The sequence below is a fragment of the Saccharospirillum sp. ABV4_185 genome (assembly GCF_056159245.1).
Map to the genome: position 1 here is coordinate 1 of NZ_JBSWUW010000001.1, position 57,671 is coordinate 57,671.

The 57,671-nt window shown below is 56.7% G+C and carries 47 protein-coding genes (1 of these 47 running past the window's edge); 17 read left to right on the forward strand and 30 right to left on the reverse strand.

Going from position 1 to position 57,671, the window contains the following annotated elements; genetic code table 11:
* Window positions 1-5: 5 nt before the first annotated feature.
* Window positions 6-587 (reverse strand): superoxide dismutase, encoded by a 582-nt coding sequence (locus tag ACXAE6_RS00005; RefSeq protein WP_475142829.1) that lies wholly within the window; start codon window positions 585-587, stop codon window positions 6-8.
* 106 nt (window positions 588-693) lie between these two features.
* Between ACXAE6_RS00005 and ACXAE6_RS00010 the strand changes: the two genes are divergently transcribed.
* Together ACXAE6_RS00010 and ACXAE6_RS00015 are read left to right on the forward strand one after the other, a co-directional pair.
* The gene (locus ACXAE6_RS00010) at window positions 694-1,404 is read left to right on the forward strand and encodes a hypothetical protein (RefSeq protein WP_475142832.1); all 711 of its coding nucleotides are present in this window, start codon (window positions 694-696) and stop codon (window positions 1,402-1,404) included.
* An 87-nt stretch (window positions 1,405-1,491) separates the two neighbouring features.
* Complete coding sequence (locus ACXAE6_RS00015) at window positions 1,492-2,016, forward strand: hypothetical protein (RefSeq protein WP_475142835.1); 525 nt, start codon at window positions 1,492-1,494, stop codon at window positions 2,014-2,016.
* A gap of 3 nt (window positions 2,017-2,019) precedes the next feature.
* Here the strand turns inward: ACXAE6_RS00015 and ACXAE6_RS00020 are convergent, their stop codons facing one another.
* The 3 genes from ACXAE6_RS00020 to ACXAE6_RS00030 are packed head-to-tail and all read right to left on the reverse strand — an operon-like array spanning window position 2,020 to window position 4,825.
* Window positions 2,020-2,616, reverse strand: coding sequence for a MarC family protein (locus ACXAE6_RS00020; protein WP_475142837.1), 597 nt, complete (start codon window positions 2,614-2,616; stop codon window positions 2,020-2,022).
* Complete coding sequence (gene tdh, locus ACXAE6_RS00025) at window positions 2,613-3,641, reverse strand: L-threonine 3-dehydrogenase (protein WP_475142839.1); 1,029 nt, start codon at window positions 3,639-3,641, stop codon at window positions 2,613-2,615. The genes ACXAE6_RS00020 and tdh overlap by 4 nt, the downstream gene beginning before the upstream one ends.
* Complete coding sequence (locus tag ACXAE6_RS00030) at window positions 3,638-4,825, reverse strand: glycine C-acetyltransferase (RefSeq protein WP_475142841.1); 1,188 nt, start codon at window positions 4,823-4,825, stop codon at window positions 3,638-3,640. Before ACXAE6_RS00030 ends, tdh begins: the two co-directional genes overlap by 4 nt.
* A 620-nt stretch (window positions 4,826-5,445) precedes the next feature.
* Between ACXAE6_RS00030 and ACXAE6_RS00035 the strand changes: the two genes are divergently transcribed.
* Entirely contained in the window at window positions 5,446-5,631 is a 186-nt protein-coding gene (locus tag ACXAE6_RS00035; protein WP_392800370.1) for a hypothetical protein, read from the forward strand.
* Window positions 5,632-5,674: 43 nt separating this feature from the next.
* On the opposite strand, the gene ACXAE6_RS00040 is transcribed toward ACXAE6_RS00035, so the two are convergent.
* Window positions 5,675-7,018: an MFS transporter gene (locus ACXAE6_RS00040; RefSeq protein ID WP_475142847.1), complete on the reverse strand. Its 1,344-nt coding sequence runs from the start codon at window positions 7,016-7,018 to the stop codon at window positions 5,675-5,677.
* Between the two features lie 265 nt (window positions 7,019-7,283).
* On the opposite strand from ACXAE6_RS00040, the gene ACXAE6_RS00045 reads away from it, so the two are divergent.
* Both ACXAE6_RS00045 and ACXAE6_RS00050 read left to right on the forward strand, forming a co-directional pair.
* On the forward strand, window positions 7,284-7,832 hold the full coding sequence (locus tag ACXAE6_RS00045; protein ID WP_475142849.1) for a TRAP transporter small permease subunit: 549 nt from the start codon (window positions 7,284-7,286) through the stop codon (window positions 7,830-7,832).
* Window positions 7,832-9,223 carry a TRAP transporter large permease gene (locus ACXAE6_RS00050; protein WP_475142851.1) on the forward strand — a complete coding sequence of 464 codons (1,392 nt, stop codon included), beginning with the start codon at window positions 7,832-7,834 and terminating at the stop codon, window positions 9,221-9,223. Before ACXAE6_RS00045 ends, ACXAE6_RS00050 begins: the two co-directional genes overlap by 1 nt.
* 63 nt (window positions 9,224-9,286) lie before the next feature.
* Here ACXAE6_RS00050 and ACXAE6_RS00055 read toward each other — a convergent pair whose 3' ends face one another.
* The gene (locus tag ACXAE6_RS00055; RefSeq protein WP_475142853.1) at window positions 9,287-10,384 is read right to left on the reverse strand and encodes a TRAP transporter substrate-binding protein; all 1,098 of its coding nucleotides are present in this window, start codon (window positions 10,382-10,384) and stop codon (window positions 9,287-9,289) included.
* Between the two features lie 540 nt (window positions 10,385-10,924).
* On the opposite strand from ACXAE6_RS00055, the gene ACXAE6_RS00060 reads away from it, so the two are divergent.
* The gene (locus ACXAE6_RS00060) at window positions 10,925-12,496 is read left to right on the forward strand and encodes a Re/Si-specific NAD(P)(+) transhydrogenase subunit alpha (protein ID WP_475151669.1); all 1,572 of its coding nucleotides are present in this window, start codon (window positions 10,925-10,927) and stop codon (window positions 12,494-12,496) included.
* Entirely contained in the window at window positions 12,493-13,875 is a 1,383-nt protein-coding gene (pntB, locus tag ACXAE6_RS00065) for a Re/Si-specific NAD(P)(+) transhydrogenase subunit beta (RefSeq protein WP_475142855.1), read from the forward strand. Before ACXAE6_RS00060 ends, pntB begins: the two co-directional genes overlap by 4 nt.
* 63 nt (window positions 13,876-13,938) lie before the next feature.
* Here the strand turns inward: pntB and iolE are convergent, their stop codons facing one another.
* From iolE to ACXAE6_RS00095, 6 genes are read right to left on the reverse strand one after another with little or no spacing between them, the layout of a single operon-like run.
* Window positions 13,939-14,838, reverse strand: coding sequence for a myo-inosose-2 dehydratase (iolE, locus tag ACXAE6_RS00070; RefSeq protein ID WP_475142857.1), 900 nt, complete (start codon window positions 14,836-14,838; stop codon window positions 13,939-13,941).
* Between the two features lie 10 nt (window positions 14,839-14,848).
* The gene (iolD, locus tag ACXAE6_RS00075; RefSeq protein WP_475142860.1) at window positions 14,849-16,708 is read right to left on the reverse strand and encodes a 3D-(3,5/4)-trihydroxycyclohexane-1,2-dione acylhydrolase (decyclizing); all 1,860 of its coding nucleotides are present in this window, start codon (window positions 16,706-16,708) and stop codon (window positions 14,849-14,851) included.
* A gap of 11 nt (window positions 16,709-16,719) precedes the next feature.
* A complete protein-coding gene (locus ACXAE6_RS00080) occupies window positions 16,720-18,651 on the reverse strand; it encodes a bifunctional 5-dehydro-2-deoxygluconokinase/5-dehydro-2-deoxyphosphogluconate aldolase (protein WP_475142862.1) in 1,932 nt (643 codons plus the stop codon).
* A gap of 30 nt (window positions 18,652-18,681) precedes the next feature.
* Window positions 18,682-19,821 (reverse strand): Gfo/Idh/MocA family protein, encoded by a 1,140-nt coding sequence (locus ACXAE6_RS00085; RefSeq protein ID WP_475142865.1) that lies wholly within the window; start codon window positions 19,819-19,821, stop codon window positions 18,682-18,684.
* Complete coding sequence (locus tag ACXAE6_RS00090; protein WP_475142867.1) at window positions 19,818-20,627, reverse strand: ATP-binding cassette domain-containing protein; 810 nt, start codon at window positions 20,625-20,627, stop codon at window positions 19,818-19,820. Before ACXAE6_RS00090 ends, ACXAE6_RS00085 begins: the two co-directional genes overlap by 4 nt.
* 14 nt (window positions 20,628-20,641) lie before the next feature.
* On the reverse strand, window positions 20,642-21,778 hold the full coding sequence (locus ACXAE6_RS00095; protein ID WP_475142870.1) for an ABC transporter permease: 1,137 nt from the start codon (window positions 21,776-21,778) through the stop codon (window positions 20,642-20,644).
* Between the two features lie 268 nt (window positions 21,779-22,046).
* Here ACXAE6_RS00095 and ACXAE6_RS00100 point away from each other — a divergent pair, with 268 nt between their 5' ends.
* The 5 genes from ACXAE6_RS00100 (at window position 22,047) to ACXAE6_RS00120 (ending at window position 27,510) form a co-directional block, all read left to right on the forward strand.
* Entirely contained in the window at window positions 22,047-23,009 is a 963-nt protein-coding gene (locus ACXAE6_RS00100; protein ID WP_475142873.1) for a sugar ABC transporter substrate-binding protein, read from the forward strand.
* A gap of 107 nt (window positions 23,010-23,116) precedes the next feature.
* On the forward strand, window positions 23,117-23,983 hold the full coding sequence (locus tag ACXAE6_RS00105; protein WP_475142876.1) for a MurR/RpiR family transcriptional regulator: 867 nt from the start codon (window positions 23,117-23,119) through the stop codon (window positions 23,981-23,983).
* A 26-nt stretch (window positions 23,984-24,009) separates the two neighbouring features.
* The gene (gene iolG, locus ACXAE6_RS00110) at window positions 24,010-24,996 is read left to right on the forward strand and encodes an inositol 2-dehydrogenase (RefSeq protein WP_475142880.1); all 987 of its coding nucleotides are present in this window, start codon (window positions 24,010-24,012) and stop codon (window positions 24,994-24,996) included.
* 29 nt (window positions 24,997-25,025) lie between these two features.
* Window positions 25,026-25,832: a 5-deoxy-glucuronate isomerase gene (iolB, locus tag ACXAE6_RS00115; RefSeq protein ID WP_475142883.1), complete on the forward strand. Its 807-nt coding sequence runs from the start codon at window positions 25,026-25,028 to the stop codon at window positions 25,830-25,832.
* A 109-nt stretch (window positions 25,833-25,941) separates the two neighbouring features.
* Complete coding sequence (locus ACXAE6_RS00120) at window positions 25,942-27,510, forward strand: cation:proton antiporter domain-containing protein (RefSeq protein WP_475142886.1); 1,569 nt, start codon at window positions 25,942-25,944, stop codon at window positions 27,508-27,510.
* 19 nt (window positions 27,511-27,529) lie between these two features.
* Here ACXAE6_RS00120 and ACXAE6_RS00125 read toward each other — a convergent pair whose 3' ends face one another.
* The 4 genes from ACXAE6_RS00125 to proV form a co-directional block, all read right to left on the reverse strand.
* Window positions 27,530-27,787, reverse strand: a complete 258-nt coding sequence (locus tag ACXAE6_RS00125; protein WP_475142889.1) for a hypothetical protein — start codon at window positions 27,785-27,787, stop codon at window positions 27,530-27,532.
* Window positions 27,788-27,953: 166 nt separating this feature from the next.
* Window positions 27,954-28,943 (reverse strand): glycine betaine/L-proline ABC transporter substrate-binding protein ProX, encoded by a 990-nt coding sequence (gene proX / locus ACXAE6_RS00130; protein WP_475142891.1) that lies wholly within the window; start codon window positions 28,941-28,943, stop codon window positions 27,954-27,956.
* Between the two features lie 69 nt (window positions 28,944-29,012).
* Complete coding sequence (proW, locus tag ACXAE6_RS00135; RefSeq protein WP_392800349.1) at window positions 29,013-30,077, reverse strand: glycine betaine/L-proline ABC transporter permease ProW; 1,065 nt, start codon at window positions 30,075-30,077, stop codon at window positions 29,013-29,015.
* A complete protein-coding gene (gene proV / locus ACXAE6_RS00140; protein ID WP_475142893.1) occupies window positions 30,074-31,270 on the reverse strand; it encodes a glycine betaine/L-proline ABC transporter ATP-binding protein ProV in 1,197 nt (398 codons plus the stop codon). The genes proW and proV overlap by 4 nt, the downstream gene beginning before the upstream one ends.
* 366 nt (window positions 31,271-31,636) lie before the next feature.
* Between proV and ACXAE6_RS00145 the strand changes: the two genes are divergently transcribed.
* A complete protein-coding gene (locus ACXAE6_RS00145; protein WP_475142895.1) occupies window positions 31,637-32,776 on the forward strand; it encodes a beta-ketoacyl-ACP synthase III in 1,140 nt (379 codons plus the stop codon).
* Between the two features lie 87 nt (window positions 32,777-32,863).
* Here ACXAE6_RS00145 and trxA read toward each other — a convergent pair whose 3' ends face one another.
* Entirely contained in the window at window positions 32,864-33,730 is an 867-nt protein-coding gene (gene trxA / locus ACXAE6_RS00150) for a thioredoxin (RefSeq protein ID WP_475142897.1), read from the reverse strand.
* A gap of 159 nt (window positions 33,731-33,889) precedes the next feature.
* On the opposite strand from trxA, the gene ACXAE6_RS00155 reads away from it, so the two are divergent.
* Entirely contained in the window at window positions 33,890-36,808 is a 2,919-nt protein-coding gene (locus ACXAE6_RS00155; RefSeq protein WP_475142899.1) for an insulinase family protein, read from the forward strand.
* 45 nt (window positions 36,809-36,853) lie between these two features.
* Here the strand turns inward: ACXAE6_RS00155 and ACXAE6_RS00160 are convergent, their stop codons facing one another.
* Entirely contained in the window at window positions 36,854-37,852 is a 999-nt protein-coding gene (locus tag ACXAE6_RS00160; protein ID WP_392800334.1) for a sensor histidine kinase, read from the reverse strand.
* 242 nt (window positions 37,853-38,094) lie between these two features.
* Here ACXAE6_RS00160 and deoC point away from each other — a divergent pair, with 242 nt between their 5' ends.
* The 3 genes from deoC to ACXAE6_RS00175 are packed head-to-tail and all read left to right on the forward strand — an operon-like array spanning window position 38,095 to window position 41,427.
* Entirely contained in the window at window positions 38,095-38,868 is a 774-nt protein-coding gene (deoC, locus tag ACXAE6_RS00165; protein ID WP_475142902.1) for a deoxyribose-phosphate aldolase, read from the forward strand.
* Window position 38,869: 1 nt separating this feature from the next.
* Window positions 38,870-40,183 (forward strand): thymidine phosphorylase, encoded by a 1,314-nt coding sequence (gene deoA, locus ACXAE6_RS00170; RefSeq protein ID WP_475142904.1) that lies wholly within the window; start codon window positions 38,870-38,872, stop codon window positions 40,181-40,183.
* Window positions 40,184-40,194: 11 nt separating this feature from the next.
* On the forward strand, window positions 40,195-41,427 hold the full coding sequence (locus ACXAE6_RS00175; RefSeq protein WP_475142906.1) for a phosphopentomutase: 1,233 nt from the start codon (window positions 40,195-40,197) through the stop codon (window positions 41,425-41,427).
* A 126-nt stretch (window positions 41,428-41,553) separates the two neighbouring features.
* Here ACXAE6_RS00175 and ACXAE6_RS00180 read toward each other — a convergent pair whose 3' ends face one another.
* The 12 genes from ACXAE6_RS00180 to mutL form a co-directional block, all read right to left on the reverse strand.
* Complete coding sequence (locus ACXAE6_RS00180) at window positions 41,554-44,220, reverse strand: hypothetical protein (protein ID WP_475142908.1); 2,667 nt, start codon at window positions 44,218-44,220, stop codon at window positions 41,554-41,556.
* A gap of 204 nt (window positions 44,221-44,424) precedes the next feature.
* Window positions 44,425-45,264, reverse strand: coding sequence for an alpha/beta fold hydrolase (locus tag ACXAE6_RS00185; RefSeq protein ID WP_475142909.1), 840 nt, complete (start codon window positions 45,262-45,264; stop codon window positions 44,425-44,427).
* Window positions 45,265-45,781: 517 nt separating this feature from the next.
* The gene (gene rlmB, locus ACXAE6_RS00190; protein ID WP_475142911.1) at window positions 45,782-46,543 is read right to left on the reverse strand and encodes a 23S rRNA (guanosine(2251)-2'-O)-methyltransferase RlmB; all 762 of its coding nucleotides are present in this window, start codon (window positions 46,541-46,543) and stop codon (window positions 45,782-45,784) included.
* Window positions 46,544-46,554: 11 nt separating this feature from the next.
* Window positions 46,555-48,930 (reverse strand): ribonuclease R, encoded by a 2,376-nt coding sequence (rnr, locus tag ACXAE6_RS00195; RefSeq protein ID WP_475151672.1) that lies wholly within the window; start codon window positions 48,928-48,930, stop codon window positions 46,555-46,557.
* Between the two features lie 78 nt (window positions 48,931-49,008).
* Window positions 49,009-50,304 (reverse strand): adenylosuccinate synthase, encoded by a 1,296-nt coding sequence (locus ACXAE6_RS00200; protein ID WP_475142912.1) that lies wholly within the window; start codon window positions 50,302-50,304, stop codon window positions 49,009-49,011.
* A 2-nt stretch (window positions 50,305-50,306) separates the two neighbouring features.
* A complete protein-coding gene (locus ACXAE6_RS00205) occupies window positions 50,307-51,503 on the reverse strand; it encodes an ATP phosphoribosyltransferase regulatory subunit (protein ID WP_475142914.1) in 1,197 nt (398 codons plus the stop codon).
* 195 nt (window positions 51,504-51,698) lie between these two features.
* Window positions 51,699-52,625 carry a protease modulator HflC gene (gene hflC, locus ACXAE6_RS00210; RefSeq protein WP_475142916.1) on the reverse strand — a complete coding sequence of 309 codons (927 nt, stop codon included), beginning with the start codon at window positions 52,623-52,625 and terminating at the stop codon, window positions 51,699-51,701.
* Window positions 52,626-52,636: 11 nt separating this feature from the next.
* On the reverse strand, window positions 52,637-53,845 hold the full coding sequence (gene hflK, locus ACXAE6_RS00215) for an FtsH protease activity modulator HflK (protein WP_475142918.1): 1,209 nt from the start codon (window positions 53,843-53,845) through the stop codon (window positions 52,637-52,639).
* A gap of 78 nt (window positions 53,846-53,923) precedes the next feature.
* Complete coding sequence (hflX, locus tag ACXAE6_RS00220; protein ID WP_475142920.1) at window positions 53,924-55,237, reverse strand: ribosome rescue GTPase HflX; 1,314 nt, start codon at window positions 55,235-55,237, stop codon at window positions 53,924-53,926.
* 59 nt (window positions 55,238-55,296) lie between these two features.
* Window positions 55,297-55,539: an RNA chaperone Hfq gene (gene hfq, locus ACXAE6_RS00225; protein ID WP_108124953.1), complete on the reverse strand. Its 243-nt coding sequence runs from the start codon at window positions 55,537-55,539 to the stop codon at window positions 55,297-55,299.
* A 267-nt stretch (window positions 55,540-55,806) separates the two neighbouring features.
* Window positions 55,807-56,778: a tRNA (adenosine(37)-N6)-dimethylallyltransferase MiaA gene (gene miaA, locus ACXAE6_RS00230; RefSeq protein ID WP_475142923.1), complete on the reverse strand. Its 972-nt coding sequence runs from the start codon at window positions 56,776-56,778 to the stop codon at window positions 55,807-55,809.
* Window positions 56,778-57,671, reverse strand: partial view of a DNA mismatch repair endonuclease MutL gene (gene mutL / locus ACXAE6_RS00235; RefSeq protein ID WP_475142925.1) — the 3' end only. 966 nt of this gene lie beyond the right edge of the window; 894 of the gene's 1,860 nt are visible here — the last part of the coding sequence; its start codon lies beyond the right edge, outside the window — the gene reads right to left on this strand; its stop codon occupies window positions 56,778-56,780. The genes miaA and mutL overlap by 1 nt, the downstream gene beginning before the upstream one ends.

Genomic DNA, 57,671 nt, shown 5'->3' on the forward strand with positions numbered 1-57,671 from the left:
AGCAATTATTTTGCGAAATTTTCGTTCGCAAATTCCCAGTTCACCAACTTCCAGAACGCCGCCAGATAATCCGGACGAGAGTTGCGGTAGTCGATGTAGTAGGCGTGTTCCCAAACGTCGACGGTCAGCAGCGGAGTCTGGCCGCTGGTGATCGGGGTACCAGCATCGTCGGTGTTGACGATTTCGACGGAGCCGTCAGCGTTTTTCACCAGCCAGGTCCAGCCTGAACCAAAGTTGCCGGCCGCTTTTTCGTCGAATTCTTTCTGGAAGGCTTCGAACGAACCCCATTTGCCTCTGATGGCGTCAGCCACCGCGCCAGTCGGAGCGCCACCGCCGTTCGGGCTCAGGCAGTGCCAGTAAAAAGTGTGGTTCCAGATTTGCGCGGCGTTGTTGAACATGCCGCCAGAGGCTGACTTGATGATGTCTTCGAGGCTTTTGCCTTCGAATTCGGTGCCCGGCACCATGCCGTTGAGCTTGGTGACGTAGGTGTTGTGGTGTTTGCCGTGGTGGTATTCCAGGGTTTCCTGAGAAATGTGCGGTTCCAGGGCATCTTTGGCGTATGGCAGGTCAGGAAGGGTGAAGCTCATGGTTTAGTCCTCTGTCTGTTAGTTACACAATTGTTAACAGGGTGCATTGCAGTGGCGTCAGCCCGTGCGATGCCGAGCCGGTGACACCTTGCCTGGATCTGCCTCAGTGGCCGATCCAACCCATTTCAATCAGTGCGCTTATGATACTCGGATTCTTTTTTATATAAATATTATTATTTATTTAATAAGGCTATGCCGGGGCAACAACCAGGCTATCGATCTGCGCCGATGCGCCGAAACATGCATAATGATCGCTCTAGTGTGGAGGTTTGCTGTGAAACGAGTTGTTTGCTGTCTACTCATTCTTTGCACCACCCGGCTGTGGGCTGATGAAATCAACACCTGGCTCGAAGCGGGCGACGTCGATAACGAACTCGACGGAACCTACCTGGGGTTCTCCACTTACAAAGGCCATATCGGCGTGCAGGTCGGCACCGTGATCGCGCATGAAAAACTCTACTTTGTCAGCGATGACGACCCGGCCTCTGCCGCCGAAACCGTTGATAGCGAGGGCTTGGTATTCGTGCCTCTTCATGTCGGCGTGATGGCAGGCTTTGATGTCAACGAACGGCTGACAACCTACGCTTCGCTGGGTTTGATGTACTGGGAACGCTGTGAAGTAATAAAAAACAGCGTTGATCAGTATTGCCGCCACAACGAATCCTATCTTCGGCTCACACCCGGCGTCGGTGTGAACGCTAAGTTGCTGCAACTGAATCGCCAGCATGATTGGGAACATTTATCGCTTAACGCGAACTATCATTACCGACTGGGATTGGGCAGCTCTTTTGGCCTGGGGCTGAGTTACTCGCTTTAAGGTTTGATGTTTGCTTAACGGCAGTCATGCCCGGTTCAGTTTGAACGTGGCAAGCTCGCTGAGATTGGCAACCATGGAGAAGTGACGATGATTCAACGTCTGGGTTGGATGTTCATCTTGGGTTTGATCAGCGCGCAGGCGTTGGCTAAAGACGATTATTTCTGGGGCAGCTATGGCGGTCATCAAGGCTACTTTGATGCGCCCTATTTCGGCGTTGGTTTTATGGCCAATAGCTGGGGCGCTGAGTTTGGTCTTGTGGGGCATTCGGAGTACAGCGGGTCGGTTATCTATGAAACGCCACCGCCGCCAGAGTCAAGCAACACCACCATAGAAACCGATGTTCAAACCGGATTGCCATTTTATATTTCGGTTCTAAAAGGTTACGCACCTAATGACAAAGTTGCCTTTTACACCAGCCTGGGATTATTGATGTGGAACGAATGCGATATCGTCGAGAAATTCCCCAGCGGCAATCGCTACTGCGATGATCGACGTTTAGGCGCTGAACTGATTCCCGGTGCCGGTGTGCTCTATAACTTCGGTTCTCTGACAGCGGGCTTTGGTTATCAGCACGGCATTGGCCCGTTGCTGTCGATCGGTACCGATTTCTAATCGTTAAAACAAACCGTTAATACCATTGGCCACAAACTGAATGGCCAGCGCCGCCAGAATAACCCCCAGCAGACGCTGAATAATATCGTCGCCGGTCTTACCGACCAGGCGGCGAATCTGGGTGGCCATCAAGGCGCCAGCCATGGTCACTGCCAGCACCAGCATGGCGGCGGCGATCACGATTCCCTGACCACTCAAACCTTCGGCATCAGCCATCAGCAGCACGGTCAGCGTCAGGGTACCCGGCCCGGACATCAACGGAATGGCCAACGGATAGACGCTGATATCACCCAGGGGACGTTCGGTGGGTTTGTCCGGCACCGGCGCTGAAGTGATCATCCGAAAGGCGGTGTTAAACAGCAAAATCCCGCCGGCCACGCGCAAGGCATCCATGCTGATGCCGAGTGCGGTGAGCAAAGTTTCACCAGCCCAGGCAAACAGCAGAATAATGCTGGCGGCGATGGCCGTGGCTTTAGTCAGCGTTTTAAAACGCGACGCAAAAGGACGACCCACGGTGAGCGAATAAAAAATCAGCGCCGTGCCGATGGGATCGATAACAACAAAGAAACTGGCCAGAGCATTAAGAAAAGCCGTGCTCATGCCGTCCAGTCCAACAACACCTTGCCCGATTGACCGGAGCGCATGGTTTCAAAACCGGTTTCGAAATCCTCGACTTTGAAACGGTGGGTAATCATCGGTGACAGATCCAGGCCGGATTGAATTAAGCTCGCCATCTTGTACCAGGTTTCAAACATTTCCCGGCCATAGATACCCTTCACTTCCAATCCTTTAAAAATAATCTTGCTCCAATCGATGGCCATATCGTCCGGCGGAATACCGAGCATGGCGATCTTGCCGCCGTGGTTCATCGCATCAAGCATGGAGCGAAACGCCGAGGGCACGCCGGACATTTCCAGACCGACATCGAAGCCTTCGGTCATATGCAGGCTGTTGACCACATCCTTAAGCGATTCCTGACTGACATTGACCACTCGACTGGCGCCCATCTTTTTCGCCAGATCGAGACGGTAATCGTTGACGTCAGTGACCACCACATGACGCGCACCGGCGTGTTTGGCGACTGCCGCCGCCATCATACCGATGGGCCCGGCGCCGGTGATCAGTACATCTTCACCGACCAGATTAAAACTCAGGGCGGTGTGGACGGCGTTACCGAACGGATCGAAAATCGCCGCCATTTCATCGCTGACTTCATCCGGTAATTTGAACGCATTAAAGGCCGGAATCACCAGATATTCGGCAAAAGCTCCGGCACGATTCACCCCCACGCCCTGGGTATTGCGGCACAGATGACGACGGCCCGCGCGGCAATTACGGCAATAACCGCAGGTGATATGGCCTTCGCCACTGACCCGGTCGCCGACGGCAAAACCGGTCACTTCCTGACCCATGCCAACCACTTCACCGACGTATTCGTGGCCGGTCACCAGACCGAGCGGCACGGTCTGTTGCGACCAGCGATCCCAGTTATAAATATGCACATCGGTACCGCAGATGGCGGTCTGGCGGATCTTGATCAGCAAGTCATTATGACCGACTTCCGGTTCGGCAACCTCGGTCATCCAGATACCGGTTTCGGGTTTCAGTTTGGCCAGCGCCTTCATGCAATAATCTCCAGTTCACGGCCGACTTCGATAAAAGCCGTTACCGCGTATTCGAGTTGTTCACGATCGAGACCCGCGCTCATTTGCGTACGAATACGCGCCTGACCTTGCGGCACCACCGGATAGCTGAAGCCCACCACATAGAGACCGCGCTCCAATAAACGTTCTGCCATGCGTCCGGCCAGCGCAGCATCGCCGACCATCACCGGGATAATCGGATGGTCACCGCCACTGAGTTTAAAGCCGGCCTGACTCAGGCTGTCGCGGAAATAAGTGGTGTTGTCCCAGAGTTTCTGGCGCAAGGCCGCGCCATCAGCAATCAGCTCCAGCGCCTGCAAACTGGCCGCAGCAATACTCGGCGCCAGCGAATTGGAAAACAGATAAGGACGCGAGCGCTGACGCAGCCAATCAACGATGGGTTTGGCTGCACTGGTGTAACCACCGCTGGCGCCACCAAGCGCCTTGCCCAAGGTACCGGTAATGATATCAACACGATCCATCACGCCATGGTATTCCGGTGTACCGCGACCGCCCTCGCCCATAAAACCGACCGCATGGCTGTCATCGACCATCACCAGCGCATCGTATTTTTCCGCCAGATCGCAAATCGCTGGCAGGTTGGCAATAACGCCGTCCATGGAAAACACACCGTCAGTCACGATCAGCCGATAACGCGCCTCCTGGCTTTGTTGCAGGCAACGCTCCAACTCGGCCATATCGTTATTGGCGTAACGATAGCGCTGCGCTTTGCACAGGCGAACGCCATCGATAATAGACGCATGATTAAGCGCATCGGAAATGATGGCGTCTTCGCCATCGAGCAAAGTTTCAAACAAGCCAGTGTTGGCGTCGAAACAGCTGGAATAAAGAATGGTGTCTTCCAGTCCCAGAAAATCGCTGATGCGCGCTTCCAGATCTTTATGAACCTGCAGCGTGCCACAGATAAAACGCACTGAGGCCGCGCCATAACCGTAATCGTCCAGACCAGCCTTGGCAGCTTTTATCAGACTGCTGTCATCCGCCAGACCCAGATAATTGTTGGCGCACAAATTGATCACCGAGCCTTTACTCAATTCAACCGAGGCAGACTGAGGCGACTGAATAATACGCTCAGACTTGTACAACCCCTGCTTACGCAGAGACTCCAGTTGTGCCGGTAACGCGGTCAGTAAAGAACGGGACATTCAACTCTCCTCGGAAAAACAAACCCAAAGGGGCGGGTGATCACAGGGAGCCAAGGCTTGGGTCGCTGCGTTCGAAATACAAGACATAACCCGCATTTGCCGCCGATATTAACGTAATGGTGGCACTACAGTTTATTCGCTATGAGCCTGAAGACCACGCATAGCGCTATCCAGACCTTGCAAAGCATCGTTCACACACCACATTAACGGGAAGGGTGATTGTGGCTTCGGTGTCGTTCCTATCTTGTTAAAACCAGCACAATCTACCACCGTTAGACTCCACCAAAAGTTTGAATTGGTTCACAAAACTAGATTCAATAGCGTGTCATGTTAATGATCAACGGAAAAGGATAGCGGCCCAACAGGCCACTAACGTCGAGCCCATGCAGGGACTTCTTCAAAGGCCGACGAACCAGGGCAAGGCTCAATTGCAGTTTACAGGGACGCCAGTCAGACAACGGCTTAGCGCCGATATCCTGGTCACTGGACCGGTCATAGCGCGAATGGGCGCACTGAACTAATCTTCGTTTCAGTTCGTACAGGCAAGGTGCCACGAATTGGCGTTGGTTCGTTTTTCAGACCGGGTTAGCGCCAGTCCGACGGGTTTAATGAGGGAAAATATGGATCAGAAGTTGCTAGAGCTTGAACAAGCCATCGTTGATGCCGAAGAAGCCAAGCGTCAGTTTGTACAGGAAAACCCCAACGGCAGCGGTGACAAAACCGAACGGATGCGTCTCTACAATAAAGTCGAACTCGCTCGCAAATCACTGCGTGAATACAAACGCATGAATCCTCACCTGCTGTAAACGTCAATCCGGCCGGGCTGCCTGAGCCCGGCACGACCTTCGCTCACTCCACCTCAGGCAAGCGTAACACCTGAATCACCGCCAGCATCGCCACCGCGCCCAACACTCCCAATACCCCAGCTGGTCCCCAAAGATCACCCAACAGACCTACCCAGCCAGCCAGTAGCATCAAGCCACCGATCAGCGTATTGCTGACCGCCACATAAGCAGCACGGTTATCGGCATTGGCCAGATCGACCAGGTACGCCTTACGCCCCAGGCGCACACCACCGTGACAAATCATGACCACAAAATAGAGCACTGCGACCAACAGTGGAGAAACCGCATCGGTACCCATAATCAGCGTGCTGATCCACACGCCCAGACCGGCCACCGCAGCGCCGCTCGCCGCCAGCGCCATCACCCAACGGCTGGAGCGATCACTCAAGCGCCCCCATACCGGCCCACTGCAACTGGCCGCCAGACCACTCAACATTAACAAAGCGCCGAGCCCCAGCCAGTTACCGCCTTGCTGCTGCACCATCACCACATAGAAAGGAGGCGCCAGCGCCAGGCTGAGCAATAAAGCCCGCGCCCAGACAAAGCGCCGGAAATGTTGATCGCTGCGCAACAGCGCCAGTTGCGAAACAGCAACCTGCAACGCATTACCACCGCCTTCGGTTGAACCGGGCTGTTCACGAATAAACCCAAAGCCCAACAAGCCAACCGCCCAGCACAGCGCTGCCACCAACAAAAATACCCCGAGCAAAACAGCGTTTTGCTTGAGCTCGGGAAAGAACATCAAGCCCAGCCCCAAGGCCAACACCAGCAAACCGGACACGCCTGAGCTGTAGCCCATCAGCGTACCGCGCCGGGTCTTGGACACGGTTTTGCCCAACACATCCTTGGCGGCAACCGAACAGAGGCCACGCGCCAGGCTGTAGATCACCAACAGCACCAGCAAACACAGGCCGGCGATAAAACCGTCCAGCGTTAACGCCGCTGCGGCCATCGCCAGCAAGGCAAGCGCCGACAGCAAAGCGCCCAGCATCCACACACCCTTGCGCTTGGGGCGGCTGCGCACCAGGGCCGCCACTAACAACTGCGGCATTAACACCCCGGCTTCACGGATCGGCACCAGGAACCCCACCAGCGCCATGGGTGCGCCCAAGGCAGCAAACAGCCAGGGCAGAATCAGGCGGGCGCTGCTCAGTTCATCGGCCATCTTGCTGAAGGTATTGCCGGCCAGGTAACCGAAGAAATTGCGCGGTTGGTGTTGGCAGGCGGAATCTGGGATGTCTTTGCAAACGCGGGCGTCTTCTTCGCCGGTAATCTTGTCGTACATCCAACCGAGGGCATCGTCGTCCCTTTGATTGCTCAAATGTTGTTCGCTGATATTTTGCGACACCCCTGATTCCCCTTGCTGTTGATGATGAGTATCTGGCAAAGCAGCCCGATCTAGCGAAAGGTTGCTTTGATTACAATCCACTGCGGCTTAAAAAAGCATTTTATCGCTGTATTGTGCAGCTTACAGGCTGGTCTCAATCGCCCGTCATACAGTAAACTAGCGCGCGTTGGCCCGGTCCCAACGATGATAACAAAACGATTACAACGACAATTCACCAGGGGGCCAACCCCGCTGATTCGCCCGAATAGATACTGAAGGATCCCCGATGAAATACCTAGCCTCGATGGTCAGGTCGCTGTGCCATCTCAATCGCTTGCTGGGGCAAGTGTTCTCCTGGTTTACGCTGGCCATCGTGCTGGTCTGCTTTACCGTGGTCGTGCTGCGTTACGCCTTTTCCATCGGCTTTGTCTGGATGCAGGATCTCTATGTCTGGCTCAATGGCGCCATGTTTATGGGCATTGCCGGTTACACCTTGTTGCGTGAAGGTCATGTGCGCGTCGATGTGTTTTATCGCACCGCGCCCAAGCAGCGTCGTGCCTGGGTCGATATCGGCGGTGCACTGATTTTTATCGCCCCGTTCATCTACACCATCGTGCACTACAGCACGCCTTATGTGTTGCGCTCCTGGAGTTTCTGGGAAGGCTCATCCAACTATGGCGGCATGCCCGGTCTGTTTGTCATGAAGAGTTTTATTCTGGTGTTTGCGCTGGTGATTGCGCTGCAAGGCCTGGCCATGCTCGGTCGCAGCATTCTGGTTTTGAATAACCGCGAAGACCTGGTGCCTGAAGACTATCGTTACGAGGAGCACGCTTGATGGACGCTTCACTCATCGGCGAAATCCTCGCCCTGATCATGTTTTTCACCATCATCGGCGTGCTGATGTTTGGCTTTCCCGTGGCTTTTTCGCTGGCCGGCACTTCGCTGATTTTTGCTGCCATCGCACACTTTTTCGGCGCTCTGGATTTATCCAACCTGTCGAGTCTCGCGCCGCGTTATATGGGCATCATGCTCAATGAAGTCTTGGTGGCGGTGCCGCTGTTTATCTTTATGGGCATGATGCTCGAACGCTCCGGTATCGCTCAGGGACTGCTGATCACCATGGGTCGTCTGTTCGGCAACCTGCGCGGTGGTCTGGGTATTTCGGTGATTGTTGTCGGCGCTTTGCTCGCGGCTTCCACCGGCATCATCGGCGCCACTGTGGTCACCATGGGTCTGCTGTCGCTGCCCGCCATGTTGAAAGCCGGTTATAAAACGCCGCTGGCCACCGGTGTGATTACCGCCTCAGGTACGCTGGGCCAGATTATTCCGCCCTCAACCGTGCTGATTTTTATGGGCGACATGCTCGCCGGCATTAACGCTCAAGTACAGATGTCGCTGGGTAATTTCGCACCCAAACCGGTATCGGTCGGTGATCTCTTTGCTGGTGCTTTTGTACCGGGCTTGCTGCTGGTGGTGGTGTTTATCGGCTATATGATTTTCAAGGCGATCACCGATCCGGAATCCTGCCCGGCGCTGGAAACCAGCGCAGAAGATCGCGCCCGCCTGGGTCGTGATGTGATCACCACCCTGGTGCCGCCGCTGTTGCTGATCATTGCTGTACTGGGTTCCATTCTCGGCGGTGTCGCCACGGCGACTGAATCGGCTTCGGTTGGCGCCGTTGGTGCGATGGTGCTGGCCGCTTTTCATCGCAAGCTGACCTATCGCAACCTGCGTGAAGTGATGTACGCCACCGCCAACACCACGGCAATGATCTTTATTATCCTCATTGGCGCCACCGTGTTCTCGCTGGTGTTCCGCATGATGGGTGGTGATGATCTGGTGCACGACTTCCTCAACGCCCTGCCCGGCGGCAAGTACGGCGCCATCATCTTTGTGATGCTGCTGATGTTCCTGCTCGGCTTTATTCTCGATACCTTCGAGATCATCTTTATGGTGTTGCCGATCACCGCTCCGATTCTGTTGATGATGGGTGTCGATCCGGTCTGGCTCGGTGTCATTGTTGCGGTCAACCTGCAAACCAGCTTCTTAACGCCGCCGTTCGGTTTCGCGTTGTTCTACCTGCGCGGTGTGGCGCCGAAGACGGTCAAAACCACCGACATCTACAAAGGCGCCGTGCCGTTTGTGGTGATGCAGTTGGCGGTAATCGCCGTCCTGGTGATCTTCCCGGGCATCGTCACCTGGTTGCCGAATTTGCTCTACAGCTGAGTGTTACAGACACAAAAAACCGGCCCAAGGGCCGGTTTTTTATTGCCGTTAATCCAACACCGCTTAGGGCTGGAAGAACCGCTCGCGCGCTTGCAGGAAGCGACCGTCGACCTGCTCGGTACGGGTACGCAAAATCGCCAGCGATTCAAAATAGCTGTCGGCAGTTTTCTTGGTCAGCGCATCGTTGCTGTCGCGCAATTCGCCGAGAATATCTTTGGCGGCTTCGGCGCCGGCACGCAGGATGTCTTCCGGGAAGTAACGCACCTGTACACCGTGCTGGTTAACCAGCGTTTGCAGCGCAATCGGATCGTTGGCGTAGAAATCGGACGCCACCTGATCGTATTCCGCCTGGCAGGCGTACTCGACGATCTTCTGCAGATCGGCCGGCAGCTCAGCGAACTTGGATTTGTTAACCACCGCTTCGGTGGCCAGACCCGGCTCAACGAACGACGGCATGTAGTAGTTCTTGGCAACCTGATAGAAGCCCAGCGCCAGATCGTTATACGGACCAACGAATTCAGCGGCATCCAAAGCACCGGATTGCAGCGCCTGGTAGATTTCGCCACCGGCCATGTTAACCACGGTCGCGCCCAGACGTTCCCAGACCTGACCACCCAGACCAGGCGTACGGAAACGCACACCGTCGATGTCGTCCAGGCTGTTCAGTTCGTTGCGGAACCAACCACCGGCCTGAGTACCGGTATCGCCGGACATGAAACCTTTCACGCCAAACTGATCGTAAACTTCGTCCCAGATTTCCTGACCACCCATATAGCGAATCCAGGCAGACAGTTCACGCGAGGTCATGCCATAAGGCACACCGGTGAAGAATGAAGTGGCGCGGCTTTTGTTCTGCCAGTAGTAGGCAGCGCCATGACTCATTTCGGCAGAACCTTCGATGACGGCATCGAAAGCACCCAAGGCCGGAACCAGTTCGCCCGCGGCATAGACTTCAACGGTCAGCCGGCCACCGGACATTTCGGTGATGCGGTCAGCCAAACGCTGCGCGCCCACACCCAGACCCGGGAAGTTACGCGGCCAGGTGGTAACCATACGCCAGGTAATACGCTCTTCAGCGATAGCCGGTGCTGACAGAGTGGTTGCAGCGGCAACACCGCCAGCGCCCATCAGACCCTTTTTGATGACGTCACGTCTTTTCATTTGACTCTCCTGCTAGGGATCGAGACTGACACAGACCGGCGATAAGGGCCGAGGTCAGCTTCTTGGTTTTTTTAGTTTTTCGTCGTTTCCAACGGTTATCGATGCCAGACGACAAGCGCCGACCAACCGGTTTCGTTCAAGGCTGGCTTGAACGACCCAGAGGTTTGCCGGAATCCAACTGAAGGAAACATCCCGTTTAAAACTGAGTAGAAGCCGTCGTCTTTACTGTTGTTATCTGGCTTCTGTTATCTGGCTTCCAGGGGCTTGCGACTCGCCCGCAAAGAATAACCCCGACTTGGCGATTTCTCAAACCAGGTGGGCGTTCCAGGGCAGTTTAGACTTTGGTGGAATGGTCAAAACCTGCAACTTTATGAGTGAGCTTTGTTGAACTGACCATCGGCAACGGTCACTATAAGCGGCGCTTACTGAGAGAAAGCTGGTACACATCAATAAAAAACAGCCAGCCATAAACAACAATAATCACAATAAATTCGACTACCGACCGTCAACTGATGACAACAAACGGGAGTAAGCATGCCTCTGACTATCGCCGTGCCGCGCGATCGCCTGCCCGGAGAAACCCGGATAGCCGTCACGCCCGACACCACCCGAAAACTGATTGAACTGGGCTTTAAGGTGCGCATCGAAAGCGATGCCGGTGCCGCCGCTCAGTTTTCCGATGAACGTTATATTGAAGCCGGCGCCGAGGTGACTGGTGACGTTGCCGCCTTGTACGATCAGGCCGATATTCTGGTCAAGATCAACGGACCCCAGCCTCAGCACGCTGCGCTCGATGGCAGTGAACTGGACGCTCTGGGCAGCAACAAAACCTGGATTTCCTTTCTCGCCCCGGCGCAAAACGAAGCCACGTTGAACACCTTTGCCGAACGCGGCGCCAACGCCATTTCACTGGATGCCATTCCGCGTATTTCACGTGCGCAGAAAATGGACGTATTGAGTTCGATGGCGAACATCGCCGGTTATCGTGCGGTGATCGAAGCGGCCAACCAGTTTGGTCGTTTCTTCACCGGCCAGATCACCGCGGCCGGTAAAATTCCGCCCGCCAAGGTGTTGATCATTGGCGCGGGTGTCGCCGGTCTTGCCGCCATCGGCGCCGCCAAAAGCCTCGGTGCGGTGGTGCGCGCTTTCGATACCCGCAAGGAAGTGAAAGAACAGGTCGAATCCATGGGCGGTCAGTTTCTGACCGTTGAACTGGAGGAAGACGGTTCCGGCAGCGGCGGCTACGCCAAAGAGATGTCGCAGGCGTTTATTGACGCCGAAATGGCGCTCTTTATGGAGCAGGCCAAAGAGGTCGACATCATCATCACCACGGCACTGATTCCCGGTAAACCGGCGCCCAAGCTGATCACCGAAGAGATGGTTAAAGCCATGGCGCCGGGCAGCGTGGTGGTCGATCTGGCCGCACCCAACGGTGGTAACTGCGAATGCACCGTGGCCGATGAAATCGTCGAACAGCACGATGTGAAAATCATTGGTTTCACCAATCTTGCCGCCCGTGCAGCGACTCAGGCGAGCCAGCTGTTGTCCAATAATGTGCTGCGTTTGTTCGAACATCTGTGTCCAAATAAAGATGGCGAACTGAGCTTTGACCTTGATGATGCCATCACCCGCGGTTGCACCGTCGTGCATCAGGGCAAGGTGATCTGGCCGGCGCCACCGCCACAGATTTCCGCTGCGCCGAAAGCCGAAGCCAAAGCGCCGGAGCCCACACCGCAAACCACAACCGCCGCCAAACGCGCTCAACCGATCGCGCTTTACTGGTTGATTGCCGGCGCCTTGTTATTGGGATTGGGTGCCGTCGCACCGGCCGATTTTCTCAGCCACTTTACCGTCTTTGTGCTGGCGGTTTTTGTTGGCTGGCAGGTGATCTGGAACGTCAGTCATTCGCTGCACACGCCGCTGATGAGTGTCACCAATGCGATCTCCTCGATCATCATTATCGGTTCGCTGCTGCAGGTCTCCGGTAGTGGCTCGACCGTCGTTACGGTGCTCGCCGCCATCGGCATTCTGGTGACCTCGATCAACATCGCAGGTGGTTTTTATGTCACCCGTCGCATGCTCAATATGTTTCGTCGGGAGGGTCAGGAATGAACGCTGTCTTATCCATGGCCTACTTGTTGGCCGGTGTGTTTTTCATTCTCTCGCTCAGTGGTTTGAGCTCTCAGGAAACCGCGCGGCGCGGCAACCTCTATGGCATGACCGGCATGCTGATCGCCATTGTTGCCACTGTGGCTTCGGCGGCGGTTGAAGCCTATGCCTTACTGGCAACAGCGATGGTGGTTGGCGCGGTGATCGGTTTGTGGTTGGCGCATCGCGTTGAAATGACCTCGATGCCACAGTTGGTTGCCATGCTGCATTCGTTCGTCGGTCTGGCGGCGGTAATGATTGGCTGGGGCGGTTATCTCGACCCGCGCAATCATCTCGATGGTGCCGAGCGCATCATCCACAACACCGAACTCTATCTGGGCATTTTTATCGGTGCGGTCACCCTCACCGGCTCCTGGATCGCCTTCGGTAAATTACAGGGCATTATTTCCAGCAAGCCGCTGACCTTGCCACTGCGCAACGGCCTGAATGCGTTGGCGATTCTGGCAGCCCTGGTGATGCTGGTGATCTTTGCGCCCGATGGTCACGGCCCCGGCGATCTGAACCTGCTGATTGCCATGACCGTCATCGCCCTGCTGCTGGGCGCGCATCTGGTGGCGGCCATCGGCGGCGCCGATATGCCGGTGGTGATTTCGATGCTCAATTCCTACTCGGGTTGGGCAGCGGCAGCGACCGGTTTTATGCTCGGCAATGACTTGCTGATCATCACCGGCGCGCTGGTCGGTTCGTCCGGTGCCATCCTCAGTTACATCATGTGCAAGGCGATGAACCGCGCTTTTCTCAGCGTGATTCTCGGTGGTTTCGGTAACGCCACCGCCACCGATGACGACACCGAATACGGCGAAGCCAGCAGCGCCAGCCATGATGAAGTGGCCGACTGGTTAAAGAACGCCGAATCGGTGGTGATTGCGCCGGGCTTTGGTATGGCCGTCGCCCACGCCCAGCAAGCGGTGGCTGATCTGACCGACAAACTGCGCAAGCAGGGCAAGACGGTGCGCTTTGCCATTCATCCGGTTGCCGGTCGCTTGCCCGGTCATATGAATGTACTGCTGGCCGAAGCCAATGTGCCTTACGACATCGTGCTGGAGATGGACGAGATCAACGACGACTTTCCGGATACCGACGTCGTGCTGGTGATCGGCGCCAACGACATCGTCAATCCAGACGCCAAGGAAAAACCCGGCTCGCCCATCGCCGGCATGCCGGTACTGGAAGTCTGGAATGCCAAGCAGGTGGTGATTCTCAAGCGGTCGATGGCCACCGGTTATGCCGGTGTGACCAATCCATTGTTCTATCGCGATAACAGCGCCATGCTGTTTGGCGATGCCAAAGACAGCGTGCAGCAATTGGTCAATAAGGTGTAACTGACTGTTTAACTCCAAGGTAACGACAACGGCCGGCAAGTTTAACTTGTCGGCCGTTGTCCTTTAACTATCCACCACCAGACCGGCCTGGGCGCAAAAATCGATCAAATTCCGGTAGCCCAAACGGGCATAGGTTAACGGATGGGCAACAGCCGGATCCTGCTCGGCTTCAACCACCAGCCAACCCTGATAATCACTTTCTTTGAGTCCGTTAAAGAGACTGACATAGTCGATGCAACCATCACCTGGCACGGTAAAAACACCGTCCAGCACGGAGTCGAGAAAACTCAAATCGCGGTTACGACTGTCGGCCAGCACGGTCGGACGAATATCCTTGCAGTGCACATGACAAATACGCTGCGCGTACTCAGTTTGCATGGCGATGGGATCGCCGCCGGCGTAATACAGATGGCCGGTGTCCAACAGCAAACCGACAGCGTCGGAAGTGTTATCCATCAGCCGGCGAATATCGGCGGCCGATTCCACCACCGTGCCCATATGGTGATGGTAGGCCAGACGCACGCCGGCTTGCAGGCAATGCTCGGCAACGACGTTCAGGCCGTCGGTTAAGCGTTGCCATTGGGCATCGGTCATCACCGGTCGATGGCTCACCGGCGTTTCCTGCTCGCCGTGCACGCAACCGGTGACTTCGCAATACACCATCACCTTGGCGCCCAGCTGTTGCAGTAAAGTCAGATGAGCGGTCAGCGCCTGAATTTCTTCCTCAACCGAACGTTCCAGCAAACGACTGCTGTACCAGCCAGACACCAGACTCAGTTGATGGCGGTCGAGAATCGGCCCCAAGGCCTGAGCCGTGCGCGGAAATTTATTGCCCAATTCAAAGCCGGCGAAACCGGCTTGCCGACCTTCACTCAAACAGGTTTCCAGCGGTGTTTCCGCACCCAGCGCCGGAAGATCGTCGTTGCTCCAGGTCAGTGGATTGATGCCCAGTCTTACCGTCATGATGGCCACCTTAATAAGGTTGTTGTTGTTTGGCTGTGAGGTATTGCTGATGGGCGGCGACCACCGTCTCGCGCTCGGACACTTCCGGCACCGCCACATCCCACCATTCGCCGCCTTCGGTGCTGACAAAAGGATCGGTCGATAAGCAGATCACCGTGCTGCGATCCGCCCGCCGCGCCCGCTGCAACGCCGCTTCCAGAGCGGCAATGCCATCGACCTGTTCGGCCAGCGCACCCAGCGCCCGGGCGTGGGCCGCGAAATCGATTTCCGGCGCACCAGCGTCACCGCTCAGGCAATCATCCCAGAGGTTATTGAATGCAGCGCCGCCAGTGGCCTGCTGCAGACGATTGATACAGCCGAAACCCCGGTTATCGAGCACCACAACAGTGAGCCGATGACCCAACATCACACTGGTCGCCAGTTCCGAGTTGAGCATCAGATAGGAACCGTCACCGACCACCACCGTCACTTCACGTTGCGGCTGCGCCATCTTCACGCCCAGGCCACCGGCGATTTCATAACCCATGCACGAATAGCCGTATTCGACGTGGTAGCCGCCAGCCTGGTCGGTACGCCAGAGCTTGTGCAATTCACCCGGCAGACCACCGGCCGCGCAGACGATGATGTCGCTGGCCCCGGCCTGACGTTTAACCGCGCCCAATACCTGGGCATCGGTCGGCAGACCCGTCGGCGAGGTCACGCCTTCAGCGGCAGTAACGCGGTTGTAGTAGCGATGCCATTGAGTGGTTTCCACCGCCGCCTGTTTGGCCCAGTCCGGCTCGCTGCGCCAATCGGCCAGACCAGCGCTCAGCGCGTCCAGACCCAGACGGGCATCGGCCACCAGCGGCTGAGCGCCTTGTTTGACCGCATCGAAACGGGCGACATTGAGCTGAATCAGCGCTTTGGCGGAGTGGCCAAGTAAGGTACGCGACGCCGTGGTGAAATCCTGCAGACGGGTGCCGACCGCGACAATCAGATCGGCCTCGCGGGCCATACGATTGGCCGCCGCGGTGCCGGTCACACCGATGCCACCCAGAGCCAGCGGATGATCCCAGACCATCACGCCCTTACCCGCCTGGGTTTCCGCCACCGGTATACCGTGGCTCTGGGCAAAACGACGCAGCGTCTCCACGGCATCGGCGTAATGCACGCCACCGCCGGCCACCAGCAAGGGTTTGCGCGCCTTGCGCAGCGCGGCTAGAGCGGCGTCCAGTTCGCGCGGATCGGCCGGTTGGCGACGCAGCTGGTGCACTCTGGGTTCGAAAAACCAGTCGGGATAATCGTAGGCTTCGGCCTGAACGTCCTGACACAACGACAAAGTCGCCGGGCCGCAATCGGCTGGGTCCAGTAAGGTTGCCAGCGCCGCCGGCAAGGAGGTGATGATCTGCTCCGGCCGGGTAATACGATCAAAGTAACGACTGACCGGACGGAAGCAGTCGTTCACGCTGACGGTCGGCTCGCCGTAGTGTTCAACCTGCTGCAACACCGGGTCCGGGGTGCGGTTGGCAAACACATCACCGGGCAACAACAACACCGGTAAACGGTTGGCGTGCGCAAGGCCAGCAGCGGTCACCATATTGGTCGCACCCGGGCCGATGGAGCTGGTGCAGGCCATCATCCGCTGGCGGTTATTGGCCTTGGCAAAAGCAATGGCCGCGTGCGCCATGCCCTGTTCATTGTGAGCGCGAAAGGTCGGCAGACTTTGCCGGTATTGATACAGCGCCTCGCCCATACCGGCCACATTGCCGTGCCCGAAAATGGCGAATACGCCTGCGAATAAGGGCAGTTCATCGCCCCCTGCTGTGGCTATTTTTTGTGCCGCCAGAAAGCGCACCAATGCCTGCGCCATGGTCAGTCGAATGGTTGCCATCTTGGTCTCCTTCAATCGGCGGCGCGATTGCGCCAGCTTTCGATCAAATCCAGATAATTGTTGCTGACTTTTTGCACCAGCATTGCGTCGTCAATCTGGCCGGCCAGCCATTGCCGACTGGGCTGGCCGAAAAGTGTTCGGCCGACGGTAAAGCCACGGCACAGCTTGATGCCGGCGCTGTGTTTGAACGCCGCTTTTAATTCATCGATGGGCGCGTCCAACCCCAGCAGCACGACACCGTGACAATGCGGATCCCGCTCGTTGATCAGCGTTTCCAGCAACTGCCAGCTGGCGCGACTGGGCGCCGGCAATTTCCACCAGTCCGGATAAATACCCAGGTTATAAAAACGCTGCAGCGCCAGCGGCAAGGTCTGGTCGGTGATCGGCATTGAGGCCGGCGGAATTACCTCGATCAGCAATTCATGACCGGATTGCAAACAGGCGCCATACAGCTCTTTCAGCTGACGTTCCTGAGCCAGACGAATCGCCTGCGGTTGCTCCGGGTGATAAAACACCAGGCATTTCACCACATGCTCGATCGGCCAATGCTTCAGCCGGCTGCCAATGGAACGACCGCCTTCCAGCTCCAGCGGAATTGAGCCAGGCAATTCCACCGGCCGGCCGATCCACCAGTTGCGACCGGTGACATCGTTCAACGCATCCTGGCCGTAGCTATCGTCAATCAATACCCCGACCTGATCGCTGGCGCCGGCGCGTTCGGCGCCCTCTTCAGTGGCCTGAACCAACAGCCGTTTCAATTCTTTGATGCGCTCCGGATCGGCGCCCACTTCCTGCGCCATCTCAAACAGCTGCTTGCGATGATCGAACGCCATGCCATAAATATCGTGCTGCAGCGGACGGCGACGAGCGGCGACTCTATGCAAGCGATTGAGGGTTTTATCCAGATCCGGCCGCACGATCTGTGCGGCGCGTGCCAGGTAATCATCCAGTTCACGCGCATCGGGAATGGCCGGCGCGCAGCCATGGCGCGACACCACCAGCGCGCCACAGGCGTTGGCATAAGCGCAGCTTTGCGCATCACTGGCGCCGTGCAACCAGCCACGCAGAAAACCCGACATAAAGGCATCGCCGGCTCCGAGCACATTCAACACCTCGACCTGAACGCCCCGGTGTACCTCGAAATCATCAACGCTGGCAGGAATGGCGGCGTTAAAAACCGTGCACCCCTGAGCACCCAGTTTCAGCACCAGAATGGCCGACGTTAGCGCGCGGATATTGCGCAGCGCCGTTAAGGTATCTTCGCTGCCGCCGGCAATGTGCACCTCTTCTTCGGTGCCGACGATCAGATCACATTCGGGCAAAATAGATTGCAGATGAGCGGTCACACTGTCGGACGAGACAAAACGGTTTTCGCCCTCACCCAGGCCGGTCAATCCCCACAGCACCGGCCGATAATCAATATCCAGAATGACCTTAGTGCCAGCCTGGCGCGCATAGCGCATGGCGGTGCAGCTGGTGTCGTAAGTTGAGGCGGTGGAAAAGTGGGTGCCGGTGATCAGCAGGGCGCGACTGGACGCAATAAATTCGGGCGAAAAATCGTCGCTGCTCAGCGCCATATCGGCGCAGTCCTGACGATAAAAAATCAGCGGAAATGTATCGCTGTCTTTAAGACCCAGCAGTACCAAACCGGTTAAACGTTGTGGGTCGGTCACCACATGACTGACATCGACGCCGGCGCGTGCCAGTTCCTCGCGCACAAAACGGCCCATCTGTTCATCGCCGACCCGGGTCAGCATCGCCGTCTTTAAACCCAGGCGCGCGGTACCGTATGCAATATTGGCCGAAGAACCGCCGAGATATTTGGCAAAGCTGCTGACATCTTCCAAGCGGCTGCCCAGTTGTTCACTGTATAAATCCACCGCTGCCCGACCCAGGCAGATCAGATCGAGAGCACGCGGATCCTGCTCATTGGCTGTCGACATTGGCCAACTCTCCTACTGATAAAAGCACACTCACAAACTCAGCCACCGAGCTTCGGCGTGCGACTGTTCAATGGCATCGATAACCCGGTTCACTGCATAGGCGGCCCGAAAATCCGGCCACAGCGGTCGCTTGCCAGCGATGCCTTCAACCAGGTCACGCACTTCAATCGCTTTCTGGTCGTTGTAGCCAATGCCGTGACCAGGACCTACGCAGAAATGCGCGTAATCCGGATGCTCCGGGCCGATCAAAATGGTGCGAAAACCGGCCCGATTACTGGCATCGCCGGCAGTAAAAAGTTGCAGTTCGCTGAGCCGTTCCTGATCGAATACCAGACTGCCTTTGGTGCCGGTTACCTCGAAGGTCAGCCCCATTTTTCGACCCCAGGCGATGCGACTAGTTTCCAGCGTGCCCTGAGCGCCGTTGGCAAAACGCACCAGACAATGGGCCTGATCTTCATTTTCCACTTCGGCAAATTGTCCCGGCTGATTCGCCAGCGGACGCTGCTTGATAACGGTGCGTAAATCACCACAGACTTCGACGATATCGCCGACCAGATAGTGCGCCATATTGATGATGTGCGAGCCCATATCACCGAGCGCGCCGCTGCCAGAATAATCGCGCCGCAAACGCCAGCTGTGCGGCTGATTCGGATCAGCCAGATAGTCTTCGTTATGGGTGCCGCGAAAATGCACCACCTCGCCAATTTCACCGGCGGCAATGATTTCCCGCGCCAGTTGCGCCGCCGGGTTCTTGGCGTAGTTAAAACCGACCAGGGTTTTCACGCCGGCCGCTTCCGCCGCCTCGGTCATCTGCAGCGCGTCGGCCGCGTTCAATGCCAGCGGTTTTTCCGAATAAACATGCTTGCCGGCAGCGATGGCCGCCAAGGCCATTTCCCTGTGCAGATAATTGGGCGAGCAGATATCGACGACATCGACCTCGGCATCGCGCACCAGCGCCTGCCAATCGTCGGTGGCGCGGGCAAAACCGAATTCCCTGGCCCTGGCTTGCGCCAGCGGCAGGTTCACTTCGGCCAGCAACGACAACTGCAGACAATCACCCAGACCAAAAACCGCCGGCGCCGAGTGATAGGCAATGGCATGCGCCTTACCCATATAGCCGGTGCCAATCAAACCGATGCGCAGCGGCTGTGCTGTTATCAAGTCACTCATGCGCTGGCCTCTGCTGCCTTATCGGCGCGAGCGAATTCTTTTAATTCCGCTTCGAGTTCATCCAGTTCGGCGCCACCGGCCATCATCGCCAGCACATCTTCACGCGACACTTCGGATTTCAAATAAGTGCCCAGGCTGCGACCGCGATTGAGCAAGGTAAAGCGATCGGCAATGGGATAGGCGTGATGCAAGTTATGAGTGATCAGCACCACCGCCAAACCCCGCGCCCGTGCTCTGGCTACCACCTTTAAAACATTGGCGCATTGTTTCACCCCGAGCGCCGCCGTCGGCTCATCGAGAATCAACACCCGGGCGCCAAAATGAATGGCGCGGGCAATGGCCAGACACTGACGTTCACCACCAGAGAGCGTGCCGATAGCCTGCTCCGGATCGCGCACCGCTATGCCCATTTCCGCCAGCCCCTGCAAGGCAATACGATTGGCGCGCGCCAGATCGAAACGCTTAAACGGACCCCAGCCTTTGGTAATTTCGCGACCCATAAAAAAATTACGGGTGACGCTCATCAGCGGCACCAGGGCCAGATCCTGATAGACAGTCGCGATGCCGTGATCCAGAGCATCACGCGGTGAACTAAAGACCACCGGTTTGCCTTCGTAGCGATAACTGCCTTCGCTCGGTTTATGCACCCCGGACAGCGTTTTAATCAGCGTCGATTTACCGGCGCCGTTATCGCCCAGCAGGCAATGCACTTCACCCAGTCGCACTTCCATATTGATGTCTTTCAGCGCAATCACACTGCCGAAATAACGACTGACGTTTTGCAATTCGAGAATCACTTCATTCATGGCAGCGGCCTCCTTTAATGCGCTTCGGTGACGCGTTTGCGGATGTAGTTGTTGAACAGCACCGCCACCAACAACATCGTGCCCAGAAAGACCCGGAACCAATCTGAATTAAAGCCCGCGAAGTTGATGCCCATCTGCACCACGCCAAAAATCAGTGCGCCAAAACAGGCGCCGACCACCGAGCCATAGCCACCGGTCAACAGAGCGCCACCAATAACGGCGGCGATAATGGCCTCAAACTCTTTAAGCAAACCCCGGTCGGCTGCCGCCGAACCAAACTCCAACACCTGACAGGCGGCCAGGACGGTGGCGCTGAAGGCGGTAAACATAAACAGACTGATCTTCACCGCATCGGTCGGCACACCGACGTTTTTGGCCGCCTTGGCATCACCACCGGTGGCGAAAATCCAGTTGCCGTACTTGGTGCGCATCAACAGCCAGCTGCACACCACCGCCAGTAAAAACCACCAGACGATAACCATGGGAATACCGGACACCAGTGGATCGCCATTGGGGTAAGTACCGATCCAGCCGAGCCGGGCCAGGCCAGTAAACAACCAGCCACCGATCTCGCCGCCAAAGGCCGCTGCCAGCCAATCGCCTTCAGCGTATTCGTGAACGCCGCCGATGATGGTGCGGTTGGTAAAGAGGATCGATAAAGCGATGGTCAAACCGCGCAGAATAAACAGAAACGCCAGGCTGACGATAAAGGACGGCAGCCCCGTCTTGACGACAATAAAGCCGTTGGTAAAACCGATCGCCAGCGCGCAGGAAAACGCAAACACCAGCGCCAGCCACACCGGCCAACCCCAATAAACAGCGGGAATGGCGATCATCATACCGGCAAAGCCGATCATCGAACCGATCGACAGATCAAACTCGCCGCCAATCATCAGCAGGCAGGCAGCGATGCCGATAATGCCCAGCTGAGCGGACACCGTGGTCCAGTTGAGTACGCCATCAGCGGCGAACATACCGGAGTCGCCGGCGACGATGATGAAAAAGGCAAACACCAGGACGGCGCCGGAAATAGAACCCAACTCGGGCCGGCTGAGCAGATGTTTTACACGGGAAACCCGGCGCAGACGTTCGTCAGAGACGTCACGGCTGGCCGATTGGGGCAACCTTTCGGAGGGATGAGTCGCCGACATAAACCTGACCTCGCTTTGTTATTTTTGTTAAGCGGTGGCTGCGCCTGGCGGTGCAGAGTCGACCCACAATAGAATGAATTTTCCAAATGTCAAACACTTGGAATCATCGTTTTAAAAAATACTCGGGCTCGCTTGACAACCTCCAGGACCCGGTTCATGGTGCTTTTGGAATTTTTGTTCCATATGCAAAAAAACAAGAACAATAATTTCATAACTGGCCAGCCTAGAGGCGTGGCCAATTGGAACTGACCCGCTAGGAGAACCCTCAATGAAAGCAACAATAAAAACGCTCGGGACTCTGATGATTGTCGGCTTGATTTCGCTGTCGACTGCCGTACTACCTGTCCAGGCCAGCGCTGAAGAACAACAGCGCTTTGTACTGATCAGCCACGCACCGGATTCCGATTCTTGGTGGAACACCATCAAAAACGCCATCCGCGAAGCCGGCGACGCCGTTAATGCCGATGTTCAGTACCGCAATCCGACCAATGGCGATCTGGCCGATATGGCGCGCATCGTCGAACAGACGGTCGCTTCTAATCCCGATGGCATAATCGTCAGCATCGCCGACTTTGATGTGCTCAAAGGGCCAATCGAAAGCGCCGTACGCCGGGGCATTCCAGTGATCACCATCAACTCCGGTACGCAACAGCAAAGCGAACAACTTGGCGCTCTGCTGCACGTCGGCCAACCCGAATACGACGCTGGTTACAGCGCCGGTCAGCGCGCCAAGGCCGCTGGTGTGACTCACTTCCTGTGCGTCAATCACTACATCACCAACCCAGCGTCGGTCGAGCGTTGCCAGGGTTTTGCCGATGCGTTGGGTGTTGAGCTGTCCGGCAATATGCTCGATGCCGGTTCGGATCCGTCGGAAGTGGAGCGCCGGGTCGAAGCGCATATGCGCCAGAACCCGGATGTCGATGGCATCCTGACGCTGGGCCCGAGTTCGGCGCACCCCACCCTGCGCTATCTGGAACGCAGCCGTCGCGGCGGCAAGTTGTTTTTCGCCACCTTTGATTTGAGTGACCAGATTGCCGCTGCGATAAAGGCCGGCAACATCAATTTCGCCATCGACCAACAGCCCTATCTGCAGGGCTATATGCCGGTGATCATGCTGTCGCTCTATCACCGCTATGGCCTGATTCCGGCCAATCATATGAATTCCGGCCCGGGCTTTATTACTGCCGATAACATCGAACAGGTCGAGGCACTGGCCGGCGAAGTGCGTTGATCGCATGACAGGACCGAACCGCAGCAGTGGTTCGGTCCGTTAGCTGTCATTGCAATTTTGGAAAATTCATTCCATTTTTACCGCCACCCCCTGACCGAGACCCCAGTATGACCGCCGAATCACTGCCAGCACCGACCAGTTTGACCGACCTGCAAAAAGCCATCGAAGCGCGCTATGAGTCGCTCAGTAAACGGCTGCGCCAGGTGGCTCAATACGTTGTCGATCATCCCAGTAATCTGGCCTTCGGCACGGTACAGGTCATCGCTCAGGAAGCCGGCGTGCATCCTTCTACGCTGGTGCGTTTTGCCAACGCCTTCGGCTACAGCGGTTTCAGTGAAATGCAGCGGTTGTTTCAGCAAAAGCTGTTGCAGGAATCGCCCAGCTACACCGAGCGCATTCGCATTGCCCGCGAAACCCTGGGCGATCCCGGTTCGCAATCGCCGCACCAGCTGTTGGGTGAATTTATAGAGGCTGACAGCCTGACCTTGCAGAGCCTGGATGAACACATTCAGCCGGAAGACCTGGAGCAGGCCATCGACATCCTGGCCAAGGCGGAATCGGTACACATCGTCGGCACGCGCCGCTCCTTTGTGCCGGCCACCTATTTTGCCTATGCGCTGCGCCATATCGACCGGCGTGCACATCTGCTCGACAACGTCGGCGGCATGTACCAGGAACAGGCCGGTACCATCGGTCAGCGCGATGCGGTGCTGGCGATCAGCTTTCGACCTTATGCAACGGAAACCGACAACAGTGTGCGTATTGCGCTGGAGCGCAAGGTGCCGGTCATCGTTATCACTGACAGCGTGCTCAGCCCGCTGGCCAGTCTCGGCAGCGTCGTTTTCGTGTTGCCGGATTCACAGGTACATGGTTTTCGCTCACTAACTCCGGCGCTTTGCCTGGCGCAATCTCTGGCCATTGGCTTGGCATACCGACTGGATAAAAACCGGTCTATGGCGGAGAACCCGGCCTAAGACCGCTCGAACACACAGGAAGCTTTATGATCAATGTCTGCCTTTTTGGTGCCGGTCGTATCGGCGCCATTCATGCCGCCAATGTCGCCAACCACCCGGGCGCCCAGCTGCGTTATGTGGTCGATGTGTTTGCTGAATCGGCACACAAACTGGCGGCGCAATACGGCGCTCAAGTCATAAGCGTGGAACAGGCGCTGGCCGACCCCGAACTGCACGCCGTTATCATTGCCAGTTCCACCGACACCCATGCCCCTCTGATTGAACAGAGCGCGGCGGCGGGCAAGGCAATTTTCTGTGAAAAGCCGATCGATCTGGATCAGCAACGCACCCGCCAGTGTCTGGCGACCATCGAGCGCACCGGTGCGACCTGTTTGATCGGTTTCAATCGACGCTACGATCCACAATTCAAAGCACTGAAAAGCCAGCTCGATGCCGGCGCCATTGGCGCCGTTGAAATGGTCACCATCACCAGCCGCGATCCGTCACCGCCGCCAGCGCAATACGTGCAGTCGTCCGGTGGTCTGTTCCGCGACATGATGATTCACGATCTGGATATGGCCTGCTGGCTGTTGGGTGAACCCGTGGTGCAAGTTTTTGCCACGGCCAGCTGTCTGATTGATCCGGCGATTGGCGCGGCCGGCGATGTCGATACTGCCCTGGTCACCCTGAAAACCGCCAGCGGCCGGCTGTGCCAGATCAGCAACAGCCGTCGCGCGGCCTATGGTTACGATCAACGCATCGAAGTGCTCGGCGCTAAAGGCATGTTACAGGCCAATAATCAGCTCGAATCCGTGGTGGTAAAAACCACCGACCAGGGCTCGAACAGCGCCAAACCACAGTATTTCTTTTTGCAACGCTACGCCGATGCCTACCGCGATGAACTGGCGCATTTTATCGACGTCGTCGAGGGCAAAGCGACCGTCCTGACCACCGCTCACGACGGTTTGAATGCACTGACTCTGGCCGATGCCGCCGTCGCCTCACTGCAAAGTGGCCAGGCTATTTCGCTGTGAAGGTCTGATCAAAAAAAGGGAGCTGCGCAATGTCTGTATTACTATCGAAAGCCCAGTCGCCGGATGCGCTCGGCCGCATTCAACATATCACTCCAAGTTCGGCGCAATGGCATTACGTCGGTTTTGAAGCCTATGAACTTAAGGCCGGCGCCAGGCTCGACGGCCTGACCGAAAACACCGAAATCTGCTGCGTGCTGTTAAGCGGCCGCGCCGATTTTTCCAGCGACGAACAACAGTGGCACAACATCGGTGAACGCGATTCGCTGTTCGATCAACAGCCGCCCTATGCGCTCTATTTACCGCCCGGGCGCCGTTATCAGATAAACGCGCAAAGCGATGTGGAATTGGCTATCTGCCGCGCTCCGGCCGACGGCAAATATCCTCCGCGGCTGATTCGTCCGGACGAGTTGCAATACATCACTCGTGGCACCGGCACCAACGAGCGGCGGGTTTGCAACATTCTATTCAACGATATTCCGGCCGAGCGTTTGCTGGTGGTCGAAGTCATTACCCCGAACGGGCACTGGTCGAGCTATCCGCCGCACAAACACGATACCGACGCCAAACCGCACGAAACCCAGTTGGAAGAAACCTATTACCACCGAGTCAATCCGGATCAGGGCTTTGCCTTTCAGCGCGTCTATACCGATGACCGCAGCCTGGATGAAACCATGACGGTGGAAAACAAAGATGTGGTGATGGTACCCAAAGGTTATCACCCGGTGGCCGCGCCGCATGGTTATGATCTTTATTATCTCAACACCATGGCCGGCCCGGAACGCACCTGGATTTTCCATAACGATCCGGCGCACGAATGGATGCTCGAAGCCAACTAAAAAATTGTGCCGGGCCTGCACTACTACACAACAGGCCCGGCGCTGCTTGCCAGGTGAGCCAATCTATTCACTGTGCTAAGCTGCTTTAAAACCCGAACGACCCTCCCCTATGGATTTCCTGCTGCTCTGTGTTGCCTTTGTTTTTGGTCTGGCGGTTAAGTCGCTGGGTCTGCCTCCTTTGGTCGGTTATTTATTAGCCGGTTTTGCACTGCATTTTCTCGGCGTAACACCGGGCGGTGGACTGGAAACGCTGGCCGATTTAGGCATCACTTTGATGCTGTTCACCATCGGTCTGAAATTGAAAATCGGCGATCTGCTGCGCCGGGAAGTCTGGGCGGGTACGCTCAGTGAAATGGCCGTCTGGTGTGTTATCTGCGCCGGTATTCTGCTGGCGCTTGCCAGCGCAGCGCTGCCTTATTTTTCCGGTTTGTCTCTGAATACTGCAGCTTTATTAGCCTTTGCCTTTAGCTTCAGCAGCACGGTTTGCATCGTCAAGTTACTCGAAGAAAGCGGCGAGATGCGCACCCGCCACGGTCGTCTCGCCATTGGTGTGCTGGTAATGCAGGATGTGGTGGCGGTGCTGTTTCTGGTGTTTGCCACCGGCAAGATGCCATCGTACTGGGCCATCGCTCTGCTTGCTTTACCCTTGTTTCGTCCCTTGCTCAATCGCCTGCTCGATACTGCCGGCCATGGTGAATTACTGCCGTTAACCGGTTTTTTTCTGGCGCTCGGCGGTTATGAATTATTCTCTCTGGTCGGTGTCAAAGGCGACCTGGGCGCGCTGATTGCCGGCATGCTGCTCAGCCACAGCGTCAAGGCGACTGAGCTGTCAAAAGCCTTGCTGGGCTTTAAAGATTTATTTCTGATCGGTTTCTTTTTATCGATTGGTTTTACCGCCTTGCCGACGCTTGGCATGGTCGGCATAGCGCTCGGTTTAACGCTGTTATTGCCGCTGAAATTCCTGTTGTTTTACGGTCTGCTGCTGGCCATGCGCTTGCGCGGTCGTACTGCCTGGTTGGCTGCGCTGGCGCTGGCGAACTACAGCGAGTTCGGTTTGATTGTCACCGACCTGGCGGTGGATCTGGACTGGTTGCCGGCCCAGTGGCTGGTGATATTGGCACTCACTGTGACCTTCTCTTTTATCATTACCAGTTTGTTATACCCACGCGCCCACGCGCTTTATTCGCACAATAAAACCTGGCTGACCCGATTCGAACGCCAGCAGCGTTTGCCGGAAGATGTGTTAACTCAACCCAGGAATGCACAGATCGTGGTAATTGGTTTGGGTCGAGTGGGGACCGGCGCTTATCGCGCGCTCCATCAGTTGATGGGTGAGAACGTCTGGGGCATGGATGCCGATCCATCACGGATTGAACGCATGACCGATGAAGGCATGAAAGCCTTTGTCGGCGATGGTGAAGACGCCGATTTGTGGGAAAATCTGGATTTGTCGTCGGTGAAACTGATCCTGCTGGCGCTGCCTTCCATTGATGACAGTCGCAATGTGACCAACCAGTTAAAACGCGCCAACTTTAACGGTCAATTGGCCGCCATCGCCCGCTATGAGGATGAACGCTTGCTGCTGATCGACGCAGGCATCGATAAGGTCTTTAACTTTTATACCGAAGCCGGTACCGGCTTTGCCGAGGAAAGTCTGGCCATGATTGGCCAGCGCTGACGTTGGCGTCTGCAAGCATTTAATGTGATGGCGTTTCGAGCAGGTCCATACCGATCAACTGAGCCCCGGCGATGGTGTCTTCCACATCCTGGCGCGCCTTTTCCAGTTCGACGGTCACGTTGTTACCATCAGGACTGAAGTGGGCGGTAAAAGATTCGATCTCTCCGCTGGCTGGTTCCAGCGTCAGCGGCAGTGATGCTAACTGTGTCTTTAGCGCCTCAGCGCTCAGGGTTTCGCCCTCAGGCAACGCAAAAGTCAGGGAGAAAAAAAATTGCATCGGCAACGCATCCAGTAATCACCAAAGCGCGCAGCATAACCGCTTGATCTGCAAACCGCGAACCTCAGTGGCTGTCTGTTAAAAAAGTGGCTGTCCATTAAAAAGCCGCATAGCTGAGTATGCGGCTTAAGCGAATCGATGTTTTCAATCGACTAAAAAACAACCATTACTCGGCGGCAGCGCGAGCCTGCTCCAGCCAACCATCGAAGGTGTCCTGGTTAGCTGAAATCCAGTTCAGGGCGTGCTGACGGATTTCACGCTGAGAGTCTTCGCCATCAGCGATCAAACCGTTTTCAGCGCTCACTGCGTTGATCGACAGTTTAGCCACTGCAAACAGTTTAGCCGCGGCCGGGTTCTCATCAGCCCATTCCTGGTTGGCAACGATGCGCTCGCTGTTCACTTCAAAGCCGTAGTTGGTGCCATCGGCCAGAGCGGTGTCCGTACCGTTCGGGTTGGCTGAGTAAGGCACTTCCAGCCAGACCACGTCTTCACCGGGAACCAACACGCCGGAAACCCAGTATGGTGTCCAGGTGTAGTAGAAGATGGATTCACCATCGTTGTAACGGGTAATGGTGTCGGCAATCAGAGCCGCGTACTGACCCTGGTTGTGGTCGATGCTGTCGCGCAGCTCGAACTCGTCCAGCTGATGTTCGATCACACCTTCACAACCCCAGCCGGCGTTACAACCGGTCAGGTCGGCGGTGCCGTCGCCATTGGTGTCGAACAGTGCAGCGATTTCCGGATCAGCAAAATCGCCCAGGTTGTCGATGCCGTATTCTTCAGCCGTCGCTTTATCGACCAGATAACCTTGAGCCGCACCGGTGATGTAGTTGCCTTCGCGATAGAAGACATCATCGCCGCCGGCATTTTCGTACATGCCGTTGTGCAGTGGATACCAGTTGACCGCCATAAAGGTGGCGTCACCATTGGCAATGGCGGTATAGCCGGCGCTGTAATCCAGCTCCTGAATGTCTTCAACCTCGTAGCCCAGCTCGCGCAGCGCTTCGTTGATAACAATGGTCTGGAAGGTTTCCTCGGCGATGGTGCTTTGTACCGGTTGAACGGTAACGCCTTCGCCAGGCATGGATTCAGCATGAGCCGTCAGGCCCAGCGTCAGAGACAGGGCGGAAACGCCCAGGATTTTCTTAGCGTACATAATCCTCTCCTCGTCGGTTCGGATGTTTCAGTGAAACCGTAGTTTTCGGTCAAAAAGACGGACGACGGTTCAGTCGCCACGTCGCGGTAAAATCAGTTTGCGCACCAAACCGACCGGGCCGGTCTGGTACCAGTGGCGGGTACCTCGGGCACGCGCATCTCGGCCTAATGCCTGTGTCATGCGATCGAGAATGATGGCCAGCAGCACAATGCCGATACCACCCACCGAGGCCAGGCCAACGTCGAGCCGGCCGATGCCGCGCAGCACCATCAGGCCCAGGCCACCGACGGCGATCATCGAAGCGATGACCACCATCGACAGACTCAGCATCAAGGTCTGGTTAACACCGGCCATAATGGTTGGCATCGCCAACGGCAGTTGCACCTTGTAGAGCAACTGCGGTTTGCTGGCGCCAAAGGAATTGGCCGCTTCGATCAGATCTTCCGGTACCTGGCGAATGCCCAGATTGGTCAGGCGGATTACCGGTGCCACCGCAAAGATAATGGTGACGATCACGCCCGGCACATTGCCGATGCCGAACAGCATGACGATGGGCACCAGATAGACGAACGCCGGCGTGGTCTGCATGGTGTCGAGAACTGGTCGTATCGCACTGGCGACCTTATCGCTGCGCGACATCCAGATGCCCGTCGGTATGCCGATGACCATGCAAAAGAACACCGCGGTGAGCACCAATGACAGCGTCGTCATGGCTTCGGACCAGGCGCCAATAGCACCGACCAACACCAGACTGACAACGGTACCGAGCGCCAGTTTGCGTCCTGACGCCTGCCAGGCGAGCAGTGCAATCAGCGCGATCATAATGAACGGCGGTACGCCATTAAGCAGCGCATCGAAAAACGACAGAATGGTGTCGACCGGCTGCTTGAGGACGGTGAAAACCGGACGGAAATTCGACACCACCCAATCGATGGCGGTTTCTACCCAGTCCTGCAGCGGGAACCATTCGCCCTGAAACGGGTGCCAGAAATCCCAACTGGCCTGGTCGAGCTGGCCGGCAGAAGAAAGGCTGCTGGCGGTATCGGCGTCGGAGGTCGCACCCCAAGGGTTGGCGGCGGCTTCATTGGCCGGCTCTTCCGGCTGGCTGGTTGCCCAAGGATTCGTTGCAGTCATGATTCATTCTCCCGGTCCAGGGTTTCCAGCAAGGTGGCGCGGCTGACCGAGCCCAGGTATTGCTGTTGCTCATCGACCACCGGAACCGCGCACGGCGATTGGGCGACGATGGTCAGAATATCGCTGATGGACGTGGCCGCATCGACCACCGGAATGTCGGCGACAAAGGCGGCTTCCAAAGAGCTGTCCTGCTCCACCTGAGCCTTGAGAGAATCGATCGATACGGTACCGAGATAGCGGTTCTGCTTGTCGACTACATAGCCAAAATCGCGGTCGTTATCCTGCAGCCGTTTGAGACTGGCACGCAGACCACTGCTGCTTTCTTTCTTGATAATAGTGGTCTGGCTCTTGCGGGCGATGTCCTTGGCGGCGAACACATTGCCGACGTTCACACCGCGGAAGAAAGACGACACATAGTCGTTGGCCGGGTTGTGCAGAATCTCATCGGGCGTACCGACCTGCACCACTTCACCGCCTTGCATGATGGCGATGCGATCACCGATGCGCATGGCCTCGTCCAGATCGTGAGAAATAAACACCACCGTGCGTTGATGCTCGCTTTGCAGCTTGAGCAATTCATCCTGCATTTCGGTGCGGATCAACGGATCGAGTGCGGAGAAGGCTTCATCCATCAACATGATGTCCGGGTTGGATGCCAAGGCGCGGGCCAGGCCGACGCGTTGCTGCATACCACCGGAGAGTTCATCCGGGTAGCTGTCGGCGTTGGTTTCCAAGCCGACCTGTGCCAGCGCATCGCGCGCTGCTTTATGCCGGGTGGGCTGATCGACACCGGCCAGTTCCAGACCAAAGGCGGTGTTATCGAGCACACTCAGGTGCGGCATCAACGCAAAGGATTGGAACACCATGCTGATTTTGCTGCGGCGCACGTCGCGCAGCTTGGCATCGCTCATGGCAGCGACGTCTTCACCGTCGATCAGCACCTGGCCGCGGGTCGGCTCAATCAAGCGATTGAGCAAACGAACCAGTGTGGATTTGCCGGAGCCGGACAGACCCATGACCACGAAAATCTCGCCTTCGTGGACTTCCAGATTGGCGTCCTGGACGCCGACAGTCAGACCGGTTTGTTCGAAAATTTCGGTTTTATGAATGCCCTTTTCGAGCCGTTCGAAGGCCGGTTCAGGATCGCCTCCAAACACCTTATAGAGATGCCGTACTTCCAGTTTGATCGACATTTTTCCCCTTGGACGATGGCGGCTCCGAAATGGTTTCGCTCTGGGCTAAAAAGCTGAATAAGCCGTGAGGGAAACTACCTCGGTTAGCGTTCACTCGCCTTAATTAATTAGTTGTCTAAATTTTCGTCTTTTAAGATTATTACTCATTTTCGGGCGGACAATCAAGCTAGAGCCGCCTATATTCGGATAGTACTCTCTTAATAAAAACTTAGATCACTATTAATTTTTTGAGTCAAGCGTCACAGCGGAACGCTTATTTCCAAAGCCTGACCAAGGCTGGGGCGCGTGCTACACTGCCGCTCTTATCGACCGTCACCGCCCGACCGTCGATGGCTCGAACCCCATCACGAAGAAGGAATCACCGCCATGCCGACATACCGCCCGACCGAAGAAGTCGTTATCAGTGGCGCTGGTCTGTGGACACCGGAACACGTTTTAACCAACGAAGAATTGGTCGACGTGCTCAACCGCTACGCCGATGAATACAACCAACAGCACCAGGCGGAAATCGACGCCGGCGAACTGTCTGCGGTGGCAACGTCCTCAGCGGAATTCATCGAAAAAGCCAGCGGCATTCGCCAGCGTTACGTCTATGAAAAAGACGGCATTCTGGAAACCGACCGTATGCGTCCGCGCCTGTCCGAACGGGGCGATGATGAACTCAGCCACCAGGCGGAAATGGCCATGCACGCGGCGCGTAAAGCACTGGCCGCGGCCAAACGAGAAGGCTCGCAAATCGATGCGGTGATCGTCAGTTGCGCCTACACCGCCCGCGCCTACCCGGCCATCGCCATCGAAGTACAGAATGCTCTGGGTATTGAAGGCTTTGGTTTTGACATGCTGGTGGCCTGCTCGGCGGCGACCTTTGCATTGCATCGCGCCAACGAAATGATTCGTGCCGGCAGCGCCGGTGCGGTGCTGGTGATCAACCCGGAACTGACCTCACCCCAGGTCAACTACCGCGATCGCGACAGCCATTTTATTTTCGGTGATGTCGCCACTGCCATGGTGGTAGAGCGCGGTGATCAGGCCGAAGGCGAGCACGTCTACGACATTCTCGGCACTCAGGCCAAGACGGTTTTCTCGAACAATATCCGCTCCAACTTCGGTTATATTTCGCACGCCTACGAGAGCGACCCCTTCGGCCCGGATAAATTGTTTCATCAGGAAGGCCGCAAGGTATTCAAGGAAGTCTGCCCGATGGCCGCCGATCATCTGGAGCAGCAGGTTGCTCAGGTCGGTGTGGCTGTCACTGATGTCAAACGCTGGTGGCTGCACCAGGCCAACATCAACATGAACCAACTGATCACCAAACGCTTGCTGGGCGAAGTGGCCAGCAACGAACTGGCGCCCATCGTGCTCGACCGCTACGCCAACACCGCCTCGGCCGGTTCCATCATCGCTTTCAATTTGCATCACGAAGATTTGCAAAGCGGCGATGTCGGGGTGATCTGTTCCTTTGGTGCGGGTTATTCGATTGGCAGTTTGGTTTTGAAGAAGCGCTGATTAGCCGCTGAACGCACGCTACGCTGACGGGAGACGTTAGACGCTGAAAAGCGCAAATAGAAAAGGCACCCTGGGGTGCCTTTTGGGTTAGTACAGCAGCGTAAACAATTTACGCTGATAACGCGCCGCCAGCGGGTCGCCTTTGGGCAGGCCGTTGAGGATATCGAGGTAGGTTTTGCGCGCGCCGCCGTCGCGAAAGCCACGATCCTTGGTCAACACTCCGATCAAGCTTTCCAATGCTTCTTCCACGCGCCCGGCCTGGCTGTATTGCACCGACAATTCATAGGCCAGTTCCAAATCGTCTGGATTGGCTTCCAGGCGCTGTTGCAGCTCCTGAATTTCCGGGGTCTCGGACGCTTCGGCAAGCAGTTTCAGGCGCGAGCGCAGTTCTTTGTAATGCGGCTCGGTCTGCTGCTGCATGGTCATGGCATCGAGAATGGCTTCGGCGTCGTTGCCGCGCTTGAGGTCGATAAAGACGCTGGCCAGCATAAAGGCAATTTCGGTGTCTTCGTTGCTGAGTCGATAGGCTTCCTGCACCAGCGGTAACGCCTGGCCCGGATCGCCAGCGGCCTGGAATTCCGCCGCCTGTTGCAACAGCTCATCCCAGGGTTTGGGCAGAAACTTTTCCAAGCGCTGACGAATGGCCGATTCCGGTTCGGCGCCCATAAAGGCATCCACCGGCTGGCCGTTCTGAATAAAGGCCACGGTCGGCAAACTGCGTACACCGAACTGCGCCACGATATTCTGTTGTTCGTCGGCGTTCACCTTAGCCAGCAAGAGTTGATTGGGGTATTCGGCGGCCAGCTTTTCCAGGATGGGCATCAAGGCTTTACAGGGCGCACACCAATCGGCCCAGAAATCCATAACCACCAGTCGCTTGCTCGACTCTTCGACCATCACCTGCTGAAAATTCTGCTCCGTCACGGTAATGACGTTGCTGGTTTGTTGGCTCATGACTGCCTCAATCATCATTCAATTGCCCTCTTTATAGGGGCGATACGGCTTTATCACAACGTCCGGGCGACGCCGGTCGCAACGCTAGACACCTTGCCATGACAGGGCCGGGGTAGACCGTTACAATCGGCGCCTTGTCAGCCCAGCCAGGAGCACAGTATGAAGCGAGGCGTTCGAGTCGCCATAGCGGCCGTTTTAGTGGCCGTTGTGGCCGGAGTCGGCCTTTGGTACAGCCAGGTGATCGCCCAGCGGAACCCGTCCAATATCGCGGTCAGCGATTTTGAGACCCGCCATTTTCAGAGCTATGAACTCAGTAACGGCCTGAAAGTCCTGTTGGTGTCTGACACCGACAGCGAACAGGCGGCAGCGGCTTTGAACGTGACCGTGGGCTCCTGGAGCAACCCGCCCGAGATTCCTGGCTTGGCGCATCTGCTGGAACATGTGCTGTTTCTAGGCACGGAAAAATACCCGGAAGTCGACAGCTATCATCAGTTTATCGAACAAGGCGGTGGCAACAACAACGCCTATACCGCTTCGGAAAACACCCTCTATTACTTCGACATCGACGCTGAACAACTGGAGCCGGCGCTGGATCGTTTTGCGCAGTTCTTTATCGCGCCGCTGTTCGATGCCGACTTCGTTGAGCGCGAAATCCAGGCGGTGAACTCGGAATTTACCGCCAGCCTGCAAAACGATGGTCGTCGTCAACAGGACGTGCTCAGCGAGCTGTATGTGCGCGAGCATCCGGCCTCACGCCTGGCGATCGGCAACGAAGACACCCTCAATGTCGCCGATCTGCGCGACCAGCTGATGCGCTTCTATCGCCAGCATTACGTCGCCGAACGCATGGCGCTGACGGTCTATGGGCCGCAGGATATAACCACCCTGAAAGCCTGGGTGGATGATCGTTTTGGTGGCGTGCGTTCGGTCGAGTCCGAAGCTCCGGTTTTCGATCAGCCGTTCTTCGAAGACGCTGACTTGCCGTTTCTGGTTGAAATCCAACCGCGCCGCGAAACCCGGCTGTTGCAACTGCGTTTTCCGGTACCGGGTAATCTGGATGAACTGGACACCAAGCCGGGCGAATTTATTGCCTATCTGTTGGGCCAGGAAACCAGTGGCAGTTTAATTTCCGAGCTCAAAGCGCGCGGCTGGGCTGAGGCACTCAGTGCCCGCAGCGGCGATGTAACCGCCAGCAATGATCAGTTCACGCTCAGTGTGCAGCTCACCCGGACCGGCCTGGAAAACTGGCAGGATGTCGCGGGTCTGGCGTTTGAGTATTTGCAGTTGATTGCCGATCAAGGTCTTGAAGAATGGCGCTACGACGAACTGGCCGACATCAACGACGTGAATTTCGAATTTGCCGAAAAAGTCGACCCGGCTGCCACGGTACAGCGGCTGGCCGAACGGCTGTCGGTCTACCCCGCCAAAGAAGTATTGCGCGGGCCTTACCAACTGAACGATTTCGATGACGATACGCTGCGCGACTGGCTCGGCTATCTCCAGCCCGATAACGCCCTGGTGGTTTTGATGCACCCTGAAGCCACCGAGGATGTGCGCAGCCGCTGGTATGACACGCCTTACAGCCTGACCCCGCTGTCGGGCAACACTCTGGCGCAATGGCGCAATCCCAACACCAGCGATACCTTGAAATTACCGGACGCCAATCCGTTTATTCCCGACGATCTGGACGTACTGCCACTGCAAGGGCCGAGCAGCAGCCTCTACAAAAACCAGCCACAGATCGTGCAAACGGCGCCGGGTTATGAACTCTGGTTCGAACAGGATGACCAGTTCCGCACGCCCAAGCTGGACATTTCCATGCTCATCGAAACACCGGAAACCCGCACCAGCGCGCGTGACCGTGTGATGGCCCAGCTGTATCTGGACCTGGTTGACGATGCGCTGAGCGAATTCCGTTATGCCGCTGGCCTGGCCGGTTCCGGCTACGGACTTTCCACCAACAGCCGCGGCATGCATCTGCGTTTATACGGTTTCAGTGAACCCTTGCCGACCCTGTTCGATACCATTCTGGTGGAGTTGGCCGAGCACAGCATTGACCCGGATCGTTTTGCACGCCTCAAAGACGACCTGGCCCGACGCCTGCGCAACGCCGATGAAGATCCGGTGGTTAATCAGTTGTTCCGTCGCTTAAGCCAATTCCTGATTGAGGATTCGCAGACTCCGGATGAATTGTTGGCAGCGCTGGAAGAGGTCACTCCGACCGACCTCAATGAACTGCGCGACCGCTGGCTGGCCAATCATCGACTGACGCTGCTGGTGCACGGCAACATGACGCAGCAGGCCGCCATCGACCTGGCCGATCGCGCCCGCCTGATGTTGCCACCATCGGCCAATGCACCGAAGGTAGAGGCGCAAATCGCGGCGCTGGCGAGCCGTCGCTACCGCCATGAGCTGTCCATTGACCATAACGACTCCGCCCTGCTCGGCTACTATCAGGGCACTAACGACAGCTTGCGCGAACGCGCGCTCTACGCCCTCGCCGGCCAGGTACTCAATACTCCCTACTTCACCGAACTGCGCACTCAGGAACAGCTCGGTTATGTGGTCTTTGCCCGCGCGCACTCGGTACACGACTGGCCCGGCCTGGTGGTTTATATCCAATCACCCTCGACCGATCCGGCCCTGCTGCAACTTTATTCTGATCGCTTTATGACGCGTTTTGCACAACGGATGCGCAGCATGAGCGAAGCCGAATTCCGCAGTTTCAAACAGGGACTGGAAACCAGTCTGACGGCGCCGGCGGATAATTTATACGACCTCAGTCAGCGCTATTGGAACGCCATCATCGACGACAACCCCAACTTCAATACCGGTCAACGTCTGGCCGGTGAAGTGGACAACATCAGTCTGGATGGCTTCGTGCGTTTCTTTGAATCGCAGTTTATTGCAGAAGGCAGTCGCCGCCTGGTATTGCATCAGGTGGGCGATGGCATGGCCCGCGATTACAACGAGCATGGGCAGGGTTTGATCGGTTTCTATCCGGCCGATGAACCGGCGGATGTTCAAGCTGACGCTCGCTGGGTAACGCCAACCTTCAACAACCTGCCGCCGCGTTAAGCGGCGGCAGGTTGTGGTTTATTTATCGCTGAGACTGCAACGCTATTAAGCGTCTTCTTCGTCCATGGCGTCATCCAGGCGCCGTGGCAATACCAACACCACTTCGGTACCCGTGCCACTGTCGTTCACTTCCAGATAACCCTGCAGCATTTGCGCCAGACGACGCGCCACGACAAAGGATAAGCCCGGTCCAACATCAGCACCCTGATCGATAATGCGGGTATAACCGGATACCGAAGAGGCCAGCTGTTCGGCATCGAGACGACGACCACGCGCATTAAGCGTAACGCGCAAGGCATCGCCCAATTCGGCATCGATATAACCGATCAGATGCACATCGATCGTGGATTCACGGTTCATTCGCACCAAAGCCTGAATGGCGCGCGTCAGCAGGTTATGCAACCAGTTAACGTCGGATACCAGCGGCAGTTGGTCTTCCTGATGTTCCAGCTTGATTTTAACATCGCGCGAGCGACCGTAACGGTTCCACTCATCGAGAAACCGCTCGACCAGGTTGAGGAAATTCACATCTTCATGGCGTGGCACTTCGGACTTCAATTCCAGGCGTGCCAGAGCGCGCAAATCTTCGGCATAACGTTGCATCAATTCAGCACGTTCTTTGATGCGATCACGAGCATCGGCTTCTTCGGATGTTGCCAAGGTCAGCACTTCTGCCATGGCGGTATTCAACGCCAGCGCCATGCTGTCGAGCGCCTGATCTTTTTCCTGGGCGGAGGTTAATACCAGACGGCGCAGGTCAGCACTTTGCTTGGATTCGTATTCATAACGATCAATTTCCAAATGACTTTCCTGCAACGAGCGACGCACACGGCTCAGTTCCTTATAAGCTTCCGTCACCCGGTTTTGGCATTGGTTAAGCGCTGTTAACGAGGCGCCACCGGCCAACGCAACCAGACCCAAAAGAATCAATAACGATTGAGTATCCAGCGCGTTCAAACCAAAAAAAAGGAGACCTACCAATGAGGCTCCCCAAAGAATCAAGGTAACCACCCAGAGGATGGCGTACTGCGATGCTCGAATCACACGTGTCTCCTAACAGATGGCGCGACAGGCGCCTCTTTGGTCCATCGAAAGGCGACAGTTTGCCATCTTTTTCACCGATAAATAACTGTCAAAAGATGCTAACCCAACAATTACCGGCACAAGTCTTATCGCGCCCTTGCCTAACTCAGGGTGTAAAGCCCCAAAACGCAGCCGGCGGCAATTGTGTTTGGCGGTTCTTGCGCCTAAAATTGCCGCGCATAATCTGACCATTTGGACAATAAATGACAGACAATGCCTCCCTTGCCCGTCAGGCACTGAGTCTGATGGATCTGACCAGCCTCAACGACACCGACAACGAGGCCGTTATTGCGGCGCTGTGCGAATCGGCGCAGACGCCTTTTGGCAGTCCCGCTGCGGTCTGTGTCTACCCCGCCTTTATCGATGTGGCGCGTAAAACGCTGGTCCAGCGTGGCCTGAGCCAAGTGCGTGTTGCCACCGTCACCAACTTCCCTGATGGCAGCGACGATATCGACCGCGCCGTGCGCGAAACGCGCGATGCCGTCGCCGCCGGTGCGCACGAAGTCGATGTCGTGCTGCCCTACAAAAGCTTGATCGCTGGCGATACCAAAACCCCAGCCGAACTGGTGAGTGCCTGCAAAGCCGCCTGCGGTGCGGCGGTGAAACTCAAGGTCATCATTGAAAGCGGTGAATTAAAAAGCGCTGAACTGATTCGTCAGGCCAGCGATATTGCCATCGCCGCCGGAGCCGACTTTATTAAAACCAGCACTGGCAAAGTAGCGGTTAACGCCACCCTCGAAGCCACCGAGATTATGCTGCAAGCCATTGCCGACAGCGGTAAGGACGTCGGCTTCAAAGCCGCCGGCGGCATCCGCACCACGGCAGAAGCCGGTGAATATCTGGCGCTGGCCGAACGCCTTATGGGTAAAGACTGGATCAACGCCGACCATTTCCGCTTTGGCGCTTCCAGCCTGCTTAACGACCTGCTGACGACATTGGGTGCCGCGCCGTCTGCGCCTTCAGGCAGCGGTTACTGAGATGTTTTTGCCGCAGGAAATCATCCGTCGCAAACGCGACGGCCAGACGCTGAGCGATGCCGAACTGCGCTGGTTCGTCCAGGGTATTAAGGACGAATCGATCAGCGAAGGCCAGATTGGCGCCTTCGCCATGGCGGTCTATTTCAACGGCCTGACGCTGGACGAACGTGTCGCTCTGACGCTCGCCATGCGCGATTCCGGCAAGGTACTGAGCTGGAACCTGCCCGGCCCGGTGCTGGACAAACATTCCACCGGCGGTGTCGGCGATGTGGTCAGCTTAATGCTCGGCCCCATGGTCGCTGCCTGCGGCGGTTATGTACCGATGATTTCCGGTCGCGGTTTGGGCCACACCGGCGGCACGCTCGACAAGCTGGAAAGCATTCCCGGCTACAACCCTTTTCCGGCCAATGCCCGGTTTGAACAGACAGTGCGCGATTGCGGCGTTGCCATCATCGGCCAGACCGGCGATCTGGCACCGGCCGATCGGCGTTTCTATGGCATCCGCGATGTTACCGCCACGGTGGAAAGCCTGGATTTAATCACCGCTTCCATCCTGTCGAAAAAACTCGCCGAAGGCTTGGATGCGCTGGTGATGGACGTCAAAGTTGGCAGCGGTGCCTTTATGCCGACGCCGGAACTCAGTGAACAACTGGCGCAAAGCATTGTCGCTGTCGCCGAAGGCGCCGGGGTAAAAACCACGGCCCTGCTCACCGATATGAACCAGGTGCTGGCGCGTTCGGCGGGTAATGCGGTGGAAGTTGCGGAGGCGGTCGAATACCTGACCGGCGGCCCGCGCGATGCCGCTTTGCACGAAGTGACGCTGGCGCTGGGCGCGGAAATGCTGCTCAGCGGCGGCCTGGCCGATTCGCTCGATAACGCCCGCGCCCAGTTGCTCAAGGCGCTCGATAGCGGTGCTGCGGCCGAACGCTTTGCGCGTATGATCAGCGCTCTGGGTGGACCGGCGGACATCCTCGAATGCTGGGATGAAGTTCTGCCCAAAGCCCCCATTATCAAGCCCATCACCGCAGCGCAGTCCGGCTATGTTCAAGCGCTGACAGTGCGCGATATTGGTCTGGCCGTGGTAGCGCTGGGTGGTGGCCGCACCCGTGCCGATCAACGCATTGACGCCGCCGTCGGCCTGACCCGCATCGTCAAACCCGGCCACTATATTGAAGCCGGTGAGCCATTGGCCATCGCCCATCTGCGCAGCGACGACCAACTGGCTGAATTGCAACAAAGACTGCGCAGCGCTATGCCGATCACCGATCGGCCGATCGATGAACTGAGCGTCATCCATCAACGATTTGCGCACTGAGGAGGTTTGCTATGGCACGCGCCATCATTCTGGTTCTGGATTCATTCGGTATTGGCGCCAGCGCCGATGCCGACCGCTTTGGCGATGTCGGCGCCAATACGCTGGGCCATATCGCCCAGTGGTGCGCCGAAGGCAAGGCTGATAAAGGCCGTTCCGGCCCGCTGCAACTGCCCAACCTGACCCGACTTGGGCTGATTCAGGCCGCCACCGACAGCGCCGGCGGCCAGGTGCCGGCCGGCATGCACACCGGGGAGACCTTCACCGGCAGCTTCGGTTATGCGCGCGAACTGTCGAGCGGCAAAGACACGCCGAGCGGCCATTGGGAAATCGCCGGCGTGCCCGTCTTATACGACTGGGGCTACTTCAAAGAGGAAGACAACTCTTTCCCACCGAGCCTGCTTAACGATCTGATTGAACGCTGCAATCTGCCCGGCGTACTCGGCAACTGCCACGCTTCGGGCACGGAAATCATCAAACGCCTGGGCGAAGAACACTGCGCCACCGGCAAACCGATTGTCTACACCTCGGCCGACAGCGTGTTTCAGATTGCCTGCCACGAAGAAACCTTCGGTCTGGATCGGTTGATGGAAGTCTGTCAGGTAGCGCGCGAGTTGGTCGATGAATACAACATCGGCCGCGTCATCGCCCGTCCCTTTATCGGCGCCGATGCAGAGAGCTTCCAGCGCACCGGCAACCGTCGTGATCTGGCGGTGCCGCCGCCGAGCCCGACCATCCTGCAGAAGCTGACCGAGAACCAGGGCGAAGTGATTTCCATCGGCAAAATCGCCGATATCTATGCCCAGGTCGGCATCAGCCGCAAGGTAAAGGCCACTGGTTTGGATGCTTTGTTCGATGCCACCCTAGAGCAAGTAAAAACGACGAACGACCGCAGCATCGTCTTCACCAACTTCGTCGATTTCGATTCCTCTTACGGCCACCGCCGCGACGTCGCCGGTTACGCCGCTGCGTTGGAGCGTTTTGATGCACGCCTGCCGGAACTGCTGGCGGTGATGCGCGACGACGATATTCTGGTGATGACCGCCGATCACGGTTGCGACCCGACCTGGCCCGGTTCCGACCATACCCGCGAGCACATCCCGGTGTTGGTGTACGGCAAACAGATGCAGGCGATCAACCTGGGTGAACGGGAAACCTTCGCCGACATCGGCCAGACACTGGCGGATTATTTCGACCTGCCGGCCATGGATTATGGCACCAGCTTTTTGGATGAGTTGGTGGCGTGATTATTCCAGCCTGCTAACGCAAAAAGGGGAGCCGAAGCTCCCCTTTTTATCGCTTTGCGCTAGCCACTATGAGTGCCGCGAAATTCACGACTATGGCGGCTAGCAATAACTGACCCTATTTCTTCATTAATTCGCCGACAGCGTTCCCTTAACCGACAATCGCCAGTCTGTGCCGTTCGTGGAGCGCCAGACTTGGTTGCTGGGGCTATATGCCAGTTGCCCTCCAATCAACCACAACGCCTTGTTTGGATTGTTTGGGTCAGTGCTATGGGCGACCGCCTGATGATAATATAGACCTGAAAAAGCACCAGATTTATCCGCTTTGGTCCAGGCAATACCGTTTTCTGATGACCAAATATCGTTTTTATTTCCACCCCCAATCAGCCAAAGCTTGTCTTGCTGTACCGGCAACTCGCCTTCGCCCTCTTCAGGATCAAAGACCACCACCTGATGCCCATCGCGCGGAGAAAACAGACAGTTGGCACTGGCCTCGCAATCGGGGTCTTCGCGTTTTGTCCAGACAATGCCATCGGCTGAGGACCAGATGTCATTTAGAGCTGTATAACTGGGAGAGTATCTGTATCCACCAATCAGCCATAACCGCTGTGGACCCAATTCTGGCTTATCCTTTACTTTAGCCCCATCAAATACCACCAACTGGTGACCAGTGCGAGCATCGAACAACGGCATGGGAACGTTATTATTGAGGTCCATCTCACTGTTACTGGCTTCTGTATGGTGAGTCCAGGTAACGCCGTCGGGGGATGACCAGATATCATTCGTCGCTTTTGTTGCACTATTGTTATCATAACCCCCAACCAGCCACAGCAATTCCTGTGCAACCTGAGCCACCTCCTCAACACTGCCCTCGGGGGCAATTTCAGTCGGATCAAAGACCACCACCTGGTGCCCGGAACGACCGGAAAAAATGCACTCACTCTGCTTATTATTTTGATTGCCAGTGCCACAGCTTTGACCTTGAGCTTTACGCTGGGTCCAGACAAGGCCATCGGAAGAAGACCAGAGATCGTTTAGCCGACCATATTCACTGCTATAGCCACCGATCAGCCACAACCGCTGCGGACCCAGGCCATCCACTGCAGCGCCATTAAAGACCACCAATTGGTGACCGGTACGGGGCGAAAACAAGTCTGCACCTTCTTCGCTGTTGACGGCGGGGCGTTGTGTCCAATGGATGCCATCACGCGACGACCAGACCGCATTGCTATAGTGGCCGTCACCACCACCCACCAGCCAGAATTGCTCGCCGTCACCGCCATCGAAGACCACGACTTGATGGCCTGTGCGCGCGCTAAAGTCGGCGTAGGGTGATTGCAACAGCCAATCGCGGCCGTTGCGGCTGGACCAGGCATCATTCCAGTAATTAGAATCATCCTTGCCGCCCACCAACCAGAGCTCGTTATGGCCATCGGCATTGCTGTCAGCCACCAAAAGCTGGTGCCCTTCGCGTGCTGAAAAAGTAGCCGCTAAGGGATTCGAGGGTTGGAGTTCAGTCCATTGGGTGCCATTGGACGACGACCAAACATCATTGTGGTAATCCTCAGGACCATAACCGCCCACCAGCCATAGCTGCATTCCACGACCGTCTTCGGCGTCAAACGCCACCACTTGATGACCATACCGAGCGGTAAAAGCCTCTTTCGGGTCATCGCTGGTATCTGCTGCATCGACGGCGTTGCCATGGCCCGTCCAGGTCACACCATCCGGCGATGACCAGATGTCGTTTAAATAACCCCCATCATCTTCACCCCCAATCAACCACAGCTGAGCGCCCTGGCCATCACCGGCATCGAAGGCCACCAGTTGGTGGTCATACCGGGCTGAAAACAGTTTTTCCTCCTTAGAGGCGCTGCCGAGCGTCAGCGTCTGTTTCGTCCAATTAATACCATTCGTCGATTTCCAAACATCGGCCAGATATGTCTCATCACTATCCTCAGCACTTCCAACACCATATCCACCCAGCATCCACAGTTCGGTTTGACCGTCATCATCGGAATCAAACACCGCCACTTGATGATCGTCGCGTTCAGTAAAATGCTCGCCCTCTGTATGCAATGTCCACTCAATACCATTGGTAGATGACCAGACTTGATTCGTACCGTTACCACCAATCACCCAAAGCTGTTCACCCAGATCCTCAGCCCCAGCTTCTTCGGCCGCATCAAAGACCACCAGTTGATGCTCTTCTAAAGAGGTAAACAAGCCAGTTTCGCTAAGCGACCCTTTTTTGGCAGAGGTGTGCGGCACCCAGTTGCGGCCGTCAATGGACGACCAGAGGTCATCTGCGCCATAACTAGCACCACCGACCAGCCAAAACCGCCCTTTAAAATAGGCCACCTGATGTTCAGCTCTGGGTGAAAAACGCTGGGCACTGAGCACGTTATCAGCTTGGAAATCACCGCTCTGCAGGTGGGTATAGGCGGGTTGGGTGAGGGTGAGATAAGAGTCCGCGTCCACCACTGTCGGGCTGGTGGTAATGGGGTATTGCTTGGAGCATTTTTCATGCAGGCTTAACGCACAGTCGGGGTTGCTGAAGGTGAACAGATTGATAGCCTGCTCCTTAAACTCCCCGGTTACGGTCAATTCGCTATTGTTCTCCCCTACCCAGGCGCTGAGTTCCACAGACGGTGGACGTTTGATATCGACTCCACCGCGACCGCTCCCGCCCGAATCACAGGCCGTTAAACCAAACACAATGGCCAGCGATACCGGCCATAACATCCAATAATTCAGCCGGGCAGTTCCCTGCCGACCAGACAGTAAATCAAACATCAAACAATCCTCCCTGAGGGTGAGTTGGCATGGGCAACGCTCCTTCGTGCCGGGCCCATTCATGCACCGGGGGATTATTGTCTTTTTTTACTTAGTAAACGGTCAATTTTTTGACGTTTTGAGTGGTACATCACAGCAGGCCTCGATACGCCGAACCAAAAAAAGGAGCCGAAGCTCCCTTTGGTTAAAGTGCAGCGGAGCCAATCAGGCCAGGCGCCGCTCCGGCTGGCTTAGGTCACAATCCAGATAGTCACCAATCGCCCGCGCGGTGGCGGCCTTGTCTTCGATATGGAAGAAGTGGTCGCAGCCCGGCAGCAGGTCGACGCTGAGGTTGTCGTTAAGCCGTGCCTGTTTCTGCATCCAGCCCGGGTCGGTAAAGGTATCGGCCTCACCATCGAGCAATAGGGTTGGATGGTGGGTGAATGGCGGAATCGACTTCATCAGCAACAGCCGCTGGGTGTTCTCCCGGAAGCGTTCGTAGACCGACTCAGGCCGTTCGGCCAGCGATACCAGTAACCGCTGACGCAGCAGCTTGCGTTTGGTCGGGTTGGGCAAGGTAATCGCCAATTGCGCAAACAACTCCGCAAAAGACTGATATTCGCCATGCTCAAGCAGGTTCAGGCACAGATGCAGGCCGCGCTCGGTGGGTGCTGGAAAGGGGCTGGTGCCGGCCAGAATGATGCGCCGTACTGAGTCGGGGAAACGTGCGGCGACATCCAGCGCAAAGAGCCCGCCATAGCTGCAGCCAATCAGATCGAAACGACCGATATCGAGATGTTCAACCACCAGGCCGACGCTGGCGGCGATGGTTGCCGTCGGCACACTGCGCGGCACCACCGGTGTATCACCGAAGCCCGGCATTTCGATAATGACCACCTGGCGATGTGCGTAGATTTGGCGCAAGGTCCGCTCGACGTTCTCACAGGTCTGGAATGCGCCGCCCAAATACACCAGAGGCAGACGATCGCCCTGCCGATCGCCAAGAATCAGGTAGCGGGCTTCGAGGCCCGGGCCGGCAGTCAGGGTACGGATTGGATTGATCATGGAACTCACCTTCCTATCAAGTTGAATGAAAGGAGCACCGCCCATCTATTTTCCCTTAGGAGCCTCTGAACAACTCGCACAAGGCTCTGGCTTGCAGAGGGATTCGGAAGCAAGGCGCACGACTGCAGGAAGGTCGAGACCTTTCAAAGGAGTGCAACACGGCATCCGGATTCCTCTGCAAGCCCCGTAGGGCGCGGGCTAAAAGAGCCTGCCGCCGCGTTGCGACTCTTGACAAGGACTAGGCCATTGCCGGCGAGTCACGCCTTGCGGCAGACCCTTTTAGCCTCGCGCAGAGTCTCGTGCGAGTTATTCAGAGCCTCCTTGTCCCTATAGGCAATGCCGCCTAGGGCCGATCCAGCCCTGTTATCAGCATACGGGGCCTGCAAGGAGAGGAAATGGAAAAGGGCGCACATCTGTCCGCCCCCTTTGGTTTGAAAAGAGTTGAGATCAGTTGGGGAGTTACAACGAAAAACGGGCGCTGTCAGAGCGCCCGTTAGCAGAGAGAAAAAACTGGAGTTCAGTTAGGCAGACGTTGCCGAACGGCTTCAAACAGGGAGATGCCGGCCGCTACCGAGACATTCAGGCTGCTCACCTGACCGGCCATGGGGATCATAAAGAGGCCATCGCAGGTATCGCGCGTTAGGCGCCGCAAACCTTTACCTTCGGCGCCCAGCACCAGCGCAACAGCGCCGCTGAAATCACTCTGATAGAGTGACGCCTGGGCCTCGCCCGCCGCACCGTATACCCAAATGCCGCGCGCCTTGATCTGTTCCAGGGTGCGCGCCAGGTTGGTGACGACAACAAAGGGGACGGTATCGGCCGCGCCGCTGGCGATTTTCACTGCCGTCGGCGTCAGGCTGGCGGACTTGTCTTTGGGGACAATCACCGCATCGGCGCCGGCAGCATCGGCTGAACGCAAACAGGCACCGATGTTATGGGGGTCGGTAACGCCATCGAGCACCAGCAATAAGGCGGGCCGATTGAGGCCATCGAGCAGTTCATCCAGGCCCGCTTCATCGAGCACCGGCGCGGCCAGCATCTGAATCAACACACCCTGATGACGGGCATCGCCCAGTTGCTGCTGATGCACCAGGCGCTCGAAGGCATCGCGCTCCAGCCAGCGGAATTTGATGCCGCTGTTACGCGCCTGATCGAGTACCGCCTGGATGCGTTTATCCTGACGACCTTTCAGCAGTACCAATTCGCGCACGCGGTCGGCTTGGTTTTCCAACGCACTCTGACAAGCGTGCAAGCCATAAATCCATTGAACGTCTGACATCAACTGAAACCTTAGGTACGGCGTTTGCGCTTGCGATTGGGCTTATCGGACTGGGTGTTTTTGGAGCTGGCTTTTTTGGCCCCGGCCTTTTTGGCTCCGGCTTTCTTTTTGCCCGCCGCCGGTCCCGGATGCTTGACCTTGCGCACCTCGCCATCGGCCAGTTCGAAATCGATCTTGCGATCATCCAGATCAACGCGCATTACCCGTACCGTTAAACGATCACCCAGACCATAGCTGACACGGGTCCGTTCACCGACCAGACGGTGAGCGGTTTCATCAAGCTGGTAGTAGTCGCTTTGCAACGACGACACATGCACCAAACCATCGACGTAGACGTCATCGAGCTGCACGAACAAACCGAAGTTGGTGACCGAAGACACCGAGCCTTCATATTCATCACCAACGTGATCTTTCATGTATTCGCACTTCAACCAGGCGACCACATCCCAGGTGGCTTCGTCGGCGCGACGCTCGGTCATTGAGCAATGCTCGCCCAATTCCAGCATGGCGGCGTAGTCGTAGGGGTAGATGTTCTGCGCATCCAGCTTGGGCGCACCCTCGACACGATTAACCAGCTTGGTTTTCTTGTCCGAGCGAATCACCGAACGAATGGCGCGATGCACTAACAAATCCGGGTAACGACGAATCGGCGAGGTGAAATGGGTATAGGCTTCGAACGCCAGACCGAAGTGACCGATGTTGTCCGGCTGATAAACCGCCTGGTTCATTGAACGCAGCATCATGGTCTGGATAAGATTGAAATCTTCCCGACCTTTGATCGTCGCCAGCAGCTTTTGGTAATCGCGGGCGTGGGGTTTTTCACCACCGGACAGGTCTAACGCCAGTTGCCCCAGGTAAGCGCGCAGGTTTTCCAAACGCTCAGCCGAGGGGACATCGTGCACCCGATACAGCGCAGGAATTTCCAGTTGTTGCAGGAAGTCCGCCGCGCAGACGTTGGCGGAGAGCATGCACTCTTCGACCAGACGGTGAGCGTCGTTGCGCTGGCTGGGCACGATGCGATCAATCTTACGATCGTCATCGAACACGATGCGGGTTTCGGTGGTCTCAAAATCGATGGCACCGCGCTGCTGGCGCTGGAACCGGAACAGCTTAAACAGTTCGCGCAAGGTGGTGATGTTTTTCAACACCTGGGCACCGTGATCGCGTTCGATTTCGGCACGCGCTTCGGTGGCGGTCTCCGGATCGAGAGCCGGACCAACCTTGGAATAAGTCAGACGCGCATGCGAATAAATCAGCCCTTCCATAAAACGATAGGACTGAATATCGCCGCGTGCTGTGACGGTCATTTCACAAACCAGAGTCAGTCGATCGACTTCAGGATTCAGCGAACAGAGGCCGTTGGACAGCACTTCCGGCAGCATCGGAATAACCTGCTCGGGGAAGTAGACCGAAGTACCACGCGAACGCGCTTCCACATCCAGCGGTGCGCCGACTTCGACGTAATGGGAAACATCGGCAATGGCCACGTAGAGTTTCCAGCCACCGCCTTTTACCGGTTCGGCGAAGATGGCGTCGTCGAAATCACGCGCGGTTTCGTCATCGATGGTGACGAAGGCTTTGTCGCGCAGATCGATGCGATTGGCTTTGTCGGCTTCATCGACCGTTTCACTCAAGCCGGTGATTTCTTCTTCAACTTCGTACGGCCAGGTATGCGGAATATCGTAGGTGCGCAGCGCAATGTCGATCTCCATGCCCGGGTCCATATGCTGGCCCAGCACTTCGCTGACCTTGCCGATTGGCTGACGACGAATCTTGGGTTGCTCAATAATGCTGACCACAACCACATCGCCTTCCTGGGCGCCGGCTTCATCGCCCGGGGGAATTAAAATGTCGTGGCTGACGCGGCGGTTTTCCGGCAGTACGCGGCCAAAACCGCCTTCACTGGAAAAGCGACCGACCAGTTCCTGGGTGTTCTGTTCCAGTACTTCGACAATGATGGCTTCGATACGGCCGCGATGATCACGCTCGCCTTTGCGCGCCAGCACAATATCGCCGTCGAAACAGCAGCGCATCTGACGATGGGTGAGCACAAAATCTTTGCCGCCCTGCTCTGGAATCAGAAAGCCGAAACCATCGGGGTGACCCTGAACGCGACCTTTGATCAGGTCCATCTTGTCGATCAGACCGAAGGCGCCTTTGCGCGAACAGAGTAATTGGCCGTCACGGACCATGGCGATCAGACGGCGGCGCAGCGCTTCGATATCGTCTTCGCCGGTGAGGCCCAGTTCGGCGCACAGCTCAGGGTGCGTCGCCGGCCCCTGGCGTTGTTCCAGGTGGGCGTGAATGAATTCCCGACTGGGAATGGGGTTTTCGTATTTTGCAGCTTCCCGCTTATGGTGCGGGTCAGCGTTAGAATCTCGACTGATAGGAAAGTGTCCTTACAAATTAAAAAAGCAGTGACTGACAGCAGGCATTATAACCCAGTGTCAGCCACATGCTGGCGGTTATTTAATATCGAACGAGTGGCGCAACACGATGGTTTCGGTGCGGTCCGGCCCGGTCGATACGATGTCGATGGGGGCGCCGATGGCCTTTTCCAAATAGGCGATGTAATCGCGTGCTTCGGTTGGCAAATCGTCCAGCGAACGGGCGCCGACGGTTGACTGTTGCCAGCCCGGCAGTTCTTCGTAGACCGGCGTCACTTTTTCAAAAGCTTCGGCGGAGGCTGGCCATTCCACCGCCTGACCGTTCTCATCCTGATAACCGGTGCAGACTTTGACGGTCTTGAGGTTATCGAGCACGTCCAGCTTGGTCAGACAGATGGCGTTGATGGAGTTGATGCGAATGGAGTGACGCACCAGGACCGCATCAAACCAGCCACAACGACGCGGACGACCGGTGGTGGTACCGAACTCGTTGCCCTGTTTGGCCAGATGCTTGCCGTCGTCGTCAAACAATTCGGTCGGAAACGGACCGGCACCCACGCGAGTGGTGTAAGCCTTGGTGATGCCCATGATCTGATCCAGATACAAAGGACCCACACCAGAACCGGTCGCCACACCACCGGCGGTGGTGTTAGAGGAAGTCACGTAGGGATAGGTGCCGTGGTCGATATCCAGCAACGAACCCTGAGCGCCTTCAAACATGATGTCGCCACCGGCTTCGCGGATGCCGTGCACCTTGCTGACGGTGTCGATGATCATGTCGCGGATTTTTTCCGCCTGTTCGCGGGTCTCGGCCAGAGTTTGTTTCACATCGATGGCAGGCTCGCCGTAATAACCGGTCAGCGCGAAGTTGTGGTAATCCATCAACTCGGTCAGCTTGGCTTCGAAATCGTCCTGGAACACATCGCCCAGACGCACGCCGCGACGCGCGACCTTATCTTCGTAAGCCGGGCCAATACCGCGCCCTGTCGTACCGATCTTGGCGTTGCCGCGACGCTTTTCACGCGCCTGATCGAGCGCACTGTGCACCGGCAAAATCAGCGGGCAACCCTGGCTGATCGACAAGCGCTCGCGCACTGGTACGCCGCGCTCTTCGAGCATGGCCATTTCCGTCAACAGCGCTTCAATGGACAGCACCACGCCATTGCCGATGATACAGCTGACGCCCTGGCGCAGAATGCCGGATGGAATCAGATGCAGTGCGGTTTTGACGCCATCAATGACCAGTGTATGACCGGCGTTGTGGCCGCCCTGAAAGCGCACCACAGCGGCGGCTTTTTCGGTCAGTAGATCAACGATCTTGCCTTTGCCTTCGTCACCCCATTGGGTGCCGAGTACGACAACGTTTTTGCCCATCGTTAGTTTGCCTGTTGCTTGGTTAAAGGTTGTACGGTCCAGCGTTCGCCTTGCTGCACCAGTTCACGATCACAGTTCAGTTCGTCCAGATGCGTCTGGTCGCTAAACACCTGAATCACCCGCTCGCCCTCGGCGCGTAACTCGGTAATTTTTGCATCCAAACCCGCCGGTCCCGCTGCGGGTGCCAAAATAGCGGCCGCTTCGTGCCATTGACCGAGTGTCTGGCTGGCGAGAATTTTCAGGTCGGAAGAAAAACCCGTCGCCGGACGCGACCGGCCAAACACCTTGCCAGTGGCGTCGTAACGACCGCCCTTGGCAACCGGCTGACCAAAGCCCGGCACGAACGCCGAGAACACCAGACCGGTGTGGTAGTTGTAGTCGCGCAGTTCGGCCAGATCGAGGTGGATGCGCAGTTCCGGGAAGCGCTCACGCAACAGCCGCGCGATGCCTTCGAGTGTATCGAGCGCTTCAAAAACGCTTTGCGGAGCGCCGTCGAAAGTCTGGCGCCATTCACTTAATGCATCGATAGAGCCGTGGCATTCCGGCAGCATTGCCAGCCAGCCTTTGTAACGTTTATCCAGCTCGGCTTTTTTCAGCCAGGTACGCAAATCCGGCAGCGCCCGCAGACGCAGCAGTTCAAACAGCTCGGCCTGAGCGTCAGCGCCGAGTTCGGCACCTTCAATCAAGGCGCGGTAAATGCCGATATGCCCCAAATCCAGTGATACCTCGGCCAGGCCGGCTTTGGTCAACGACGCCAGCATCAGCGAGACGATTTCGACATCGCTTTCGCTGCCGGAATAACCGTACAGCTCGGCACCGATCTGAATCGGACTGCGACTGGACAGCAAGTGAGTGGCGCGGGCGTGCAGAATGTCGCTGGAATAGCAGTAACGAGACACACCCTGGCGCGGCATCGAATGCGCATCCAGACGGGCAACTTGCTGGGTTTTATCGGCCGACAGGCCCATTAACCGGCCAGTGGCTTGATCGGTCAGCTTGTAGGTCAGCAGATCCAGGTCGTGGCCGACGCCGGTGAGCAGGGATTCGAGGTATTCGGCGTTCGGCGGTATGACCAGGTCATACCCCCAGGCGCGGTATTCGTCGAGCAACAGGCGGCGAAGCGCCTCGATGCGTGCGGCTTCCGGCGGCAGAATTTCTTCAATGCCGTCCGGCAATAGCCAGCGTTCAGCGATGGTCATGCCAGGACACTATTCCATTTGTGATCTGCGTTTAAAGAACCCCAAGACGGCTACTCACAGCAAAAAACCATTCATTGGGCACAAAAAAACCGGGCAAGGAGCCCGGTTAACGAATTCTACACTTAGGACGGGAAACCCCCAAGGGGTTTTTGCTTTTCAGCGTCCAGCCTCTCCCGTCCAGCGTCTTCCGTTATCCTAATTCGCGCCGTTCTGATCCCGCATAAAGCGGAAGAAGTCGCTTTCCGGATCCAGCACCATCAGGTCGCTGCCTTCGCTGAAGCTTTCGCGATAGGCCTGCAAGCTGCGGTAGAAGGCGTAGAAGTTTTCATCCTGACCGAAAGAGCTGGAGTAAATGCGCGAGGCTTCAGCATCGCCCTCACCACGCAACTGCTCGGCTTCACGGAAGGCTTCAGCCAGAATCACCGTGCGCTGACGATCGGCCGAGGCGCGAATCTCTTCGGCCTGACGTTCACCGTTAGAACGGAAACGGCGCGCTTCCTGTTCACGGTCGGAGCGCATCCGGCTGAATACGTCCTGCGACACTTCCTGCGGCAGGTCGATGGCCTTGATGCGGATGTCGATCACTTCGATACCCAGGCCATCAGCAAACTGGTTGATCTGCTGGGTTACCTGGCGCATTAAGCGATCACGCTCACCTTCATCTTCGATGCGACCACCGGTCGACAGCGGTTCTTCCTGGCCACGGCCGGACACCACTTCGCGCAGCGTACGCAGACCGAAGGCATCACGCAGACCGGAGTTAATCCGGCTTTCCAAAATGGAATTGGCGCGGAACAGGTCGCCACCACTGGTGGCGGTGTAGTAGTCACGCACGTTGTCGATGCGCCATTGGATATAGGCGTCGACTTCCAGACCTTTCTGCTCGCTGGTGATAAAGCGTTCCGGGTCGGTATCCAGAGTGATGATACGGCGGTCGAACTTGCGCACATCTTCAATAAACGGAATTTTGAAGTGCAGACCCGGCGACAAATCCGCCTGAACCACTTCACCAAATTTCAGTTTGATGGCGCGCTCTTTTTCGGTGACGACAAACAGACTCTGAATGCCGAGAAACACCAAGAGGGCGAGCACGACCAGAACCAGTGCATTACGATTGCTCATTGTCTCGCTCCTCAGTTGCTACTGCGACGACGATCCAGCTCACCCAGAATCTGATCGGTCAGATTCCGGATTTCGCTGTTCGACAGATTATTAATGTCGCTGCCACCGCCGTTACCGCCGCCGCTGGCACTGCCACCGCTGCTGCCAGTTGCGCTGTTATTGCGACGCAGCTGATCCAGCGGCAGGTACATCATGTTGTTGCCGTTCTCGACATCCATCAGCACCTTGGGCGCGTTTTCATAGATGTTCGACAGAGTTTCCAGATAGAGACGCTGACGCGTTACGTCCGGCGCTTCGTTGTAAGCGGCCAGGATGTCGCTGAAACGATCCGCTTCACCGGTGGCGCGTGCCACAACCTGCTCTTTATAACCCTGAGCTTCTTCCAATTGCCGACGGGCATTACCTTCGGCGACCGGCAGAATCTGGTTGGCGTAAGCCTGGGCTTGGTTGATCAGACGCTGTTCGTCTTCGCGCGCTTTAATCACGTCATCGAAGGCATCCTGCACCGCGGAAGGCGGCGAGGTGTCGTTGATGTTCAACTGCGCCAGCTCAATACCGACGTTGTAAGACGTCAGGTAATTCTGCAGACGTTCGCGCACCGCTACCTGAATGGCGTCACGACCAACGGTCAAGGCCTGCTCCAAAGTCGCACTGCCCATCACGTGGCGCAGCGCAGACTCAGCGGCGTTGGCCAGTGAGGTTTCCGGCTGACGTACGTTCAAGGCGAAGTCACGCGCATTAACAGCGCGATATTCCACCGTCATGGTGACCGAAACGATGTTCTCGTCCCCGGTCAACATGCTCGACTGATGGCGGTAAGAACGCACTTCGGTAACGTTCACCTTCTGGTCGATGGTATCGATAAAAGGCACTTTGAAGTGCAACCCGGGCGTTTCCAGCGCATGGAACTGACCCAGACGCAACACCACGGCGCGTTCAGATTCATCAACGGTGTAGATGGAGTCGTAGATGGCATAGCCAACCACCAGCACCACCAGGATGCCGACGATGGCGCCCAGGCCGCCGGCAGAGCCGCCGCCTTTATTAGAGCCACCGCCCTTGTTGCCTTTGCCACCGCCAAACCATTTGCTCAGTTTGTCGTTGAATTGTTTTAACAGCTCGTCCAGATCCGGCGGACCATCGTTATTGCCACGACGGCGACGGTTCCCCCAGGGATCCTGATCGTTATTATTGCCATTTGGTGGTTCATTCCACGCCATGGTCGTCTCCGTTTCTCAAGTGTTCCGTCCGTTTCGATGCCGGGCGCTGCACTGCATCAATGCTCAAAAAGCCCACCATCAATGTTCAAAATGTTCTTTGATTTCTGCTAGGCCAAAACGTTCCAGATCGAGTCCGTTGTGCTTGACCAGTTGCTTCAGGTCTTTCTTCTGAATGCGCACATCCAGTAAGGCATTGCCGGCATCGTCATAGGCTTCGCCCAGCACAGCGTTCTGTTGATAGAGCGCTGCGCGCAATGCCGATTCGCTCGGTGCCAATGCCAGCTGCTGGGCGATGATGTCATCACCCAAACGCTCGGTAATGGCCGCCTGAATCAAGACCAAACCGTCACCACGCTGAGCCGAAACCCAGACGCGGATCGGCATGCCCTGATCGTCGCGTTCGATCGCTGGTGCAAAATCATCCAGCAGGTCGATCTTATTGAAAATTTCCAGCCGGGGAATGTCGAGCGAGCCAATTTCTTCTAGTACGGCTTCAACTTGCTCGATGTTCTCAACCCGGTCTTCGTCAGCGCTATCGATCACATGCAGCAGCAGATCCGCTTCTGCCGTTTCCTGCAATGTTGCCTTAAATGCCTGCACTAATTTATGCGGCAAATGTCGAATAAAGCCTACCGTATCGGCGAGCACGATGTCGCCCATGTCGGGAATGCTGAGCCGACGCAGCGTTGGGTCCAGGGTCGCAAACAATTGATCCGCAGCATAGACCTCAGATTGCGTCAAAGCATTAAACAGCGTCGACTTACCGGCATTGGTGTATCCCACCAGCGAGACGGTCGGGGTATCGGAACGGGTGCGTGCACGGCGGCCCTGATTCCGCTGTTTCTCCACCTTTTCCAGGCGGCGGTGAATGCTGCTGATGCGCGCCTGTAACAGACGGCGGTCGGTTTCCAGCTGGGTTTCACCCGGACCACGCAAACCGATACCACCCTTCTGGCGCTCCAAGTGAGTCCAGCCACGCACCAGGCGAGTACTCTGGTATTGCAACTGAGCCAGCTCAACCTGCAATTTACCTTCGTGGGTGCGGGCGCGTTGCGCAAAGATATCGAGAATCAGACCGGTACGATCGAGCACGCGGCACTCGACAGCGCGCTCGACGTTACGTTCCTGAGAAGGGCTGAGACTGTGGTTAAACAACACCACTTCAGCGTCGGTACTGGCGACCGCCGCCTTAATTTCATCCAACTTACCGGGACCGACAAAATACTTCGGGTGCGGCCTGGAACGCGAACCACCAATAAAAGCGGCCGGCTCACCACCCGCAGACACCACCAGTTCTTCGAACTCCTGGGGATCTTCCCGATCGTCGGACTCGGGAAAGTCGATGTGGACCAGGACAGCCCGGTCCCCACCTTCGACACGTTCAAAAAACAATCAGACTCTCCGAGCCCGGCTTCGCCGGGCTATCCAGACAGAGGACGTCGACGCCGGCTTTATTCAGCCACCGCTTCATCGCCTTCATGAGCGATTTTGACGTTACGGGCCGGAACGACGGTTGAAATGGCATGCTTGTAAACCATCTGGCTGACGGTGTTCTTCAGCAGAATGACAAACTGATCAAAACTTTCGATCTGACCCTGCAGCTTGATGCCGTTAACCAGAAAGATGGAGACAGGGATGCGCTCTTTGCGCAGGGCGTTCAGGAAAGGGTCTTGTAACGAGTGCCCTTTTGACATGTCGGACTCCTTTTAATGAAGGATTATAAGTATCGTTCCCGCCCGAAGTAATCCGGGCGCCAGGTGATTGGCACCAGCGTCGCCATCTGCCTCCATGCTGGAGGGCACCCGGCTGACAAAAAGTCTGGCAGGGTGGCCCGGTTACCGCTGCGATGCTTTAACAGTGCAGTAACCGCAACCGGCCCGGTCGCAATCACGAAAATCTTCCGCACATTGTAGGCGAAAAGCTGAAGCTTGTGGATGGTCGGTAGTCACCTAAATTTCGCTTTACGTTACCTTTTTACGCAACCTTTGCCGCGCTTGTTCAAACAAATCTGGTGCTTGCGAATCCAGCCAATGCAAACCCTGCCAGCCGCGCATCCAGGTCAATTGACGTTTGGCCAACTGACGGGTAGCGGCAATGCCCGAGGCCACCATCTGACTGTGTTCCAGCTCGCCCGCCAGATAGTGCCACATCTGCCGATAGCCAACGGCGCGAATAGAAGGCAGATCCAGATGCAGGTCACCGCGCTGATAGAGCCGTTCCACTTCGGCCTGAAAACCACTGGCCAACATCAGTTGAAAACGCTGTTCGATGCGTTGGTGCAGAACCGAGCGTTCATCCGGAGCAACGGCAAACTGCACCACCTGCCAGGGAAAATCGTCCAGCGCGGAGACGCTCAGGCCACCTCGGCCGTCATGCGCCGAAGCCGCCCAGAATTCGGAAATGGGACGACCGCTGACGCGCTCTACTTCCAAAGCGCGCAACACCCGCTGCGGATTTTGTCGGTCAATACGTTCCCAGGCAGCGGCATCGACACGCTGCAGTTCGGCGACCAGGGCATCGAGCCCGGCTTCATCCAGCCAGCTTTGCAATTGCCCGCGTACCGCTGCATCGGCCGGTGGCATTGCCGCCATGGGTTGCACCAGCGCTTTGAAATAGAGCGCCGTGCCACCGACCAGAATCGGCAACCGTCCGCGCTCGGTGATATCGGTCATCGCCGCCAGAGCGTCGTCGCGGAAATTGGCCGCTGAATAACTGACCGCCGGGTCGCATAGATCGAGCAGATGATGAGGCACCTGCGCTTGGATAGCGGCATCGGGCTTGGCGGTGCCAATGTCCATGCCAATGTAGACCTGCGCCGAATCGACGCTGACGATTTCGCCATTAAATTCATCGGCCAGCATCAAGGACAGATCGGTTTTTCCGGCCGCAGTCGGGCCCGTCAGGAAGATAGCGCGGGGCAGATCGGTCGCCACTAACGTCCTCGCAAAAACAGCTTATCGAGATCGTCGAGACTCAACTGAGTCCAGGTCGGCCGACCGTGGTTGCACTGACCGGAACGCTCGGTGCGCTCCATATCACGCAGCAAGGCGTTCATCTCAGGAATGGTCAATTTGCGATTGGCGCGCACCGAACCATGACAGGCCATGGTCGACAAAATCTCATCGCGCCGGGCGATGATGGCGTCCGACGTGTCGTGGGTCATAAAGTCGGCCAGCACTGAACGCACCAGCGGTTCGACTTCGGCCTGCTGCAAATAAACCGGCGTCTGACGCACGATCAACGCTTCCGGACCCAGCCGTTCTATCACCAGGCCAAACTGCGCCAACAAGCTCGCGAATTCTTCGGCGGTGTCGGCTTCGCGTTCACTGACCGAGAGTTTTTGCGGCACTAACACCGGCTGCGCCTGAATGCCCTGCTGATCGTATTGGGTTTTCATGCGCTCGTAGGTAATGCGCTCATGCGCGGCATGCATATCGACAACGATCAAGCCCAGACGGCTTTGCGACAAAATATAAATGCCGTGCAACTGGGCGACGGCAAAACCCAGCGGCGGCACGTCATCGACTGCTTCCGGCAACGGCGGAGTGTTTAACGCCAAACCATCCAGGCGTGGGCCGGGCTGAGGGTTCGCCTGCAGCGACTGATAAAAACCAATCTGGTCGCTGACCGAGCTTTCCGAGCGATTGCCCTGAGGCGCAAAAGCTGACGGCGAATAGCTCTGCGGCGACATATCCATGCGCTGCTGACCAGCAAATTCACCCGCAGCCAAACCGGTTGCCGGCGCCGGCTGTGGCGCGCGCGCCATGACCGGATCGTTATTGGCATCGGGCCGGACATCGGCCAGCACACGGTGCAATTGGCGGAA

Excerpts from the sequence above, each read along its gene's own strand:
- ACXAE6_RS00005 (WP_475142829.1), bottom strand. The coding sequence starts at position 587 with ATGAGCTTCACCCTTCCTGACCTGCCATACGCCAAAGATGCCCTGGAA.
- ACXAE6_RS00015 (WP_475142835.1), top strand. The coding sequence starts at position 1,492 with ATGATTCAACGTCTGGGTTGGATGTTCATCTTGGGTTTGATCAGCGCG.
- ACXAE6_RS00020 (WP_475142837.1), bottom strand. The coding sequence starts at position 2,616 with ATGAGCACGGCTTTTCTTAATGCTCTGGCCAGTTTCTTTGTTGTTATC.
- tdh (WP_475142839.1), bottom strand. The coding sequence starts at position 3,641 with ATGAAGGCGCTGGCCAAACTGAAACCCGAAACCGGTATCTGGATGACC.
- ACXAE6_RS00030 (WP_475142841.1), bottom strand. The coding sequence starts at position 4,825 with ATGTCCCGTTCTTTACTGACCGCGTTACCGGCACAACTGGAGTCTCTG.
- ACXAE6_RS00035 (WP_392800370.1), top strand. The coding sequence starts at position 5,446 with ATGGATCAGAAGTTGCTAGAGCTTGAACAAGCCATCGTTGATGCCGAA.
- ACXAE6_RS00045 (WP_475142849.1), top strand. The coding sequence starts at position 7,284 with ATGAAATACCTAGCCTCGATGGTCAGGTCGCTGTGCCATCTCAATCGC.
- ACXAE6_RS00050 (WP_475142851.1), top strand. The coding sequence starts at position 7,832 with ATGGACGCTTCACTCATCGGCGAAATCCTCGCCCTGATCATGTTTTTC.
- ACXAE6_RS00055 (WP_475142853.1), bottom strand. The coding sequence starts at position 10,384 with ATGAAAAGACGTGACGTCATCAAAAAGGGTCTGATGGGCGCTGGCGGT.
- pntB (WP_475142855.1), top strand. The coding sequence starts at position 12,493 with ATGAACGCTGTCTTATCCATGGCCTACTTGTTGGCCGGTGTGTTTTTC.
- iolE (WP_475142857.1), bottom strand. The coding sequence starts at position 14,838 with ATGACGGTAAGACTGGGCATCAATCCACTGACCTGGAGCAACGACGAT.
- iolD (WP_475142860.1), bottom strand. The coding sequence starts at position 16,708 with ATGGCAACCATTCGACTGACCATGGCGCAGGCATTGGTGCGCTTTCTG.
- ACXAE6_RS00080 (WP_475142862.1), bottom strand. The coding sequence starts at position 18,651 with ATGTCGACAGCCAATGAGCAGGATCCGCGTGCTCTCGATCTGATCTGC.
- ACXAE6_RS00085 (WP_475142865.1), bottom strand. The coding sequence starts at position 19,821 with ATGAGTGACTTGATAACAGCACAGCCGCTGCGCATCGGTTTGATTGGC.
- ACXAE6_RS00090 (WP_475142867.1), bottom strand. The coding sequence starts at position 20,627 with ATGAATGAAGTGATTCTCGAATTGCAAAACGTCAGTCGTTATTTCGGC.
- ACXAE6_RS00095 (WP_475142870.1), bottom strand. The coding sequence starts at position 21,778 with ATGTCGGCGACTCATCCCTCCGAAAGGTTGCCCCAATCGGCCAGCCGT.
- ACXAE6_RS00100 (WP_475142873.1), top strand. The coding sequence starts at position 22,047 with ATGAAAGCAACAATAAAAACGCTCGGGACTCTGATGATTGTCGGCTTG.
- ACXAE6_RS00105 (WP_475142876.1), top strand. The coding sequence starts at position 23,117 with ATGACCGCCGAATCACTGCCAGCACCGACCAGTTTGACCGACCTGCAA.
- iolG (WP_475142880.1), top strand. The coding sequence starts at position 24,010 with ATGATCAATGTCTGCCTTTTTGGTGCCGGTCGTATCGGCGCCATTCAT.
- iolB (WP_475142883.1), top strand. The coding sequence starts at position 25,026 with ATGTCTGTATTACTATCGAAAGCCCAGTCGCCGGATGCGCTCGGCCGC.
- ACXAE6_RS00120 (WP_475142886.1), top strand. The coding sequence starts at position 25,942 with ATGGATTTCCTGCTGCTCTGTGTTGCCTTTGTTTTTGGTCTGGCGGTT.
- ACXAE6_RS00125 (WP_475142889.1), bottom strand. The coding sequence starts at position 27,787 with ATGCAATTTTTTTTCTCCCTGACTTTTGCGTTGCCTGAGGGCGAAACC.
- proX (WP_475142891.1), bottom strand. The coding sequence starts at position 28,943 with ATGTACGCTAAGAAAATCCTGGGCGTTTCCGCCCTGTCTCTGACGCTG.
- proW (WP_392800349.1), bottom strand. The coding sequence starts at position 30,077 with ATGACTGCAACGAATCCTTGGGCAACCAGCCAGCCGGAAGAGCCGGCC.
- proV (WP_475142893.1), bottom strand. The coding sequence starts at position 31,270 with ATGTCGATCAAACTGGAAGTACGGCATCTCTATAAGGTGTTTGGAGGC.
- ACXAE6_RS00145 (WP_475142895.1), top strand. The coding sequence starts at position 31,637 with ATGCCGACATACCGCCCGACCGAAGAAGTCGTTATCAGTGGCGCTGGT.
- trxA (WP_475142897.1), bottom strand. The coding sequence starts at position 33,730 with ATGAGCCAACAAACCAGCAACGTCATTACCGTGACGGAGCAGAATTTT.
- ACXAE6_RS00155 (WP_475142899.1), top strand. The coding sequence starts at position 33,890 with ATGAAGCGAGGCGTTCGAGTCGCCATAGCGGCCGTTTTAGTGGCCGTT.
- deoC (WP_475142902.1), top strand. The coding sequence starts at position 38,095 with ATGACAGACAATGCCTCCCTTGCCCGTCAGGCACTGAGTCTGATGGAT.
- deoA (WP_475142904.1), top strand. The coding sequence starts at position 38,870 with ATGTTTTTGCCGCAGGAAATCATCCGTCGCAAACGCGACGGCCAGACG.
- ACXAE6_RS00175 (WP_475142906.1), top strand. The coding sequence starts at position 40,195 with ATGGCACGCGCCATCATTCTGGTTCTGGATTCATTCGGTATTGGCGCC.
- ACXAE6_RS00180 (WP_475142908.1), bottom strand. The coding sequence starts at position 44,220 with ATGTTTGATTTACTGTCTGGTCGGCAGGGAACTGCCCGGCTGAATTAT.
- ACXAE6_RS00185 (WP_475142909.1), bottom strand. The coding sequence starts at position 45,264 with ATGATCAATCCAATCCGTACCCTGACTGCCGGCCCGGGCCTCGAAGCC.
- rlmB (WP_475142911.1), bottom strand. The coding sequence starts at position 46,543 with ATGTCAGACGTTCAATGGATTTATGGCTTGCACGCTTGTCAGAGTGCG.
- ACXAE6_RS00200 (WP_475142912.1), bottom strand. The coding sequence starts at position 50,304 with ATGGGCAAAAACGTTGTCGTACTCGGCACCCAATGGGGTGACGAAGGC.
- ACXAE6_RS00205 (WP_475142914.1), bottom strand. The coding sequence starts at position 51,503 with ATGACCATCGCTGAACGCTGGCTATTGCCGGACGGCATTGAAGAAATT.
- hflC (WP_475142916.1), bottom strand. The coding sequence starts at position 52,625 with ATGAGCAATCGTAATGCACTGGTTCTGGTCGTGCTCGCCCTCTTGGTG.
- hflK (WP_475142918.1), bottom strand. The coding sequence starts at position 53,845 with ATGGCGTGGAATGAACCACCAAATGGCAATAATAACGATCAGGATCCC.
- hfq (WP_108124953.1), bottom strand. The coding sequence starts at position 55,539 with ATGTCAAAAGGGCACTCGTTACAAGACCCTTTCCTGAACGCCCTGCGC.